The sequence below is a fragment of the Delftia sp. BGA-UO-ETr-SB1 genome (assembly GCF_059567865.1).
The window spans coordinates 390907-448577 of record NZ_JCAQOW010000004.1 but is presented as its reverse complement, the minus strand read 5'-3'; the positions used below and the strand labels follow the sequence as shown (position 1 = coordinate 448577).

The following is a 57671-nucleotide window of genomic DNA, read 5'->3' as shown; positions in this document are numbered from 1 at the left end:
ACTGGGCCTTTCCCGGGGGCCGGGTCTTCGGTGAGCTGTGCCAGTGGATAGAGCGCGAGGAACTGGCACGCGCCCACCAGGCGGCGCGGCGCATCCACCGCGTGCTGGCTGCGCGCACCTACCGCCATGACGCCAACACGCTGGACAACGACAACGAACTGCCCTCGCAGATAGAGACCGACAGCGAGCGCCAGGCACAGCTGACGCGGCCTTACTTCGAGGTGCTGATCGTCGACGAAATGTCGGCCAGCGAGGAAGACGCGCTGCGCCGCCGCGTGCAGCGCAAGCGCAGCGCCGACGATGATTTCGTGTTCGACATCGTGGTGGTGCCCAGCTTCGAGGATGCGCTGATCGCCACCCTGGTCAACTTCAACCTGCAGGCCGTGGTGATACGCCACGGCTTTCCATTCCGCTCGGTCAACAGGAACGGCATGCTGCGCCGCTTCCTGGAAGGCATGGACGACAACAGCGAGGCCATGCCCGAGTTCGAGCGCGGCCCGCTGCTGGGCCGCCAGATCGCGCAGCTGCGCCCCGAGCTGGACCTGTACCTGGTCACCGATGTCAGCGTCGAGGAGATCGCCGCGCGCGTGGGCGAGGTCTTCAAGCGCATCTTCTTCGGCGAGGAAGACCACATCGAGCTGTACAGCGCCATCATGAAAGGCGTGGGCGAGCGCCACAGGACGCCCTTCTTCCACGCGCTGCGCGACTACGCCAAGCAGCCCACGGGCGTGTTCCATGCGCTGCCGCTGGCGCGCGGCAAGTCCATCATGAACAGCAACTGGATCGGGGACCTGGCCCAGTTCTACGGCATGAACCTGTTCATGGCCGAGACCTCGGCCACCTCGGGCGGGCTGGACTCGCTGCTGGATCCCGTGGGCCCGCTCAAGCTGGCCCAGGAGTACGCGGCCCGCGCCTTCGGCGCCAGGCGCACCTACTTCGCCACCAACGGCACCTCCACCTGCAACAAGATCGTGGTACAGGCCCTGGTGCGGCCCGACGACATCGTGCTGGTGGACCGCAACTGCCACAAGTCCCACCACTACGGCCTGGTGCTGGCGGGCGCCCAGGTGGCCTACCTGGACTCCTATCCGCTGGACCAGTACTCCATGTACGGCGCCGTGCCGCTGCGCCACATCAAGGAGACCCTGCTGGGCTTTCGGCGCGCGGGCACGCTGGAGCGCGTGCGCATGGTGCTGCTGACCAACTGCACCTTCGACGGCATCGTCTACGACGTGGAGCGCGTGATGACGGAATGCCTGGCCATCAAGCCCGACCTGGTCTTCCTCTGGGACGAGGCCTGGTTCGCCTTCGCGCGCTGCCATCCCATCTACCGCCCGCGCACGGCCATGGCCAGCGCCGCCAAGCTGTGCGAGACCTTCAAGGACCCGGCCTACGCCAGGCGCCACGCCGAGTTCGCCGCCAGCACCGACTGGGAGGACGACCAGCAGTTGCTGGAGACCCGCCTGATCCCCGACCCCGCCAAGGCCCGCATCCGGGTCTACGCCACGCATTCCACGCACAAGACGCTGACGGCGCTGCGCCAGGGCTCGATGATCCATATCTGGGACCAGGACTTCAAGGACAAGGCCGAGGAGTCCTTCCACGAGGCGTACATGACGCACACCTCGACCTCGCCCAACTACCAGATCCTCGCCTCGCTGGACGTGGGCCGCCGCCAGGTGGAACTGGAGGGCTACGAGCTGATCCAGCGCCAGCTGGAGCTGGCCATGAGCCTGCGCGAGCAGGTGCTGCACCACCCCCTGCTCAGGCGCTACTTCCGCTTCCTGCGCATCGGCGACCTGGTGCCGCTGGCCTACCGCGAGTCGGGCGTGGACAACTACTACAACGACGAGACGGGCTGGGACAACCTGGAGGTGGCATGGCGCAGCGACGAGTTCGTGCTCGACCCCAGCCGCGCCACCCTGGTCATCGGCACCACGGGCATGGACGGCGACACCTTCAAGAACAAGGAGTTGATGGACAGGTACGGCATCCAGATCAACAAGACCTCGCGCAACACCGTGCTGTTCATGACCAACATCGGCAGCACGCGCTCGGCCATCGCCTACCTGATCGAGGTGCTGATCAAGATTGCCCGCGACGTGGACGCCCGCGTGGCCGACCTGAGCGCCATCGAGCGGCGCATCCATGAAAGGCGCGTGCGCTCGCTCACGCTGGAGCAGCCGCCGCTGCCCAATTTCTCCAGCTTCCACTTCGCCTTCCGGGGCCGCAGCGTCGAAGGCCGCGCAGGCACGCGCGACGGCGACATCCGCAGCGCCTTCTTCCTCTCGTACGACGACACCAACTGCGAATACATCGACATGGCCGAGGCCGCGCGCGCCATCGCCGAGGGGCGCGAGCTGGTGTCCGCGCTCTTCGTGATTCCTTACCCGCCGGGCTTTCCCATCCTCGTGCCCGGGCAGGTGATCAGCGCCGAGATCCTGCAGTTCATGGCCGCGCTCGATGTGCGCGAGATCCACGGCTTCCGGCCTGAGCTGGGCTTTCGCATCTTCAGCCGGGCCGCGCTGGACCGCGCCGCCCAGGCCACGGCCGCGCGCGCCGCGCTGGCGCTGTCGGGCCGCGCGGCGCAGCCGCAGGCGGGCGACGAAGGCCTGGGCCTGGTCCGACCCGAGCCCGAGCCTGAACTGATCACGCTTTCCCCCACCCCGAAGAAGACCACGACGAGGAGCAAGAAGTGAACAACAAAGTCAAAAGCGTTGCCGACCTGCTGCTGATGTTCCACCGCAACGAGCGGCCCATCTACTTCATCAGCGCCACCAACTTCAACCTGCTGGGCATGGACCGCTGGGTCAACCGCTTCCGCTACATCAACTACATCGACTGCTTCGACGGCCGCCACCCCAACGCCTTCGTGCCGCAGGAGCTGCCGCACGAGCCCTTCGAGTCCATCGAGGACATCAACAACTACCTGCTGCAGCACAAGGACGTGGTGGACCTGATCGAGCGGCGCGGCGGCAAGCCGGTCGCCACCTTCCTGATGTTCGACGAGAAGACCGAGGCCCTGGCCCGCGAGCTGGGCATGGAGGTCTGGTTTCCGCCAGCCGCGCTGCGCCAGCGCTGCGACAACAAGATGGAGACCGTGCGCATAGGCAACAAGGCCGGCGTGTACTCGGTACCCAACGCGCTGGAGAAGGTGGACAGCTACGAGCACCTGATGCAGATCGCCGAACGCCACGGCCTGGGCAAGGACCTGGTGGTGCAGTCGGCCTTCGGCGACTCGGGCCACACCACCTTCTTCATCGCCTCGCGCGAGGACTTCGACAAGCACAAGGACGAGATCGTCAACGACCCCGAGGTCAAGATCATGAAGCGCATCAACTGCCGCGGCGCCACGCTGGAGGCCTGCGCCACCCAGTCGGGCACCCTGGTCGGGCCGCTGCTGACCGAGGTGGTGGGCGCGCGCGAACTCACGCCCTACAAGGGCGGCTGGTGCGGCAACGAGGTGTTCCCGGGCGCCTTCTCCGAGGAGGTGCGCGCCAGGGCGCGCGACATGGCCGAGCGCTTCGGCAACCAGTTGCTGGCCGAGGGCTACCGCGGCTACTTCGACCTGGACTTCCTGATCGACACCGACACCGGCGAGGTCTACCTGGGCGAGCTGAACCCGCGCATCTGCGGCGCCAGCCCCATGACCAACCATGCCGCCTTCGCCTACGCCGATGCGCCGCTGTTCCTGTTCCACCTGCTCGAATTCTCGGGCGTGCCGTTCGACCTGAACGTCAAGGAGATCAACGAGCGCTGGGCCCAGCCGCATTTCATCGATTCCTGGTCTCAGGTGGTGCTCAAGTTCAACGAGGACCGCATCGACCAGGTCACGCATGCTCCGGCCACCGGCATCTACCGCATGGGCGAGGACGGCAGCGTGGCCTACCAGCGCTTCGACTACAACCGCAAGGCCATAGACACCGAGCGCGAGGCCTTCTTCCTGCGCATCACCGGCCCCGGCGACTACCGCTACGAAGGCGCCGACCTGGGCATCCTGATCACGCGCGGCCGCTCGATGGACGACAACTTCAAGCTCAACATCCGGGCGCGCGACTGGATACGCGGCATCAAGAACTACTACGCGGGCAAGCCCATCCTGGCCACCCAGCCCGGCGCAGCGCCGGCGCCGGGCTCGTTCAAGATCCTCTGAAGGCCTCCCATGCCCCTGCCTACCCGCATCCGCTTCCAGGCCATCGCCGAAGACCTGCCCGGCCGGAAATGGCAGGCCCTGTGCGAGCAGGCCTGGCCCTACTACCGCGCCTGGTTCCTGCGCCAGGGCGCCGTGGCGCGCGCCGGCTTCCTGGAGTGCCGCCGCGCCCTGCGCCAGCACATGCCGGAGCTGGTGCCCACCTGGGAGCGGCTGGTGGAGCTGGCCGGCGGCGGCGACATCGAGGCGCGCTTCCTGTCGCTGTGGTGCCCCCCGCCCTACATCACCGGCTGCTCCCAGGCCGTCTGGCTCGATGCGGCCGGCCAGCAGGAACCCATGCTGCTGCGCAACTACGACTTCGCGCCCGCGCTGCTGGAGGGCCACTGGCTGGCCACGCGCTGGAGCGGGCAGCGCGTGGCCGCCATGGGCGACTGCCTGTGGGGCGCGCTGGACGGCATGAACGAGTCGGGCCTGGCCGCCTCGCTGTCCTTCGGCGGCCGCACGGCCCATGGCGACGGCTTCGGCATTCCGCTGGTGCTGCGCTATGTGCTGGAGATCGCGCAGGACACCGCATCGGCCGTGGCCATCCTGCAGCGCGTGCCCGTGCACATGTGCTACAGCGTCACGCTGCTGGACGCCCGGGGCGAATGGGCCACGGTGTTCCTGAACCCTGACCGCCCCGTGGAAGTGACCCGGCGCCGGGCCGTGACCAACTTCCAGCACACGGTGGAATGGCCCGAGCATGCACGCGCCACCAGCGCCTGCGAGCGGCTGGCCGCCCTGCAGCAGCAGATCGAAGCCGGCATGCCGGCCGGCGACACCCAGGCCGCGCTGCTGCGCGAGCCCCTGTACCAGCCCGCCTGGCGGCGCGGCTACGGCACGCTGTACACGGCGGCCTACGCCCCTCGGTCGGGACGGCTCGAACTGTCCTGGCCCGGCCAGGCCTGGCCGCAGACCCTGGCGGCCTTCGAGGAGGGCCACCGGGAGATCGCCTACCTGAGCCAGGGCCCCTGAGCGCCCCGCCCCGGCATCCCGCGCCTGCATTCAGCGCTTACATCCGACGCCCGCGACAAGGTGCCACGCACCGCCGTCCAGGCATTCCCCACAGGTTCCGAAGGAGACATGGAAATGACAAGAAGACTTCCGCCCGCCATCTGGATTCTGGTTGCCATGGTGCTGGGCATCGTGATCGGCTACATGGTGTTCATCAACTTCCCCGACAAGAAGGCGGCCGCGCAGATCGCGGGCTACATCTCCATCATGTCGGACGTGTTCCTGCGGCTGATCAAGATGCTGATCGGCCCGCTGGTGTTCTCCACGCTGGTGGTGGGCATCGCGCACATGGGCGACGCGGCCTCGGTGGGCCGGGTGTTCCTCAAGGCCATGGGCTGGTTCGTCACCGCCTCGCTGGTGTCGCTGGTCATGGGCCTGGTCCTGGCCAACCTGCTGCAGCCGGGCCACAACCTGGGGCTGCCGCTGCCGGACATCGGCGCTTCGGCCAACCTCGCCACCGCCAAGTTCACGCTCAAGGACTTCGTCAGCCACCTGGTGCCCAAGTCCTTTGCCGAGGCCATGGCCAACAACGAGATCCTGCAGATCGTGGTGTTCTCCATGTTCTTCGGCGTGGCCCTGGCCGCGCTCGGTGAAAAGGGCAGGACGCTGGTGGCCGCCATCGACGAGCTGTCCCACGTCATGCTCAAGATCACCGGCTATGTGATGAAGCTCGCGCCGCTGGCCGTGCTGGCGGCCATGGCGGCCACCGTGTCGGTCAACGGCCTGGAGATCCTGCTGAAGTTCGCCGTCTTCATGGGGGACTTCTACCTGGGCCTGTTTCTGCTGTGGGGCGTGCTGGTGATCGCCGGTTTCCTGTTCCTGGGCCCGCGCATCTTCAGGCTGCTGGTGCTGATCAAGGAGGCCTTCATGCTCTCGTTCGCCACCGCCAGCTCCGAGGCCGCCTACCCCAAGATCCTGGACGCGCTGGACCGCTTCGGCGTCAAGCGCAAGATCTCCAGCTTCGTGATGCCCATGGGCTACTCGTTCAACCTCGACGGCTCCATGATGTACTGCACCTTCGCCGTGCTGTTCATCGCCCAGGCCTACGACATCCACCTGTCGCTGGGCACGCAGATCACCATGCTGCTGATCCTGATGCTGACCTCCAAGGGCATGGCCGGCGTGCCGCGCGCCTCGCTGGTGGTGATCGCCGCCACGCTCAACCAGTTCAACATCCCCGAGGCCGGCCTGCTGCTCATCCTGGGCGTGGACACCTTCCTGGACATGGGCCGATCGGCCACCAACGCCGTGGGCAACTCCATCGCCACCGCCGTCGTCGCCAAGTGGGAGGGCGACCTGCTGCCCGAGACCGAAGCCGCCGCCAATGCCGCACGGCTGGATTCGGAGGTCAAGGCCACGCTGGCCCATCCCGCCTCCCCGGCCCATTCCTGACAACCCGCACAAGGAACACGCCATGAAACCCGAACCCAGATCACGGCACGGGCAGCCATGGGCGCTGCGGGGGCCGGCGCGGGCGGCAGCGGCAGCGGGCGTGGCGGCCCTTGCGCTGCTGGCCGCCACGGCCGGCGCCCAGGAAGCCGACACGCCAGAGCGCACCGCCGCCAGCCGCGCGCCCGCCACGCTCAGCGGCACGCTGGCCAAGGTGCGCGCCAGCGGCTCCATTGCGCTGGGCTACCGCCAGGCCTCGGTGCCGTTTTCCTACCTGAACGCGCGCAACGAGCCCATCGGCTACTCCATCGAGCTGTGCAAGGCGCTCGTGACCAGCATCGAGGATGCGGTCAACAGGAGCCTGGCCATCCGCTGGGTGCCCGTCACGGCCGACAACCGCGTGGACGCCGTGGCCAGCGGCCAGGTGGACCTGGAATGCGGCTCCACCACCAGCAATCTGGAGCGCCAAAAGCGCGTGGCCTTCTCGCCCATCATGTTCGTGGCCGGCACCAAGGTCATGGTCCGGCAGGACACGCAGATCCGCTCCTTGCGCGACCTGGCCAGCAAGAAGGTGGCGGTGACGGCCGGCACCACCAATGAAAAAGCCATGCGCGACCTGGACAGGAAATTTCACCTGGGCATGCAGCTGCAGGTGGTGCCCGACCACTCCCAGGGCTTTGCCCAGGTGGCCGGCGGCCAGTCCGACGCCTTCGCCACCGACGACGTGCTGCTGTACGGCCTGATCGCGGAGAACGCCGGCAAGGCGGATGGCAACGGCGGCACGGGCGCGAGCACGGACGCGAGCCAGGGCGCCAGGTTCCAGGTGGTGGGCGACTACCTCTCCTACGACCCCTACGCCATCATGTTCCGCAAGGACGACCCCCAACTGGCCCAGGTGGTGAGAACCAGCTTCCAGGCGCTGGCCGAGGACGGCGAGATCGAGCGCCAGTACAGGCGCTGGTTCCTGCGCCGCCTGCCTTCGGGCACCAGCCTGGACCTGCCGATGAGCGCCCAGTTGCAGACCCTCATCGAGACCCTGGCCGCCCAACCCCGTTGAGGCGGTTGCTGCCTGCACCCATTGCGCGCCGGATGGCGCCTCGCCCGGCCTTGCTCTGCGCAAGGCACGCAGCACGCGGGTCGCGCCCACTTTGCAACAGCAAATACAAGGAGACAGGAAATGAGTCAGCAACTCGAAGGTGGGCTGAAGCCGCGGCACCTCACCATGCTATCCATTGCGGGGGTGATCGGCGGTGCGCTGTTCGTCGGCTCGGGCAAGGTGATTGCCAGTGCCGGCCCCGCAGCCATCCTGGCGTACATGGGCGGGGGCATCCTGGTGGTGCTGGTCATGCGCATGCTGGGCGAGATGGCCGTGGCGCAGCCTGACAGCGGCTCGTTCTCCACCTACGCAGACCGCGCCATCGGGCGCTGGGCCGGCTTCACGATCGGCTGGCTGTACTGGTGCTTCTGGACACTGCTGATGGGCTGGGAGGCCTATGTGGCCGGGGCCATCCTCAACGCCTGGATGCCGGCCGTTCCCATCTGGGGCTACATGCTGGTGGTGATCTTCGGCCTGATGGCCGTCAACTTCCTGCCGGTGCACAACTATGGCGAGTTCGAGTTCTGGTTCGCTCTGATCAAGGTCGTGGCCATTGTGCTGTTCATCGCCATCGGAGCGCTGGCCATCGCCGGGCTCTGGCCTGCGGGCGATGTCGCAGGCATGGCTTACCTGACCAGCAAGGGCTTCATGCCCAACGGCCCCGGCGCCGTGGTGGTGGCGCTGCTGGGCGCGATGTTCGCCTTCATCGGGGCCGAGATCGTCACCGTGGCGGCGGCCGAATCCCAGGACCCGGGCAAGGAAATCGTGCGGACCACCCGGTCCGTGGTCTGGCGCATTTCACTGTTCTACGTGGGCTCCATCTTCATCGTGGTCTGCCTGATTCCGTACGACACCCCGGGCCTGATCCTCTCCACCGAAGGCACCTATGCCGTCGCGCTCAAGCACCTGGGCATTCCCTTCGCCGGCCAGATCGTCAACTTCGTGGTGCTGACTTCCGTGTGCAGTTGCTTCAACTCGGCGCTCTACACCTCCAGCCGCATGCTTTTCTCGCTGGCGCGCCGCGGCGACGCCCCCCGCCTGTTCACGACCCTGGGCCGCAGCACCAGCGCGCCCTACATGGCCGTCATCGCCTCCAGCGCCCTGGCCCTGCTGACGGTCGCCCTCACCGCCACCGGCCAGATGGACGTGTTCGATGTGCTCATGGCCGCGACCGGCTCCATCGCGCTGCTGGTGTACCTGTGCATCGCCGTGTCGCAGTTGCACATGCGCCGCAAGCTCGAAGCCAGCGGCACGCCCATCCGCCTGAAGATGTGGTGCTTTCCGGCGCTGACCTACGCCACCATCTTCTTCATCGTCGCCTCCATGGTGGTCATGGTGGCCGAGGGCACCTACCGCAAGGAAGTGCTCTACACCAGCGTGCTGGGCGGTGCATTGGTCGCCCTGGGCATGCTGGCGCAAAAGCTCCACTGGGGCCGCCCGAAACCCGGCCGCGTGGAGCAGGAGCAGGCCGTTCAGGAAGGCCTGGGTCCGTTGATCGTCAAGTCCGAATAAATGGAGACACAAGCATGAGCACCGATCCATCCGTCCGCATCGAACACGACCTGCTGGGGGACCGCGAGGTTCCTGCCGACGCCTACTACGGCGTGCACACCCTGCGCGCCCGGGAGAACTTCGGCATCACCGGCACGCCCATCTCCATCTACCCCGAACTGATCCGCGCCCTGGCCAGCATCAAGCAGGCGGCGGCCATGACCAACCATGAGCTGGGCCTGCTGGACCAGCGGCGCTGCGATGCCATCGTGCTCGCCTGCCAGGAGGTGCAGGGCGGGCGGCTGCACGAGCAGTTCGTGGTGGATGTGATCCAGGGCGGTGCAGGCACCTCGACCAACATGAACGCCAACGAGGTCATCGCCAACCGCGCGCTGGAGCTGCTGGGCCACCACAAGGGCGAGTACCAGTACCTGCATCCCAACGAGCAGGTGAACATCGGCCAGAGCACCAACGACGTCTACCCCTCCGCGCTCAAGATCGCCACCTGGTTCGGCATCCACGGGCTGATCGACGCCATGGACACGCTGCGCCTGGCCTTCGCGCAAAAAGCCGAGGAGTTCCAGGACGTGCTGAAAATGGGCCGCACCCAGCTGCAGGATGCCGTGCCCATGACGCTGGGCCAGGAATTCAGCACCTATGCCGTGATGATCGAGGAGGACCAGGCGCGGCTGCGCGAGGCCGTGCTGCTGATCTGCGAGATCAACATGGGCGCCACCGCCATAGGCACGGGCATCACCGCCCATCCCGACTACGCGCCCCTGGTGCTCAAGCACCTGCAGGAGATCACCGGCATTGCGCTGCAGACCGCGCCCAACCTGATCGAGGCCACCCAGGACTGCGGCTCTTTCGTGCAGCTGTCGGGCGTGCTCAAGCGCGTGGCCGTCAAGCTGTCCAAGACCTGCAACGACCTGCGGCTGCTGTCCAGCGGCCCGCGGGCAGGCCTGGGCGAGATCAACCTGCCGGCCATGCAGGCGGGATCGAGCATCATGCCGGGCAAGGTCAACCCCGTGATCCCCGAGGTGGTGAACCAGATCGCCTTCGAGGTCATCGGCAACGACATCACCGTCAGCTTCGCGGCCGAGGCCGGGCAGCTGCAGCTCAATGCCTTCGAGCCCATCATCGCCCACAGCATCTTCAAAAGCGTGAGCCACCTGCGCAACGGCTGCCTGACGCTGGCCGAGCGCTGCGTGCAGGGCATCACCGCCAACCGCGAACACCTGCGCGCGGCGGTGGAGAACTCCATCGGCATCGTGACCGCGCTCAACCCCTACATCGGCTACGCCAACGCCACTTCCGTGGCCCAGCAAGCCCATGCCAGCGGCGGCAGCGTCTACGACATCGTGCTGGCCCGGGGCCTGCTGAGCAAAACGCAGCTGGACACCATCCTGCGGCCCGAGATCCTCACGCGGCCCTCGGCACTGAAACTCGGATGACCGGTCTGCCCTACCTGCACACCGCAGGAAAGCCATGCCGCCTGGCCGCCCACACCACGGCCAGCGATGCGCCCAGCAGCGCCAGCAGCACGGGCGTGAAGGCGCCCACGCCCATGCGCGCCAGCAGCAGGCCGCCCACGATGCCGCCGCCGGCAATCGCCATGTTCCAGGCCGTGACCAGCATGGACTGCGCCACGTCGGCGGCCTCGCCCGCCGTGTGGGCAATGGCGGTCTGCAGCAGCGTGGCGGCGCCGCCAAAGGCCAGGCCCCAGACGGCCACCGCCGCATACACCAGGGCCGGCGCATCTGCGGCCACGCCCAGCATCAGCGTGGACAAAGCGAACAGCGCAATGCTGGCCAGCGTGAGCGCACGCAGGTGGCGGTCGATCAGCACGCCGGTGATCCAGATGCCCAGCACGGAGGTGGCGCCGAACACCAGCAGCACCAGGTCCGTGCGCGCGGCCATGCCCGCCTCCGCCAGGAAGGGCGCGATGTAGGTGTAGAGAATGTTGTGCGCCAGCACGAAGGCCAGCACCACGAACAGCACGGGGCGCACGCCCGCCAGGGTGAACACGCGCCGCAGCGGCAGGTGGCGGCCTGCCGCCTGCCCTGCAAAGTCGGGCAGGCGGGCGCGCACCCAGACCATGAGCGCCAGCGCCAGCACGCTCATGAGGCCGAAGCACAGCCGCCAGCCCACCCACTGGCCCAGCACGGTGCCGGCCGGCACACCCAGCGACAGCGCCAGCGGCGTGCCCACCATGGCAATGGCGATGGCGCGGCCCTTGAGATGGCCGGGCACCATGCGTGCCGCGTAGCCGGCCAGCAGCGCCCAAAGCAGCCCGGCCGAGACCCCCGCCAGAAAGCGCGCCACCAGGGTCAGCGCAAAGTGCGTGGACAAGGCCGTGACCGTGTTGGCGACGACAAAGCCCGCGATCGCCGCCAGCAGCAGGGGGCGGCGGCGCATGCCCTGCGTGGCGGCCGTCAGCGGTATGGCGGCCACCAGGGAACCTATGGCGTAGAGGGTGACGGTCTGGCCCACCCAGGCCTCGGTCACGGCCAGGCCCTGGGCCATCTGCGGCAGCAGGCCGGCCGGCAGCGCCTCCGTCAATATGGTGATGAAGGCCGCCATGGCCAGCGCCAGCAGGGAGGCAACGGGCAGGCGGTCCTGGCGTGTTCCGTTCATTGCGGCGCTCCCGAAACCCCTTGGACCTCACAAACCCCGTAGACCGCGTCGCGCAAATCGTTGACGAAGCGCCCCGACATGCCCTCGTACAAGGTGTTGGTGAAGGCCACGACACTGAGCTCCTGCGCCCGGTCCACGAACCAGGAATGCCCATAGGCCCCGCCCCAGCGCCAGGTGCCCACCGACTCCGGCGATGCCGCCTGAGCCGCATCGCGCAGCACGGAAAAGCCCAGGCCAAAGCCGAAGCCCGGCGCATTGGGCAGGGCCAGCCCGCCGGTCTGGTCCCGCGCCATCTCGGCGACCAGGGCGTCGGGCAGCAGGGTGTCGCCGCCCTGGCGCAGGGCTTCCAGCAGCCGCAGGAAATCGCCTGCCGTCCCCGCCATGCCGGCGCCGCCGGAGGCAAAGGCCTGCGTGTCAAAGATGCGCGAAGGGCTGAAGGCAATGCCGATGCTCCCCTCGAAGGGCGACACGGTCTCGCCCTCGGCCAGCGGATGGGGCTGCGGCACATCGCTGACATAGGCCTTGGCCACGCGCTGCGCGGCCAGCGCATCGGTGACGGCAAAGCCGGTATCGGTCATGCCCAGCGGCCCGGTCACAAGGTCGCGCACGGCCTGGTCCAGCGGCCTGCCGTTCACCTGTTCAATGAGGGCGCCCAGCACATCGGTGGCCAGCGAGTAGCCCCAGGCCGTGCCCGGCGCGTACAGCAGCGGCACGCTGGCGATGCGCTCCAGGTTCTCTGCCAGGCCGATGGCCTGGCGGTCCATGCCGTCCGATACGCCAGCGTGCGCATAGGGGCCTTGTGCATCGGCCTCGAAGAAGCGGTAGCCCAGCCCCGCCGTGTGGCTGAGAAGCTGCCGCACGGTGATGCGGGCGGGCCGGCCATCGGCCAGCCGGGGGCGGAACCGGGGCAGCCAGCGCTCCACCCCCTCGTCCAGCGCCAGCAGTCCCCGCGCCACCAGCACCAGCGCGGCAGCCGAGACGATGGGCTTGCTGGCCGAGGCCAGGCGAAAAACCGCATCCATGGCCATGGGCAGCCCGCGCTCGCGGTCGACCCAGCCTGCGGCCTGGCGGTGGACCAGCGCGCCGCCACGCGCCACCAGCACCACGGCGCCGACCAGGCGCTGCGCCTCAATCGCCTGCCGGACCACGGCCTGGATGCGGTCGGACAGGGGCGAGTTCAACGGGGTCGCAGGCAGCGCAGCGGGCGCCGCAGGTGCAGCAGGTGCTGAAGGCGCTGCAGAAAGGGCAATCGTCATGGGAATTCCCGGGATCAAATGAACAGGGTTCCGACGATAGAAAGACCGCGATTAAAGAAAAAGTGGGGTAGATTTCCGCGCTATGCGGAGCTTTCTGTCCGCAATGAAGGAGTGGCCTTGGACAGCCTCAACGGTTTCCTGGTGTTCGTGCAGGTCGCCGAGACCCGCAGTTTCGTGGCGGCCGGCCGGCTGCTGGGAGTCTCGGCATCGGCCATCGGCAAGAGCGTGGCAAGGCTGGAGGACCGGCTGGGCGTGCGCCTGTTCCACCGCAGCACGCGCAGCATCACGCTGACGGCCGAGGGCACGCTGTTCCTGGAGCGCAGCCGCCGCATCCTGGCCGAGATCGAGGCCGCGCAACTGGAGCTGTCGCAGGCCAGCACCGCGCCGCGCGGCCGGCTGCGGGTCAGCCTGCCCCTGGTCAGTTCGCTGGTGCTGCCGGTGCTGGGAGAGTTCATGCGCGCCTATCCCGAGATCGAGCTGGACCTGGACTTCACCGACCAGCTGGTCGATGTGATCGAGGACGGCTTCGACGCCGTGGTGCGCACGGGCGCACCCGCCGACTCACGCCTGTCCGCGCGCCGGCTGGGCGACTTCCGCTACCTGCTGGTGGCCTCGCCCGACTATCTGGCGCAGCGCGGCACGCCCCGGGTGCCCGAGGATCTGCTGGAGCACAGCTGCCTGCACTACCGCTACCCCCACAGCGGCAAGCTGGAGCCCTGGGTGCTGCGGCGCGCAGCGGGCGCGCCCGAGCTGCAGCTGCCCACCTCCATGATCTGCAACAACATCGAAACCCGGCTGTGCTTTGCGCTGCAGGGCCTGGGCATCGCCTACCTGCCGGATTTTTCCATCCGCGAGCCGCTGGCCGACGGCCGGCTGCAGCCCGTGCTGGCGGACTGCATGGAGCACACCAATGTCTTCCATGTGCTGTGGCCCGCCAGCAAGCACCCCTCGCCCAAGCTGCGGGCGCTGGTGGACTTCCTGTGCGCGCGGGTGTTTCCGCAGCAGGCATGAGGTGCCCGGCGGCGTCCGAATGAGCGGGCCGCCTCACTCGTCGCCCGGCACTCCGTAGCTGGGCGCGGCCGTGGGATCGATGGCGCGCGTCTGGTAGTCCCGCATCTGCGGTGCGTAGGCGGCCCAGAGGCCTTGCAGCGCGCCGATGGGATCGTGCTCGGACCAGTCCACGCGCAGGTCCGCCATGGGCCAGCTGTGCTCGCCCGCCACCTTGAGCGCGGCCGAATGCACAGGCCCGGCCTCGCCGCCCGCGGCCATGGCGGCCTGCATGGCGGCCAGCAGGCGCTCGGCCAGCGGCAGCGCCGCGCTGCGCTCGAAGGCCGGCACCATGGCCTCGATGGTGCGTTCGCTGGCCAGCAGGTTGCCGGCCGCCACGCACTGCCGCCCCACGGCGCTGGTGAAGATGCCCAACGCCTGGCTGCCGCTGAAGACGCCGGTGCGGCCCTGCGCGTCCACCACGGTGACCTGGCGGTACTGGGGCCAGCTGCCGTCGTCCAGCGCCTGGCGCAGCGCGGCCTGGGGGTCGGCGCCCTGCTCCAGCAGGTCCAGCACGCGCGGCCCCAGGGCGGGCAGCGTGATGTTCTGCGTGGACACCACGCCCACGCCCGCGCGCACCCAGGGGCAGCGCGCGCCCACCGCAATGCTGGACGAGCTGATGGCCACGCCCAGCTGCCCGGTGCGCTCGCAGCGCCCCACAATCGAAAAAGTCATGGTTTCTTCCTCCTGCCGATACGGCTGTACCAGGTGCTTGCTGGGGTTGACGCTCAGGCGCTGGCCGGCGGCTGCCAGTCATCGGGGATGACCGCGATCACGTCGATCTCCATCAGCCACTGCGGCTGCCCCAGGGCCGAGATGCACAGCCCCGTGGAGATGGGAAACACGCCCTTGAGCCACTTGCCCACTTCCCGGTAGACAGGCTCGCGGTAGCGCGGGTCGATGATGTAGGTGGTGGTCTTGACGATGTGCGACAGGTCGCTTCCCGCCTCCTCCAGCAGCTGCTTGACGTTCTTCATCGCCTGCTCGGCCTGCTTTTGCGGATCGCCCAGGCCGACCAGGTTGCCCTCGAAATCGGTGCCGATCTGGCCGCGCACATAGACGGTGTTGCCGGCGCGCACGGCCTGGCACAGGTCGTTGTCCAGCGATTGGTTGGGATAGGTGTCCTTGGTGTTGAACATGCGGATGCGGGTATGGGTGGGCATGGTCTGGCTCCTGCAGGGGGTGGATGGGAAGGTGTCTCAGAGCGCGCTATCTGCTACCTGCTGCGGGCAGCGGCGTCGTAGTCGCTGTAGCGGCGCTGCTTGGCGATGTGGTCGGCCACGAACTTGGCGTCATGCCACACGCCCCAGATGAAGGACGAGCCACGGCGCGACAGCCAGGGCAGGCCCAGGAAGTAGATGCCGGGCTCATGGCCCACGCCGCGGTGGTGGCGCGGCTTGCCGCCGGGCTCGAAGCTGTCCACCTGCAGCCAGCTGAAGTCCACCCTGTAGCCCGTGGCCCAGATGATGGAGGTGATGCCTGCGGCGGCCAGGTCGAGTTCGCGCAGCGGATGGGTCATGCACTCGGGATCGGGCAGGCGCCTGCGCGCCTCGGGCTCCTCGGGCAGGTCCAGGCCGTTGCGGCGGATGTAGTCGTCGGCCGCATCGAGCATGGCCAGGTAGTTGGCGTCGCCGTTGGCGATGTTCTCGGCCAGGTCATCCCGGAAGCGCACCCGGCCATCGGCGAAGGACTCGGTCAGCCCCACCAGGGTGATGCCCTGGTGTCCCAGCGCGCGAAAGTCCACGGTGTGGCCGCCGCGCGCGCCGCTGACGGCAATGGTCACATGCTCGCGGCCGGGCTTGGCAATGGCCGCATCCCATTCGCCCAGCACGCCCAGCCACCAGCAGAAATCACGGCCGCGATAGGCGCGCGGCGGCCGGTCATGGGCGCCTACCGACAGGAACACCTTGCGGCCCGCGCGCTGCAGTTCATCGGCGATCTGCACGCCCGAGGAGCCTGCGCCCACCACCAGCACGGCGCCTGCGGGCAGCTGCGCGGGGCGGTGGTAGTGCGCGGAATGGATCTGCAGCAGGCTGCCATCGGCGGGTGCAGCGGGCGCAGCCGGCGCTATCGGCGGGATCACCGGCACCTGGAACGGCCCCGTGGCCGCGATCACGTTGCGGGCCTCGATCACGCCCTCGGACGTTTCCACCGTGAAGCCCGGCCGGCCCTGGTTGCGCGTGACCCGCCTGACCTCCACGCCGGTGCGCACGGGCGCCTTGATCTGGCGGACATAGTCCTCGAAGTAGTCGGCCACCTCGTCCTTGCCGGGAAAGCCGTCGCGGTCGCCTTTGAACTCCAGGCCCGGAAAGCGGTCATGCCAGGCCGGCCCGTTGGCCACCAGCGAGTCCCAGCGCCCCGTGCGCCAGGCCTGGGCGATGCGCTGGCGCTCCAGCACCAGGTGCTCTACGCCAAGCTGGCTCAGGTGTTCGCTGGCCGCAATGCCGGCCTGCCCGGCGCCGACCACGAGCGTGTTGATGGTTTGAATGTCAGCTGTCATGGTGTGGGTCTCTCAGGGAAAAAAGGCGCAGGCCGTCCCGCATCGGCGCGGTGCCGACTGCCTTGGTGTGGTCCGCAACAAAAAAGGGAAGGAGGTGAAGGCCGCCCGTGCGGCGCTACAGGTACAGGTGCTTCACCACGTCGTTGGCCAGCAGCTCGCTGGCCGTGCCCGAGGCCACCAGCTGGCCCTTGAGCAGCAGATAGCCGGTGTGGGCGATGGACAGCGCCGCCTCGGCGTTCTGCTCGATGAGCAGCACGGTGATGCCTTGGCTGTGGATGCGCTGCACCGTCTCGAAGTACTCCTCGATGAGCTTGGGCGACAGCCCCAGCGTGGGCTCGTCCATCACCACCAGGCGCGGCTCGCCCATGAGCACGCGGCCCAGCGCCACCATGGCCTGCTCGCCGCCGGACAGGGTTCCGGCCGCCTGCGACAGGCGCTCGCCCACCCGGGGGAACAGGGCCACCACGCGCTCCAGCGCCTGGGCAAAGCCCTGCTGCGGGCGCAGCGCGTCGTGGCCGATCTTCAGGTTCTCCTGCACGGTCAGCTCGGCAAACAGGCGCCGCCCTTCGGGCACGAAGCCCACGCCCAGGCCGGCCAGGTCCTCGGTGCGCATGCGCGCCAGCGGCTGGCCCATGACGCGGATGGCGCCGTGGTGCACGGGCAGCAGGCCCGCAATCGCCTTGAAGGTGGTGGTCTTGCCCGCGCCGTTGGGGCCCAGCAGGCAGACGATGCTGTGCTCGGGCACCTGCAGCGAGACCTGGTTGAGCATGTTCACCACGCCATAGCGCGTGCTGATGGAGTCCAGTTCAAGCATGGCTGGCCTTTCTGCCCAGATAGGCTTCCTGCACGCGCGGCAGCCGGCGCACCGCCTCGAAGCTGTCGTCGCCGATCTTGCGTCCGTAGTCCAGCACCATCACGCGGTGCGGCAAGGTGGCGATGAGCCGCATGTCGTGCTCGATGATGATGAAGCCCAGCGCCGGATTGCCTTCGCGCAGGCGCTGGATGTCGGCGATCAGCGCATCGGTGTCGCGGTCGTCCATGCCGCTGGAGGGCTCGTCCAGCAGCACGATGCGGGGCTCGGCGGCCAAGGCGCGCGCAATCTCCAGGCGGCGGCGGTCGGCCTGCGGCAGGCTGCTGGCCAGCACGTTGCGGCGCTGGTGCAGGTCGCTGGACACGCTTTGCAGCAGCGCGCAGGCGCGCTCGGCGCAGCGCTTCATCTCGGCGCGCGAGACGGCCGGGCGCAGCAGCGCGGTGAGCACGCCGCAGCGGGTGCGCGCGTGCATGCCGATGATCACGTTGTCCAGCACGCTCAGCGAGCCGAACAGCCGGCTGGTCTGGAAGGTGCGCGCAATGCCGGCGCCCGCGATGTCGTGCGCGGCCATGCCCTTGAGCGAGCGGCCTTGCAGCAGCACCTCGCCCTCGGTGGGCTGGTAGATGCCGGTCAGCAGGTTCAGCAAGGTGGACTTGCCCGCGCCGTTGGGCCCGATGATGCCCAGCACCTCGCCCGCCGCCAGGTGGATGTCCACGCCCTGCACCGCCGTCAGGCCGCCGAAGCGCATGGTCAGGCCACGCCCCTCAAGGACCAGCGGGCCTGCGGGCGCGGCATGGTGGTTGGGATGGGAATCAATGCTCATGGTTGCGCACCCGTTGGGGGAAGATGCCGCGCGGGCGGATGATGAGGAAGGCGATCACCACCAGGCCGTAGAACAGGATGCGGTAGTCGGAAAACGCCCGCAGCTTCTCCGGCAGCATGGTCAGCAGGAAGGCGCCGACGATCACGCCCAGCGTGTTGTCCATGCCGCCGGCGATCACCAGCGTCATGATGGTCACCGACACCAGGAAGGTGAAGTTGTCCGGCGAGATGAAGCTCACATAGAACGCATACACCGTGCCCGCGAAGCCCGCCAGGAAGGCGTCCACCGCAAAGGCCTTGACCTTGAACCAGGTGACGTTGATGCCGCAGGCGCGCGCGGCGATCTCGTCGTCGCGCAGGGCATTCCAGGCCAGTCCCACGCGCGAGCTGTGCAGGCGCTGCGCCGAGACGATGGCCAGCCCCAGCAGGGCGACGGCCACGTAGTAGAAGTTGGCCTGGCCCGGCAGGCTGTGGCCCCACAGCGTGATGGGGTCGTTGAACGAATGCCCGAACAATGTGGGCGAAGGAATGCCCACCAGGCCGTTGGCGCCGCCCGTCCACTCCAGGTTCATCAGCAGCTGGTGCACGACGATGCCGAAGGCGATCGTCACCAGCGCCTGGTAGCTGTCGCGGGTGCGCATGGACGGCAGGCCCAGCAAAAAGCCGAAGACCGTGGCCACGGCGGCGGCCACCAGCAGGCAGATCCAGAAGCTCACGCCGAAGTGGATGGCCAGCAGGGCCGACGCATAGGCGCCGATGCCGTAGGACGCGCCCGTGGCGAAGTTCGGTATGTTGGCGCTGCCCAGCTGGAAGTTCAGCGCCAGCGCCAGCACCGCGTACAGGCAGGCGATGATCATCAGGTGCATGGCGTAGCTGTCACCGCCCAGCACCCACGGAAACACCAGGGCCAGCACCACGCCCGTGCCCACGGCCAGCGGCCTGCACTGGCCGAAGGCGGCCACGATGCGGTCTTCCACCAGCGGGCGCTTTTGCACCGCGACCAGGGCCACGGCAAAGCAGGCCAGCAGCGCCAGCACCGTGATCCAGCTTTCGGCCAGCAGGAACTGGCGCAGCAGCACGGCGCCCGCCAGGGCCACGCCCAGCACGATGGCGGCCGAGCCCGCACTCCGTGGTGCCGCCCGCGGCGGCGCCTGTATCGTCGTTGTCTGCATCACACCTTCTCCATTTTCTGAACGCCGAACAGGCCGGCGGGGCGAAAGATCAGCACCAGGATCACCAGCGCGAACACGAACACCAGCCGGTACGAGGTGCCGTTGGGCACATAGCCCTGCACGATGGTCTCGATGGCCGCAATCAGCAGGCTGCCGACAATGGCGCCCCCCAGCCGCCCCAGGCCGCCGACCACCGCGGCGGAAAAGCCGATCAGCCCCGCCTGCACGCCGAAGTCAAAGCGCACCACGCCCGCATAGCTGGCCAGGAAAATGCCGCCCACCGCGCCGGTGGCCGAGGCAATGAAGAAGGTGTTGCGGAACACCGGCCCCGGCGCAATGGAGAACAGCCGCGCGGTTTCGCGGTCCTGCGACACGGCGCGTATGCGCATGCCCATGGGCGTGTGGTGCAGCACATAGAGCAGCACGCCCACCAGCGCCATGGCCACCAGCACCGAGACCACGCTGATCAGGGGCAGCGGCCCGAACGGGGTGGGAACGGCCCCCTGCGCAATCGCCGGGAACGCGTGCGGATTGCTGCCCTGCGGGTACAGGTGGCGGATCAGCTCGCGGATCACGATGCCCAGAGCCACCGTGGCCACCAGCGGCATCATGGCCGGCGCATTGCGAAAGCGGTTGATCACCAGCCGGTCCAGGGCAACGCCCAGCCCTCCCACCGCCGCAATGGCCACCAGGCAGGCCAGGCCCAGCACCAGCCAGGGGGCCGAGCCGCCCAGCGCGGCGGCCAGAGCCTGCACGGCCGCCAGGGCGATGAAGGGGGCGACCATGGCCACGTCGCCATGGGAAAAGTGAATCACCTGCAGCACGCCAAACAACAGGCTGAAACCCAGGGCAAGCAGGCTGTAGATGCAGCCCAGGGTCAGCCAGTTGATGAGTTGCTGGAACAGCGCGTCATGCATCGATAGGGTTCCTCTTGTGTCGGGTTCGGCCGGGTTGGCGGGGCTTCGCTTGTCTCCATGTCACGCAGCCATTGAAGCAAGAAACCGCGCAAAACCTGCGTCGCTTTTGCCGAGGCGCTGCTTCGGAAAACGCGATCCAGTCCCGGGCAGGTGCGGCGATACATTGATCCGGCGGCGTTGCCAGACAGCGCCGGCCAGCCCGCCACGCACCGTGGCGCCCCGCCGCCCCGGCCCCCCCGGGCCGCCATGGCTGCCCCTCGTCTTCACCTGAACAGGACCGACCGACCATGCAAGCCTTCACGACAACCACCGCCCTCCTGCCATCGCGCCGGCGCCTTGCCGCATCCGCCCTGGCGCTGGCCGCCGCCACGCTGGCCTGCGGCGCGGCCTGGTCCCAGTCCACCGTGAAGCTGGGCTTCATCGGCCCCGTCAGCGGCGGCAACGCACAGCAGGGCCTGGGCGCGAAGAACGGCTTCCTGCTGGCCATCGACCAGTGGAATGCCACGGCCGGCGTGCCGTTCAAGGTGGAGGGCGTGGTGCTGGACGATGCCTCCGACCCGCAGACCGGCGTGTCCGCCGCGCTCAAGCTGGTCAACGACCGCGACGTGGTGGGCGCCATCGGCCACTGGAACAGCCCCGTGGCCCTGGCCACGCTGCCGGTGTTCAACCGCGTGCAGATGCCCTTCATCGTCTGGGGCGCCATCGGCCCCAAGATCACCGACCAGAACTTCGCCAACACCACGCGCGTGACGCCCACCCTGGTCAACGAGAACAAGCCCCTGGCCACCTGGGCCGCCACGGGCCTGGGCGCAAGAAAGATCGCCATCATTGCCGACACCAGCGACTACGGACGCGCCAACCTGGCCTCGTTCGGCAGCTTCTACAAGGCAGAAAAAGGCAGCGTGGTGGCCGAGGAAAGCTACCCCGTGGGCACGACGGATTTCCGCTCCATCCTCACCAAGATCAAGAGCCTGAACCCCGACGCGGTCTACTTCGGCGGCGTGATCACCGAGGCCGGCATCGTGCGCAAGCAGATGGCCGAGCTGGGCATGAAGCAGCCCATGCTGGGCATCAGCGGCATCTTCGACCCGCAGCTCATCCAGATCGCCGGCCCGGCCGCGGACGGCACCATCGTCGGCACGCCCAAATCGCAGACCAATCCCCGGCTGGACGCCATGAGCCGCGCCTATGCCGCCAAGGGCTATGCCGACTCCGAGAGCCCGTACACCAAGTACGCCTACGACGCCACCGGCATCCTTTTGCAATCGCTCAAGACGGCCGGCACCAAGGACCGGCAGGCCGTGGCCAAGGCCATCCGCGCCATACGCTACGACGGCGTGACCGGTACCGTGACCTTCGACGCCAACGGCCAGACGCAGGTGCCCGTGGAGCTGCAGCTGCACGAGGTCAAAGACGGCAAGTGGGCCAGCCGCTGATGATCAGGACAGGCAGCCAGTACCGCGACTCCATCCGCGATGGCCGGCGGGTCTGGATGAACGGCGAGCGCGTCAAGGACGTGACCACTCACCCCATGTTCAAGCCGCTGGTGGACATCCGCGCGCGCATGTACGACCTGCAGCACGAGGCCGCGCTGCGCGACGCGCTCACCTACGACGAAGGCGACGGCGAGCGCCACCCCATCGCCCACAAGCTGCCGCTGACGCGCCAGGACTGGTGGGACAAGCGCCGCGCCACCGACCTGCTGCTGGAGGACATGGGCGGCGTGGTCATGCGCGTGGGCGACGAGAGCGTGGGCGAGATGTGGTCGCTGTTCGACGGCCAGGACGTGCTCAACGAGCTGGACCCGCGCTTTTCCGCCAACATCCGCACCCACATCCGCCGCGTGGTGCGTGGCGACCTGTTCCACGTATCGGCCAACACCGACCCCAAGGGCGACCGCTCGCGCCTGCCGCAGGACCAGGACCCCGACGTGCTGCTGCATGTGGTCAAGGAGACCGATGCAGGCGTGATCGTGCGCGGCGCAAAGTACGAGACCGCCGCCGCCTATGCCAACCAGGCCTTCACCAAGCCGGGGCTGGCGCACTGGGGCGACGCTGCGCAGTCCGAATACGCCATAGGCTTCATCTGCGACCTGGGTGCGCCCGGCCTGCGCTTCATCTGCCGCCCGGGCCTGGCCGCCCGCGCATCGGCCCAGGACCATCCGTTGAGCCATCGCTTCGACGAAGTGGATGCCATCGTGGTCTTCGACGACGTGCTGGTTCCCTGGGAGAACGTGCTGTTCTACCGCCACACCCGGGCCGCCCATTTCCTGCGCGAGACGCTGCACCGCTACTCGGCCTTCACCTTCCTGCAGCGCAGCCTCAAGCTGGCCGACATGCTGATAGGCACGGCCCTGCACAACGCGCGCCAGACCGGCGTGGAGAAGTTGCAGGCCGTGCAGGACAGGCTGGCCGGCCTGGCCTGCTACCGCGAAGGCATCAACGCCCACCTCACGGCCGCCATCGCGCTGGCCGAGCGCAGCCCGGCCGGGCTGATGATGCCCAACCAGTCCCTGCTGTTCACCGGAAGGTCGCTGGCCACCGGCCAGCTGCACCACATGATGAACACCGTGCGCGAGCTGTGCGGCGGCCAGGTCTGCCTGACGCCGGACCACGCCAGCTTCGAGAACGAGGACACCGGCCCCTGGCTGCGCAAGTTCTACACCCTCGGCCCGCAATGGCAGGCCGACGACCGCCGCAGGCTGCTGGCCTATGCGCGCGACCTGCTCGACTCGGACCACGCCGGCCACCGGCTCAGCTTCCAGCTGTTTGCGCAATGCCCGCCCTACGCCCAGACGGCGGCCGTGTACCGGCACTTCAACTGGGATGCGCCGCTGGACTTCGTCGGCAAGTCCGCCGGCCTGACGGACCGCGTGAAGGCCACGCAGGCGCCGGCCCAGGGCGACGGTGCGGTGGCGCAATGGTTTCGCAATCACAACGCCAGCGACTGAAGGCTGCCGGTGCCCGACCGCCGCACAATGCAGGCGCCTTGCGGGAAGGGCCTCTTGCAGCGCGGTCCGCCGCTTGGTCAACTACGCGGCGGATCACCCTGGCCGCCCTCCCCCTCTCCACCTCTTGCACACCGTGCTGACACGACTGACCTTCAGACAATTGGAATACTGCGTGGCAGCGGGCGAGTTCGGCAGCATTGCCGAGGCCGCCAACCGCATCCACGTCTCGCCCTCGTCCATCTCATCGGCCATCACCCAGGTGGAGGCCGAGCTGCAGGTGCCGCTGTTCGTGCGCCACCATGCGCAAGGCCTGTCCGTCACGCCCGCAGGCGCCGAGGTCCTGCGGGAGATCCGCGGCCTGCTCGACCAGGCCATGGCCTTGTACGACGTGGCCAGCAGCGCGCAAAGCCAGGTGCGCGGCCCCGTGCGCGTGGGCTGCTTCACCACGCTGGCGGCCATGGTCGCCCCCGAGCTGTGCCAGGGATTCGCGCGCGCCCACCCCAAGGCCACGGTCACCCAGATCGAGGACCACCAGGAAGGCCTGATCCACAAGCTGCGCACCGCGCAGATCGATGTCGCCATCACCTACGACCTGCTGGTGGCCGAATCGGACATCTGCTTCGAGCCCCTGGCCCAGCTGCCGCCCATGGTCATCGTCAGCGAACTCAATCCGCTGGCCAACCACCGCTCCACCACGCTGGAGGCGCTGGCCCAGCTGCCCATGGTCCTGCTGGACCTGCCCCTGAGCCGTGAATACTTCATGTCGCTGTTCCGCGAAGCCGGCGTCTCGCCCCTGATCGCGGCCCGCAGCGCCAGCCCCGACGTGGTGCGCTCCCTGGTCGCCAACGACGTGGGCTACTCCCTGGTCAACGTGCGCCCGCGCAACTCACACGCGCTGGACGGCAAGAAGATCGTCAACCTGCACCTGAACGGCAACCACCGCCCCATGAAACTGGGCCTGGCCTGGGCCCGCGAACAAAAGCCCCGCCATGTGGTGGAAGCCTTCATGCACCGCTGCCGCAGCTTCATCTCCAATGAATACATTCCGGGGATGACGGCGCCTGGGCGCGGGGAGGCGAACTGAGCGGCGCGCAGACCGAATCAGGGAGCCCGTCAGGCCGTGCTCTTGCGCACCTCGTAATGCAGCACCGCCATGCCCTCGCCGATCTGCCGCACGGACAACAAACGCAACACCGGATGCAGCACCCGGCGCGGAAACAGCGGCTTGCCCCGGCCCAGCGTGGCCGAGCCCACGCTCAGGATCATCTCGTCCAGCAGGCCCGCGTCGTAGAACTGGCCTGCCAGGTCCCCGCCTCCCATGATCCAGAGGTTGCGCCCGCCTGCCGCCGCCTGCATCTGCTCATGCACGGCACGCACATCACCGCTGACAAACCGGATATCGGCACCCGGGATACCAGGCAGCGTGCGGCTGGAAAACACCCAGGCAGGCTGCGTATACGGCCATGCCGCCCCGGTCTCCCTGGCCACCGTGTCCGTGTGGCGCAGCATCCATTCGTAGGTGGCGGACCCCATGGCCAGCGCGCCCACGCCGGCAATGAACTCCGGGTAGCCCGTGGCCTGCATGTCGCCCAGCGGGAACAGCCAGTCCAGGGAATCGTCCTCGGTGGCGAGGAATCCGTCGAGTGAGGTGGCGGCGAAGTATTGGGTCTTCATGGGGGAGATGGTAGCCAGGCAGGCGCGGCACGGCCATCCGCCCGGGGGTTGTGCGGGCCGCGCCCTGACCTCATCGTCAAATTTCTTTTGAAACCGCCTTCAGTCCTGCGGGTCTTTTTCAATTGAAACACCCAGGTCAACATCGCTCCATGCCCAGACGACTTGCGAACCGGACTTCCGACACCGCCCCAACATCTCTACAGCTCCGTCAAGAAACCGCATGACCACCGCCTCCACGCCCCTGTTTAGCCCCCTGCAGCTCGGCCCGCTCAGCCTGCCCAACCGCATGGTGATGGCCCCCATGACGCGCAGCCGCACCAGCCAGCCAGGCGACGTGCCCAATGCATTGATGGCCACCTACTACGCACAACGCGCCAGCGCCGGCCTGATCGTCTCGGAAGCCACCCAGATCTCCCGCCAGGGCCAAGGCTACAGCTTCACCCCCGGCATCTATTCAGAGGCGCAGGTGGACGGTTGGCGCCGCGTCACGGACGCGGTGCACGCCGCCGGCGGGCGCATGGTGCTGCAGCTGTGGCACGTTGGCCGCATGTCGCATGCCAGCTTTCACGCCGATGGCCTGCCGGTCGCGCCTTCGGCGCTGTCGCCCCAAGCGCAGGTCTGGGTGGTCGGCGACGACGGCGTCGGCCGCATGGTCGACTGCCCCGTACCGCGCGCACTGAGCGCACAGGACATCCAGGACGTGATCGGCGACTTCCGCAGGGGCGCGGCCAATGCGATGCGTGCCGGTTTCGATGGCGTGGAAATCCACGGCGGCAACGGCTACCTGATCGATCAGTTCCTGCGCACCACCTCCAACCACCGCACCGACGCCTACGGCGGCGGCATCGCCCAGCGCACGCGCTTCGCCGAAGAGGTCACGGCCGCCGTGGCGGGCGAGGTCGGGGCCGAGCGCACCGGCATCCGCCTGGCGCCCTTCATCACGCAGCGCAACATGAACTGCCCGCAGATCATCGAGACCATCCTGCATCTGGCCAGCAGGCTCGACGAGATCGGCCTGGCCTACATCCACCTGTCGGAAGCCGATTGGGACGATGCGCCCGAGATTCCGCAGGACTTCCGCCACGCGCTGCGCCGCGCCTACCAGGGCAAGGTGATCGTTGCGGGCAAGTACGACGCGGAGCGCGCCCAAGCCATCCTGCACGAGGGCCTGGCAGACCTCGTCGCCTTCGGCCGCCCCTTCATTGCCAACCCGGACCTGCCGGCGCGCTACGCCGCCCAGGCACCGCTGGCCGCATTCGATCCGAAGGCCCTGTTTGGCGGCGACGCGCGCGGCTACTCGGACTACGCAGCCCTCGCCACTGCCTGAAACCCTCCTTGCTCGCCCTCCCTGCTCTCCCTCCTTGCTCTCCCCTCTTCCTCAACCTTTGAAAGCACGACCATGAAAGCCGTTGGATACCAGAAACCCCAGGCCATCAGCCAACCCGAATCGCTGATCGACATCACCCTGCCCGATCCCGTGGCCACCGGCCGCGACCTGCTGGTCGAAGTCAGGGCCGTGTCCGTCAATCCGGTGGACACCAAGGTGCGCGCCAGCGGCGCGCCCGCCGAGGGGCAGACGCACAAGGTGCTGGGCTGGGATGCCAGCGGCATCGTCAAGGCCGTGGGCCCCGAAGTCACGCTGTTCAAGCCGGGCGACCGCGTCTGGTACGCCGGCTCCATTGCGCGCCCTGGCACGAACAGCGAACTGCACCTGGTGGACGAGCGCATCGTGGGCCACGCGCCCAAGTCGCTGGACTTCGCACAGGCTGCGGCCCTGCCCCTGACCGCCATCACCGCGTGGGAGATGCTGTTCGACCGCCTGGGCATCGCGCCGGGCAAGCACCCCAGCCACAAGACGCTGCTCATCATCGGCGCCTCCGGCGGCGTGGGCTCCATCCTCACGCAGCTGGCCACGCGGCTGACCAGCCTTACCGTCATCGGCACCGCATCGCGGCCCGAGACGCAGGCCTGGGTCAAGGAGCTCGGCGCCCACCACGTGATCGATCACAGCCAGCCGATTGCCGACGAACTCAAGCGCATCGGCTTTCCCACGGTGGACCACATCGTGAGCCTCACGCAGACCGACCTGCACTTCGCACAGATCGTCGAGGCGATCGCGCCCCAGGGAAAATTCGGCCTGATCGACGATCCCGCGTCGCTGGACATCACCAAGCTCAAGCGCAAGTCGGTGTCGGTGCACTGGGAATTGATGTTCACCCGCGCCCTGTTCGGCACCGACGACATGATCGGCCAGCACCGCCTGCTCAACGAGGTTGCCGCACTGGTCGATGCCGGCCTGATCCGCACCACGCTGGCCGAGCGCTTCGGCAGCATCAACGCCGACAACCTCAAGCGCGCCCATGCCCTGATCGAGTCGGGCAAGGCGCGCGGCAAGGTGGTGCTGGAGAACTGGGGCTGAGCCATGAAGACAGAGACCATTTTCAACCTGGCCATCCTTGAAGCGAAGGCCGGCCAGCAAGACCAGCTGCGCGACGCCCTGCGCGCGCTGGTGCCATTCACCCGGCAAGAGCCCGGATGCCTGGACTACACGCTGTTCGAGCTGGCGGACAAACCCGGCACCTTCTACATGCGGGAGTCATTCAGGGACCAGGCAGCGCTGGATGCGCACTTCCGCATGCCGTACTTCAAGGCGTTCGAGAAACGCTTCGACGAACTGCTGGCACGCCCCCTGCAACTGGTGGGCCTGAAGGAAGTGCCCTGACGGGCGGTAGAGATCCGGGCGGTACGGACCCGACCGACGACTAGCGCGCGGCTGCAACGCGCCGCCCCCACGCTGGCGGCAGCGTGGGGGTTGCCGCCGACAGCTCGTCCCATACGTACTGGGCGGCAAAGCCGTGGTGACGGCTGCGTGAGCGCACCAGGCAGGCTTGCCGGCCCAGATTTCTTTCGGCCAACGGGACTGCGTCCTGCACGTCCAGGCTCAGTGCCGCGGCACCGTTGAGCAGCGCAACCATGCCGTTTTCACGGGCGGCATGCACCAGGTCCTCCAGCGTATCGGACTCCAGATGCACGCCCGGCTTCAGCCCCTGCGCCGCAAAGGCGTTGTCGAGCTGGCGCCGCATGGCGTATTCGCTTGGCAGCAAGGCCAGGGGGTGGTTCGCGACCTCGCTGAGCTCCAGCAGGCGTCGCCGCCGGCGGGGCTTCAATCCCACGGCCACCACCGGCTCGTCGAAACAGGCCAGGATCTCCAGATCGGCATGCGGCTCCGGGTCGAAGCTGACGGCGAGATCGAAATCGCCACGCAACACGCCTTCCACCAAGGCCTGTGCGGTGCGCCTGCGCAGTGCGATCGCCAGCTGCGGCCACTGCGCCTGGGCCCTGCGCACGACGGGCAGTACCCAGCATCCCGCGTATGACTGCACCAGGCCGATGCGCACCAGGCCCGCCACGGTGCTCGCACGCGCCTGCACGTCGCGCAGCGCCGCCTGCAGCTCACTGAGGCAGGCCGACACCCGGCGGTCGAGCTCATGTCCGGAGGCCGTGGCAACGGCGCGCCCGCTCGCACGGTCGAACAGATGCACGTCCAGGGTCGATTCCAGCAAGGCGATCTGCTCCGACAGCGCCGCCTGCGAGATCGAGGCATCGCGCGATGCCGCACTGAAGCTGTGCGCCCGCATCGCCGACACGAAGTAGCGCAACTGGCGCAATGAGACGAGATCGAGGGGGTCGCGGCTGCGTGCGGACATGACCATCGGATTATCCGATAGGCGCGGCCAGAAAATGCGAATTGCGAAGAAACAAGGGCCTGCCGACACTACGGCCACGAGACAACTCTGGGCACGAGAGCACCGATGAAACGACGCAACTTCCTTCAGTACGCCAGCACGGCGACGGCCATTTCAGCCTTGGGCGCAAGCCCCTTGGCGCGCGCGCAGGCATTCCCTTCCAAGCCCATCCGCATCATCTGCCCCTATCCGGCAGGTGCGACCACCGATGCCGTCTCCCGCCTGATGGCGAATGCCTTGCAGACGGACAGCGGCAGCACGGTGATCGTCGACAACCGCAGCGGTGCGGGCGGCAACATCGGCACGGAGGCAGCGGCACGCGCAGAGGCCGACGGCTACACGCTGCTGCTGGGCGCACTCGGCCCCATGGCCGCGAACCCGGCGCTGTACTCCAGGCTCAACTTCGATCCGGCCAAGGACTTCACACCGCTGGCATGGGCCGCCTCGGTGCCCTTGATCTGGGCCGTGCATCCCTCCTTCTCGGCGACCACGGCCAAGGAGGCGCTCGAATGGCTGCGCAAGAACCCGGGCAAGTTCTCCTACGCATCCGCCGGCAACGGCACGCCGCAGCACCTGGCGGGAGAACTCGTCAAGCGCCAGACCGGCACCTCGATCCTGCACATTCCCTACCGGGGCTCCGCGCCTGCACTCAACGACGTGCTGGGCGGCACGGTGCAGATGGTGTTCGAAGCCACGCCGGCCATCCTGCAGCATGTGCAAAGCGGGCGCCTGAAGGCGCTGGCGGTGACGTCCGCCAGGCGCATTCCCGCGCTGCCCGGCGTGCCCACGCTCAAGGAATCGGGCGTGGACGCCGAGATCAGCGGCTGGTACGGCTTCCTCGCGCCCGCTGCGACCCCGGCCGACCGCAAGGCCTGGCTGGTCAAGCACATGGGCGCGGCGCTGGCGACCAAGGCCACGCAGGACAGGCTGGCCGAACTCGGCTCGGTGCCCATCGACAACTCGCCCCAGGCATTCGCACGCCTGCTGGACAGCGAGCGGGCACGCTGGCAGACGCTGATCCGCGAAGTCGGCATCAAGCTCGACTGAAGGTGCCGCCCCATGCCGCACATCGCCATCGAGGTATCGCCATCGTTGCTCCCGTCGATCCAGTGGGAGCCGGTCCTGCACGCCATGCACCTTGCGCTGGCTGAGCGCGGATGGGCACGGCTCGCGGACCTGAAGTCGCGCGTGGCACCCATCGCCGTCGGACTGTGCGGCGAGGACCCCCACGCGCAGCAACTGATCGCCACCCTGACGCTGACCAACCCGCGCCCGCCGCAGATGTGCTCGGCCATGGCCGAGATCGTATTCGAGCATCTCTCGCGCGCGATCGGTGCGATCGGTGCGCCCCCGGAGTCAGCGGCGTGGGTGCAGTGCTGCGTGTTCCTGCAGGAGCACCCGAAGTCGCACTACCTCAAGCGGCAATGGAACGCTCCGCCGCCCGCTCCCTCAACTCCATGACAACGGGAAAAGCGCCATGTGTTGCGACTGGCGACTGGCGGCTGGCCGCTGGCCGCTGATCGCGCGCTGCCGGCTCAGCCCGCCAGGCCTGCGGCCAGCTGCCGCACGGTCCGGGCACTGGCGCCCTTGCCGGTGATGGCCACCGCCGGAGGGTGGGCCAGCATGCGCTCGAAGACCTTGCGCACTTCCTCGGCACCGATGCCATCGATCATCGCCAGCGTTTCGGCCACGGACGTCACGCTGCCATGGGCAAAGAGGTCCTCGACAGCCCGCTCCATGGTGGCGTAGGTCCGCTCGCCCGCACGCACCCGCGAGACCGCCAGCTGGTTCTTGGCCCGTTCCAGATGCACGGGGTCGATGCCGGCCGCCTGGGCGCGCAGCAGGCCGCCTGTCGCTGCCACCAGCGCTTCGAGCTTGTCCGGCGTCGTGACGGCATGCACGATGAAATTGGCCCAGACGTCACCGCCTTCCATCGCCGCATAGGCCGTATAGGCCAGTCCGAGCCGTTCGCGCACGGTATCGACCAGGGGCGACGACATCCCCTCGCCCAGCAGATGGGCCGCCAGCGAGGCCACGAGACGCGCACGCTGCGGATGCTCGCCCTGCAACTGCTCGAACACCAGGGGATAGGCCAGGTTCACGAAAACCTGGGACACCTGCGTGAAACGTTGCGCCAGGGCCTGCCCCACATACTTTGCGGGCTGAGGGGGCAACGCCACAGCGGGATCGGCCGACGCAGGCATGCCGGCGAACAGCTGCGCCGCCTGCTCCAGCCAGGCCGGCACATCGAAGTTTCCGGCCGCGACGACGACGGTCTTTTCTCCCACGTAATGGGACTGCACATGGCGCACCAGATCCTGCCGGGTGAAGCCTTCGATATTGGCCACCGTGCCGATCACAGGCATGCCCATCGGGTCGTCGCCCCAGATGGCGCGGTCCAGCAGATCGCCGGCGCTGTCCTCCGGGTCCTCTTCGTACTCGATGGCCTCCTGCCGGATCACCTGCAGCTCCCTTTGCAGCTCATGCTCGGGAAACACGCTGTTCAGCACGATGTCCGCAATCATTCCCAGCAAGGCCTGCGCATGCCAGCCCAGGCCGGTCATGAAATAGCCGGTGATGTCCTTCCCGGTGAAGGCGTTGACCTCCGCGCCCAGCCGCTCCGCATCCAGGTTGATCTCCTGAACGGAACGCGTATGCGTGCCCTTGAACGCCATGTGCTCCAGCACATGGCTGATGCCGTTGCTGGTGGAGGTCTCGTCGCGGGAGCCCACGCGCAGGAACACGCCCACGCTGACGCTCTGCAAATGCGGCATGGGCAGCGCCAGCAGCCGCACTCCGTTCGCAAGAGTGCGCAAGGCCATGGCAGGCCGCTCCAGTTCGGTTGCCGCCAAGGGCTTTTCTTGAATCATGGGCTATTGTCGTCGCGCTCCAGAGGATGCGCAGGGCAGGCCTCTTCACGTACCTGTGATCAAAGCTGCGGGCGCTCGGGCCTGGCCCATACTCCGCTGGCAGATAACAGGGCGGACAGGGTTTGGTGGCGCTGTGCGTTACCCCACGAAGCGCCGGAACGACGCTCGGTAGTCGATGGGCTCCAGATACAGCCGGTCTGCCAGTGGCCCGTTCAGGATGTAGAGCTTCGGTTCCTCCCGGAACTGAAACACCCGGTATAGATGGAAGGCATCCCCTGCCTCTGCAGCGAAGTCCAGTTCGTTGCGGCTGATGATGAAGGATGAAGCATGCCCACCATTGGTGGTCTTCACCTCGATGAAGCGATGCTTGCCGGGCCGCTCATGCGACAGGATGTCATAGCCGGTCCCGTCGCCGAGCCGATCAGAGACCCAGTCCAGTTGCTGGAAAAGCTCCGGATACCCGGCGTCGGCAAGTCGTCTCTGTTCGAATCCGATGACCCACTGCTCTCCGACACGACCGAGATACCGGTTGACCGATCGACTCGAGCGCGTGAAGGCAAGCATTCGGGCGCGGGTCGAACATCCCTTACGTGTTCTCAAGCGCCAGTTCGGGCACGTCAAGGTGCGCTACCGGGGGCTGGCCAAGAACACCGCGCAGTTGCACACGCTGTTTGCGTTGGCCAATCTCTGGATGGTGCGTCGCAAACTGCTGAGGCCCTGGGCATGAGTGCGCCCGCAGTTCGCCAAATAGGCCAAAATGGGCTGCCAATCCGGTGCTGCAGTCAGGTGAACTGAGAAGAAACAGGCTTTGGCCGCATTGCGCATCAGTGGGGTCAGCGCATCCACTCGTTCATGCGTGTGTTGTGCAGACCTTCCTTAGCATCAAACTTCGAACTACCCTCCCTCGCATGGACACCCTCACACCTGAGGCTAGGTCCCGCCTCATGAGCCGGATCCGCGGCAAGGACACCAAACCCGAACTCGTCGTCAGGTCAATGCTGCACCGGATGGGCTACAGGTTCCGCATCCATCGCAAGGACCTTCCTGGCCGGCCCGACATTGTGCTCCCCAGGCATAGGAAGGCCGTGTTGGTGCACGGCTGTTTTTGGCACGGTCATCTGTGCAAGATCGCACCAGGGTCGAAGTCAAACACTGCGTACTGGTCACCCAAGATCGAGGCGAACCGAGCCCGCGACCAGCGCAACCGCGTCGCCCTTGCAGAACTTGGCTGGCAAGTACTGGAACTGTGGGAATGCGAGATTCGCGACCTGCATCGGACCGAAGAACGACTGTTAGCTTTTTTGAAGCCCAGCCCTTGCCAACCCATGCCTGGCTGCTGAGCGAGCCGAAGGGTCCGCGGCGTTCACCACCTTGGTGTAAAATGGTGCATTCGCTCTTCAGTTCGGGGATCAGCCATGCGGACTCAGGCAAAACGCCATGACAGCGGCGCGCATGAGCGCACGGTCCGCGCTTCAATCAGCTTCCCGGAGGAGCAGTACCAGGTCCTGGAAAGGATTGCGGCTGAGAACAAGGTTTCTCTTGCCTGGGTCGTACGCGACGCCATCGATGGCTACTTGAAGTCTAGGTGGCCCCTTCTCCCACAAGGCTCCGATGCCGAAGATGCGCAGCAGAGAAGCGAGAGAGCGTGAAAAACACATTTGAAAAAAGCGGTGAAGAGATCAGGGTGCTGTCCTTGTTCTCAGGTTGCGGCGGCATGGACTTCGGCGTGGAAGCGGCTGGCGGCCACGTCATCTTCTCGAACGACATCCTGGCGGATGCGTGCAAGACGTTGGAAAAGTACTTTCCTGGCGCAGACATCCGCAATGCAGACATCTCAGGCATCCAAGCCTTCCCAGACGCCGACGTCGTTGTGGGAGGCTATCCATGCCAGTCCTTTTCCATGGCGGGAAACCGTGACCCCGAAAAGGATGAGCGCACGAGCCTATACAAGCAGTTCCTACGCGTCGTCGGCATCGTCCAGCCCAAGTACTTCGTCGCCGAGAACGTGTCGGGTCTCAAGCAGCTGAGCAGCGGGACATTCCTGAAAGAACAGCTCGAGGCGTACGACAAGGCCGGCTACCACGTTACTTACAAGCTCTTGAACGCCAAGGGCTATGGTGTGCCACAGTCGCGCAAGCGGCTATTCATTGTCGGCATCAGGAAAGACCTCAACCAGGCCTTCGAATTCCCAAACGAAACCCACGGAAAAACGACCAAAGCTTCGGGTCCGCTGTTGCCGTTTGCGTCCCATGGCGACGCGATCGAAGGCCTGCCCCTCTGGCCTGAGGGCGAGTTCTACGAGCGCCCTGACGTCGAAGGCAACTTCTCCTGGTACTACATGTCCAGGAACCGTAAGGCCAAATGGGCGGACCCAGCATTCACTGTCGTTGCCAACTGGAGGCACATCACGCTGCATCCGGCTAGCCCGGTGATGACACTGACCTGGTCGAATCTTTCTGATGGCTGGAAGCAGCGCTGGGACTTTTCCGACCATTACGAGCACTTAGAAGCAGACCCGAAGCGCAAGAAGCTAGAAAAAGCGCGCAGGCTTTCCTGGCGCGAATGCGCTCGCATCCAGACCTTCGACGCTAAGTTCACGCCAGTTGGCGATACGGAATCGAAGTTCACCCAGATCGGAAACGCCGTGCCGCCGAAGCTGGCGCAGGCCATATTCACTCACCTGTTCTCAGGTGCGGGCCTCGTCGCGCTTGACGCGCCAGCCGTCCGTAAGGCCGCTTAGAAAAATATGCACCTGCCCGGTGAGTCTCCCCAAGGATTGCTGTGAGCAGCGCAACTACCACGTCTCTCGTCAGCGCTGCCGTATCTGCAGCAGAGATCTCCAAGAACGAAGCTCAGCTGCGGCACGAGCTGGAGAATGCGCTTGAGCAGGCTTGCGCCGAGCTATCCATTCCTTGGACGCCGTTCCAGCTTGAGCGCGCCCTCAAAGCGAAGGGCAAGCCTACGAAGTTCGCTGACGTAGCGCATGGCGCCGTGGTCATCGAATACGAGCCACCCAGGTCGTTTAGCGGACGTGCCGGCGCGAAGGCGGTACACGCCCGCCAGCAGGCTGAGGAATATGCGGAGCTGATCTCTGCCGAAGAAGGCCGTGCGCTCGAGGAGTACGTGCTGGTTGCATGGGACGGCGCGCATATCACTTTCGGGCATTTTGAAGGCGCGGCAGCTGCCTGGGAAGATGTCGTCGCGTTCGATCGGATCTCGGCTGAACGCCTGCTCTCCGCATTGGAAAGCAATGGCCGTCCGCTCGTCCACCCGCAGCTGCTACAAGCATTGGTGGGGCCTGATTCAGAGTACGGCACAGCACTGATTCCCGAGCTATACGCCAGCATCTGCAAGGCCGACGCATCGTCCGCCACGACGAAAACCAAGATGCTGTTTTCGGAGTGGCGCAGGCTCTTCAGCCAGGTCGTAGGGTTCCAGCCTGCGCACATGAAAAAGCTGCTTGCGCGGCAGGAAATCTCCCACGACCAGCCGTACCAGGAGAACCCTGCTGCGTACCTGTTTGCGCTCAACACCTACATTGCCATCATTGCGAAAGTCGTAGCTGCCTGCGCACTTCCTAAGGCCAGCCAGAACGTGCTGGAGCCGGGCGTGCCAGTGGCCGAACGGCTACGTGCGGTGGAAACAGGAGAGCTGTTCGAACACGCAGGCATCCTGAATATGCTGAGCGGCGACTTCTTCTCCTGGTATCTCGACGACAGCGATTGGCCCCGCTACCAGACGGCTCTTGGCACCATGCTGGGCAGGTTGGCCGGCGTTGACTTTGCTGTGTCGAAGAAGCATGCAGACACAACGCGGGACCTGTTCAAGGGCATCTACGAGCGGTTTATTCCTCGGGAGGTGCGGCATGCGCTAGGCGAGTTCTACACGCCGGACTGGCTGGCCGAACATGGGATGGATTTGCTCGAATGGCAGCCATCCGATTCGCTGACCGATCCGACGTGCGGATCGGGCACCTTCTTGCTCGAAGCGATCCGCCGCCGACGCAAGGCGGACAGCGGTGCAACAGCCCAATCGCTGCTTGCAGGCATCCACGGAATCGACCTCAACCCGCTCGCTGTCCTTGCAGCGAAGGGGTCGCTTGCGGTTTTCCTGTCGCCGCACCTCGACCCAGCGCACCCTATCCGGCTGCCGGTGTACTTAGCCGATGCAGTCCATCCAGCGGCGGTCGACTTCTTCTCGAATTACAGCCACATCCTTCACACGGAAGTGGGCCCGAGGGAGTTCTCAGTCCCTGAGAAAATGATCGGGCATCCCGACTTCTTCCGTATCTTCGCCAAGGTACGGATGCTGATCGATGCGGACTTCCCTGCGGCCAAGATTTGCAGCGCGATCCTTGCAGACTTGCAAGCAATGGGGCTCGATCCGTCCGATATCGGCATCGTCAGCACGACAGTCGGTAACCTGGTCGAACTCCATGACCAGGGATGGAACGGCATCTGGTGCTCCATACTTGCAGACCGCTTCGCCGCCGGCGCGATCCCACCCTCCTCCCATATCTGCGGCAACCCGCCATGGGTCAAGTGGAGCAACCTGCCAAAGGACTACGCCCAGTCGATCCAGAAGCACTGCAAGGGGCTCGGCGTTTTCAGCACCGACAAGTGGGTTGGAGGAATCGAGTCGGACATCTCGACCGTGATCACCTATCAGGCTGTGAAGCACTACCTCGCGCGCGATGGACAGCTGGGCTTCTTCCTCCCAGGGTCCGTCTTCACTACCGAGTCGAGCGCCGGCTTCAGGCGCTTTTCGATCGATAACGGCAGTCTGCAGTGCCGCGTCCTGCTGGTCGAGGACTACCAAGACATCAAGCCGTTCGATGGCGTCAGCAACCACCCGACGTTTTTGATGCTCCAGCGGGACGCGGAAACTAAGTTTCCTGTTCCCTACCACTCGTGGACCTCAAGCCCAGACGGGCAGGCCAACCAACGGACCTACGCTTCGGCGGACCAATTCCGCCATTCAGCAACGCGCATCGATGGAACCGCGGTGCCGGTCCCTGGAGGCGATGGGACCCGTCCATGGCTAGTCGGATCTACGCAAGACCAAGCCGTTTTCTCCAAGGTTTTCGCCGCGGGCGCAAAGCCTGAGTACAAAGCGAGGAAGGGCATCACGACCGACCGTAACGGCATTTACTGGGTCCATGCCACTGGCTCGGTCGGGACCAGCTTGGTGACTGTCCAGAACGCAGCCGACATCGGAAAGACAAAAGGCATTCCCCAGATCACCGCGGCTGTCGAGTCCGAACATCTTTTCCCGCTCCTGCGCGGGCGCGGCGTTGCTCCGTTCAATGCAGTTCCGGACGCGGACCTCCGCATCCTGGTCCCCCAACGAGGCATGCATGGCGACCCCGACCTTCCAGCAACAAGTCCGCATACCTTTAAGTTTCTGAACCGCTTCAAGCCCCATCTCGAACAGCGATCCAGCTTGAAGAGGTTCCAGAAGGGGCAGGAGTTCTACTCCCTGTGGAGCACAGGCCCGTACACGTTTGCCCCATTCAAAGTGCTTTGGCGCGAGATGGGCAACACTTTTGCGGCAGCGTACATCGGAAGTGCAACGATCGAGCACGCGGGCGAGAAGACCGTGATACCGGACCACAAGCTCTACTTCATTCCAGTCGAATCTGAGCCAGAGGCGGCCTATCTGACGGGCTTCCTGAACGCCCCGACTATTGCAAAAGCAGTTTCTGCATATGCTGCGCAGCTCAGCCTGGGCGCCAGCGTTGCGGAGTATCTGAACATCCCGAAGTTCGACGAGACCGACGCGGAAATGGCTGCCATCGGTAGTATGGCCCGGGATCTCACGAACAGGGCCGGAAACATCCAGCCCGCAGACCTTGAACAGCTCGATCTGCGCGTTCGGGAACTGCTATCGATCTAAATGGAGCGGTGCGCAGGCAACCGTTTCAAGCTAAAGGCTCCGTTCTCGGGACACGGCTTGTCCGCTGCAGATACCACTGCAGAGCCCCGTCATTGGCTGCCATGATTGCAAGGCGGCCGGTCGCCCTAGTACACGCAACGTACAGGTCATCTGGGCTGAGGGCCGCAATCCGGCCAGGAACATCGGCGTGCAACAGGACCACGTTTTTGCCTTCGAGTCCCTTGAATGAGCGGATGGCGGAGAAATAGACGAAGCCTGGCTTTCCTAGCAAGGCAATGTCTTCCGTCACCTCAAGCCCGTACGCCTTCCTGGATGACTCCAAGCACGAGTTCTCCAGCTTGAAAGGCGACAGGAAAATCGCCCCACCCTCAGGTGCCAGCTCATGGGCTGCCGCCCAGGCGGCGGTTGCAGCCGTTGCGCCCCATCCCTTTTTGAGTAGCGGAGCCGCACCAACCGGGACACCTGGCATATGCACGACAGAAAGCTCGCAGCAGCCATTTGTTGCCGCATTCACAAGCTGGGTATTGCGGCAATTGTGGTACAGCCTGAACGTTACTTCTGCACCGATCGGCTCCTGCTTTGCAGACTTATAGACGTTCTGTTCCCAGTCGGCGAAAAATAGCCACTGCCCAGCAGGAGTGAGCAAGTCCACCAATGCAAGCAGGCGGAGTTCTCCGAAGTCTTGGCCTTCATCCACGATGATGGCTTCATACTTGGATTGGAGTGGCAGTTCTGCAGCCACGTCTTGCACGAGGGATGGAAGCTCCTCAGTAAAAAAGGTTTGCCCGATCCTGCGTCCATCGGGCACTTTGGCCAGCTGGTAGAAGAGCCGGTCAACCGAAGTGATGGCCGCCGACATCTCAGGGTTCGCCAGCTTCAGGTGCTCGGCAAGGGCTTTGTTGAAACAGACATACAAGGCCCGCCTCCCTTCTTCGAGCAGTGCATCCAGCTTCCACAGCGCGAGCAAAGTCTTGCCCGACCCAGCCGGGCCAACGATCGCAACGCGAGGAAGTTCAAAAGCTCCGCGCAGTGCTGCGAACTGCTGCCTCGTCAATTCATCAAGGTCAACTGCATCCTCTTCAGCGTCAAGCGGTACATCGCGCGGCGTAATGCGGAATGATGCATTCGACAGGACTGCAGCAACCCTGCCCGCCATATCAGCAGTGAACTCGCTTCCCTGTGCCTGGTGCACACGCGCCTCAAGGGCGCCTCGTATCCTACGTTCCAAGCGATGCATGTCCTGCGAGGGCACCACTGTGCTGGGGTCATAAAGTGTGGAAGGCCCGTCGACATGACCATTTGGATACGCAACGAGGAAAGCAAAGGCTCCCGGAAACCGCTGCCGGGGTAACCGGTCGCAAACGGCCTTCGCGAGTGTGTGCATGTTCCTGCATGCCTGCTCGGGCGGAGGCTCATCAATCGCAACTTCGGCCTTAAACTGGCCGGTACGGCGGTCAGTTTCTTGGCGGTACCAAATCCCGTTGTCGCCAACACGTACCGAGCGCGAGCCTTTCACCTCAAGTACTGCCATACCAAGGCCAGGAACTAGTACGACGAAGTCGCACTGCCCGTCCCTCACCAATCCCTGGTCGTTCTGCAATGCCCATGCGACATTGCACACCACTATCCAGTCTTGCGGCAACTGGTCTGCCAGCAAACGGCGCACCTCCCGCTCCCAGCGGTCAATGCTGTTTTGTCCGAGAATCTTCGGCATGTCAGAGATTCCCTTCTCCAGAGCGGAACGCAATCAGTGGCAGACGGGGAAAAGATTGCCGGTCTAGGTATGCGCCTCCAATCACTTTGACCTTCAAGCCTGCACCTGGAACATTTGAAACCATCACCTTCGCCAGCCTGCCGTTGACGTCCGCGAGCCACATTCCAGCTTGGGCCGCCCAGGCATCGCCGCCAGCTACTTTGGTCCAACTCCACCCATCAAGAACCATGACGCTGCCTTCTTGAGAGTCGAGAAGCATCTGAATCCAAGGGTCCACAGGCGTAGGAGCCGCGCCGCCGCCGACACCCACGCCGCAGGCAACGATGTCGAGCCTAGGGAACAGATTCAGGTGGCCACGTACCCACGCCATCCGGCGCGACAAGTTGAACGAGTCAACTAGGTAGATCACAGTAGCTCCCATGCTACGAGCCCAACCAACAAGCGCCGCATTGATCGGCCCACCGTCGGTTATAGATGCCGACCACAACGGATGGCTCACAAGATAAAAGGCTGTCGCTTCCTGACCAGCCATGCCTGCTTGCGCTAGCCAGCCATGCGCACCAGCCGGCCCCGTCTGCCGAGCCGAGCTACCTTTTTCGTAAGCAGAGCAATAGGTATCCGCCAGCTCCGACGCGAGCGCCTCCCAGCTAGTCAGGCCAACGCCCCAATCCTCGAAGAACCGGTCTCGGCCAGGTACGAATGCGGGATCCTGTATGACGCGTAGGAGTTCAAGTCCCAGGCGCCATTCGATAAGTCCATGGAGCTGTCGGTTGCGGAAGCCGCGCAGCAAAAGGTCCGGTGAACGCCATACTTGTCCGCTTTGCGTTGCGCGTCTGCATTCCTCCCGGACCATTATTCCAAGCCTTGCATGCTCGCCAGATCCGTCGATGCAGCCAGCCAACAAGGCCCTCCAGTTCCGGCTGGCCCAGCCAACCAGCCCTGCGCCGTTGGGATGGTCGTCAGCCAGGTACAGCTCAGTGCCTGCTACCGCACTGTCCTCCAAGTACTTGTGCACGGAGGCAATTTCTATATCAAGCGAATCGACGTCGAGCTCCAGTGCGATCGCGCGCTGCAAGATGGTAGCTGCGGAATACCAAGCCGCGCGCCTCGAGCACAGATCCTTGGTGCCGTCAAAAAACGCCAAACCGCAGCCATCAAGCAGCCTGATACTCAGAATGTCCGTGGTTTTGGGAGATGCAATGCTCGCGGAGATCTCCGCTTCGTCAAGTGAAGCTTTCCAAATTTGTCCGTTCAACCATTGCGCGCCCCTGTGCTGCTTGAGAGAATGCGATCGGTTGAAACCGAATGGTTTACCACCCGGCCCCTGCGCGATGCGGTACACCTGTCCCTGATGGTCTAAGGCGAGGAAAGCCCGGCCGAACGGGCGTTGCGGTACCGCACGCAGCGAGGGGGATGCAACAAAGGACCTTGGCCCACCATTGCGCGAGGCCTCAGTCGACTTCACTGGCTTCTCGATATCTAGGTCGGTCAAAAAGCCATTTGGTACGACTGCCAAAGACACGTCTGCAACAGAGCTGCATCGAGGGCAAGGTTGGCTGGGCGGATTCCTGATCCACGACTCTTCCCATCCAGCAATTACCTGGGTCGGCCGCAGAGTCGCGGGATCAGCGCGGTAGACGGTGAAATTCCGGCAGCTCTGGCAGAAGATCTGCCATGTTGCCTTCCCGATGGGGCGGTCAATGGTTTCCCACTGATAGCTACGGTCATGGGAAATCGATCCTACGAGGCCAATCGGAGAAAGCAGCCGTTTGTCCCAGACGCGCTCCGAACCCGGCGCAAAGTCAGTGATGGCGTGGTCAAGTGTCCGGTCAAGCGTTTTGGGTTCCCTTGATTGGTTTGCAGGATCTGGTGGAAGGTGGAAATACAGGTTACGGACCGAAGTCGGCATGCCATACATCGGCAGCACCCCCGCCTCGGCAAGCGCAGTAGCAAGGCCTTGGCTCGGATCAGGTGCGGTTCCTGCGACGCCCTCAAGGCGCACCGGCAGATCCTGGGCATCTGCGGCAAGCCGCGCTGGGTCGATTTCTGTACCTCGAGAGACCACTTGAGCGATCTCGCTGATCTCAGCACCGTTGTCTATGAACCATTGTTCGACGGATGCTTTGCGCGTGCCTGCGTAGTCACGGACCAGCCCCATTTCGCCGTGCGTATCCACAGGCCTGCCAGAGTCGTGCCACATGCAACCGGCAGACCGGAATGCTCGGCGGAGAGCCTCTTTGGCTAGCAAGCGTTCAGCGAGGAGGCGCTGGTCCTCAGTTGCAGACACCGAAGGCTGCGGAGGTATACCTCCTGTCATCTCTTCTGGGTGGTCAAAGTGGATACGGTCATGCGTCTGGCCGCGGCAGTATGTCAAGACTACTGAAAAAGCTTGGCCCTTACGGCCCGCTCGGCCTGCACGCTGCTGGTAGTTGAACCGTTCAGGAGGCATGTTGGCCTGGAAGACGGACTGGAGCGCACCGATGTCCACGCCAACCTCCATCGTCGTTGTTACCGACAGCAAATCAATCGTGTCAACCTGGCGCACCACATTGCGCCGCACCACATCCTCAATGTCTTCATCTGGAAAGAAGACATCCCGGAAATGCCGCTGGCGCTGGGCCTGGTCACTTGTTTGCCCTGTCAGCTCCTCCGCGTGGATCCTGAACCCTGATTCCGCATCGGCGGCCAAATAGGCGTAGTAGTGCCCTGCCTCAATCTCCGCGGCCGAACGCTGACCATTTGGATCCGGAGGTAAGTGCTCTGTGCAGCGGGAACAGATGCCTCCCGATGGCTGCCAGTGAATTTGGCCGCAGCGGTCGCAGACCCACGGCCGGGAAGCGCGTGGCGCGACTTTTACCCAAAGGAAAGACAGCTCGACTATTCCCCAGGCATCTGCGGTTCCGTGTCCAACCCGGGCCAAAGTCTCACGTACGCTATCCCGGAGGCTTTCCCAACCGACGCCTAGCCGGCTGGCGCAGGCACTCAAATAGCTTCCGACTCGAGCCTTGTCGGCGCCCTCCCGTCGGTCTCCCCGCGGCTGTGCCCGCGTCCACGCTTCCGGAGGCCAGTCGCGTTGTGCGGGATTCGTGCGCCGCTGCTCGGTAAGGATGCGGATAACGCTCTCGCACACGCCGCGGAACGCGAGCTTATCTATGTTCGAAGCATGGAGCAGCTCCGCCGACGGTGGCAGGCAAAGATATCCAAGTCCCTGCGCTTCAAGGTCGTAAAGGAGGCGGCCGGAGATGGCCCGCCAAGACTGCCTGCGCAGGGCGTTCCCGAAGTTCTCAAGCCTGGCAGCTTTGGCTTCCGGAAACTCCGACGATGAAAGCTTGGGCACGTTTGGAGATTCGAAATCAAAGAACGAAGTCCAATCTTCCTTCTCACCGACACGCTTTGAGTCGATCCCGGGACCAGCAGGATTCACCCCAAGGCGCGCGAAAAACGACCAAAGCGGCGGAAGCGCCTGCTTAGCAGGATCCGGCTGCGACAAGAACTCATCGAAACGGACAAACCCAGGTTGCCACCGATCGGTCCGGCTAACGTTCAACTTGGCATCGTCGCTAGCAAACTCCGCATCATCCTTTACGGATTTCGCGTCTCGCCAAAACTCTGCCAGTGCCTGGAACTCGGCAGCTGGTGACGATTCTTTTCGCTCTCGCAGGATTGCCTGGCCTTGGGCGATATCCCCAGTGCTTATGGCCTCAAGAAGCTGCTTCTTGATCGGCTCTACGCCTCCTGCGGCTCTCACCCGGATCTCGCGCAGTACAGCAACCCGCAGCAAATGCTCCCACTGCTCTGCCTCGACCCCGTTTGCCAGCCTCGCTGCAGATTGCCGGCTGTCCGAGAACGCAACAAGCTTCCGGCCAGCCCCCTGGGGCATTACTCCCATTAGGTGCTTTGTCAGCAGCAGGGAGGTCTGGGTCAGGCCAGTTGCGAATGACCGGACCGGGGCAGGCCTTCCACCTTTCCGCACTGAGTAGTCGATCTTGCACGACGGGCAGCGCTGCGGCATGGCTGGAAGCACATCAACGGAAGCTTCTAGGTGGAACCAAAGGCAAGGAATGCTATTCCCCACAGGTTCTTTCCCCACCTCAACAATGCCCGTCGACGGATCGATGGAAGAACGCAGCCAGCTCGCCGGAGCTGTGAGCACGGGCCGCCGGGTGGCCTCATCCCGTTCCTCTGACACTTGTGTCCACCGAAGTTCTGACGGATCGGATGCGCCGTCCCAATCGCTCGGCAGCAAGTGGAGAACGCCTAGTTTTTCATAAAGCTGGGCGTCAGTCCTGGTCTGGGGCGTCGACTCCGGCAGTCCTTCGATTGCTGGCGGCATGGGAGCAAGCTCATACCGTTCGACGCTCCCAGCGATGGACGCGGACGTTTTATAGCCGGCAAGCAGCTGCGTTCCACAGCATTCGCAATACAGGACCTCGAGCGCACGGACTCCATCGACTTCCATCCGGGGCTCAGCAAGCAATCGCCCAACCCTGCGGCGCCGGTCTCGACCAACATGCTGCGCAGTTGCCCACAGTCCATCAATGTTCTTGACCATCCAATGGAACCGTATCCGCGGCAAAGGATGGTCTGGATTAATTACTTTTGCCGATGCAAGCTGCGAGGCTCTTCCAGCCACTAAGAAAAGGCTGCGGGCTGCATCGCTAGCGTCGATTTCTGCCATGCTGGGGAACAGGCTGCGCAGATGGGGGGAAAGCGACTTGGCACGATGGCGGCCACGCTCACCTTCGAACTTCCAAAACGAGTCTGCTAGGCGCTTGGCGGGAATGGCACCGCCGATGTTTGAGGCGAAATCACGCGCCAACGAGTCAATAGATCTAGCACCGTTAGATTGCCTCGCCGCGGCCAGGCAATCCGCAGCAAAAGACGGAGGAATCTCAATGGGGCCTTGTGGAGCCTCATTCACGCTGACACCGCCTTCTACATGGAACCTAGTTCTGGCGGCCTCAACGCCCATCCCGAAAAACTCGCCGAGGAATTTATAAGTGTTGTCTGCCTCGCCATCAAGAGATGCACTAGAAGCGAGGATTTGAAGCTGTCGGCTATCCGGCTCCAAGCCAAGGCGCGCTAGCAGCAATCGGAGCAAGTACCCGACCTCGGTGCCAGACGCGCCGCGATACAGGTGGAGTTCGTCGAGGACAAGCTGGAAGACATGGTTGTCCCGGTCCTCTGCAAGCCACTCACGCGTTGCCTCAAAGACATCGGCATCGGCGCGGTCTCCCGCAACAACAGTACTAGCCTGGCGCATGAGCATGATGGATAGCATGCTCACATTGGTGATTAGGAGGTCTGGCGGAGCAGCCTGCATCTCCCAGCGATGGAACATCTCGGCAGCGCTGGGCGACATCCGCGGCACAAACGAAAGCTGCTCCCGAAGGTCGGCAAGTTCCTGCTGTGCTTCTTTGATGTCCGCACCGGACGCAGCAGTTGAGCGGCAGCGCTCTTGGGCAGCCTGCAATGCGGCCAAGAGTTGCTGGTACTGCTTGATCGCTTGTTTCAAGGCAGCCTTGAGCTCATCGTGCTTGGGCTTGTTAGGTTCGCGCTGCCCTTGATCGTCAAGCCTCCATGGGTGGCCTGGTACCGGGGTACTGCCGTTGTAGCGGCCGAACCGGACGCGGTTCGCCCCCCAATGTCGGTCGAACGCAGCATGCGCCTCATCGGAGTCCAACGCGCGGCGCAAGCGCGACATCTGGTCCTCGACCAAAGCGTTCATTGGGTACAAGAGCAAAGCCCTAACCGCTGGCCTCCTAGTCTCGCCCCGCGCGGCTGCCCGCCCGAAATCCCACGCTGGAGCGATCTTCCATTCGGAGGCTGAGGCCACGTTCGGTGCAGCCTTGGCCCAGCCACCTGTCACGCGGAGTGCTTCCCTCGCGATGGTTGCAAGCACCGGGAGCAAGAACGACTCTGTCTTGCCAGAGCCCGTCCCGGTGACGACCACACAATGTTTGCGCTGCATCGCAGCCTGGAGCATGCGCTGCTGGTGCATGTACAAGTCAGCGCCCATAGGCATAAGTCCAGCCCCAGCCAGGGCAATAAACCCCTGCCTTGCGGCTTCACCCATACCAGGAAGGTCGGAATCGTCGAGAGCGCCAAGCGCTTTGGAACTTACGTAGGAGGGCAGCAACTCAAGATACGGCTCTTGGAATAGCACGCCGGGAGTATTGAGAAGCGCTTCGCGCTCAGCCTCAAAAGATGGCGAATCAGTGCCGAATGCCGACTGGATGTATCGCTTCAGATGGCTTTTGAGCTGATCCCATGAACCAAGCGGATCCTCGCCTATCGTCTCTTGCACTTTTACCGTCCTCCTAAGCGTTCAAAGTTTCCGAAACACACGCAGCCTCTGTGCGCTCGAATGGTACCAACACGCACCCCAGCAATGCAGCAACCTGCCGCGCGATCTCCGCGGGGACCCAGCCGTACCTGAGCCAATGCCCAGGAACGAACTCCCGGTACACATGGCTGATAGCCCCAACAACACACCCAGAGTGGCTGTCGAAAACAGGCGACCGTTCCTCGCCTTCACCGACCGAAGAAAGAAAATGGATAGCGGGACCCGCCCCAGCACAAAGCGCAAGTGCCCGCTCAAGAACAGCAGGAGGCCGCAGCCGCGCTGGCACCCATAAATCGCGCGCTTCTGCGTCATAGTGGAGCGGCCAAGGAAAGGCGTCATTCCGGCCGTGCTTCTCTCTGAGCATTTCGGCGAAAGCCAATTGGGATGTCCAGACTCCCCAACGTGAGTCAGGAACATGCGAATACCTCGGCGTGCCGTCTGCGCGACGCACGCCCAGCACATACAGTTGCAAGGCAGTCGCCTGCGGATCATCGAAGCGGAAAAGCTGAGCGCCGCACGCCCGGTCAATAGTCATTCGCTGATCGGCAACAGGTACGAACCGGGCCGTATCTGCCTTCAAGCGATGCAGGTGTCCTAACTCGGCGGAGATCGCCTCCGCCCCTCGCAACTCCGCAGCCTCCCTGGACTGCTGCAGTGAGCCGGCCCAGAGCGCTACATCCCGCGCTGGCGCCTGAGCAAAGAGAAACCCCATTGAGGAGCACTCCGCCTTGACCGAGTCCTCGTCAACCGCAGCCACGCGCACCGCCGGCAGGTGGCCAGCAAATGGTTCTGCGGCAGCCAACATGAAGTTGGGATTGGCTTGGAGCAAGCCCCATTGGGCTAAGCGCAAGGTTCCCGATACGCCAAATAACGGCAACCCATCTTGCGTGGAAGGCAGTCCGTAGAGCGAGGGTGCTACACCGTGGACACGGACGAAATGCCCTTTGCCATTGGTCTCGATTTCTAGGCATCCTCGCGCTCGGAGGTCCATTAGTAATGGAATCGGATTGGTACCACCGCAGAGCCTAGAGATCTGGTCCCTTGCTGCTCCGTAAGAAATCGATCCTCTCGCGGCCAAGGTGTCCAGGAACTGGGCGGCGCCTAATTCTGCGAAGCTCTCATCCATCCACCCGGTTACGGTAGCGACATTACTCACTTGGTCGCGATGCCATATCCCTGCAGTGGGGTCGTGGCCGCCAATGAAGACCCCGCTTAGCCCATCAACACCAGGTCTTGGAAACCCCAAAGAATCGAGAGAAAAATCCTTGGCCTCTCCACGGCCCTCCCCGTCCAGATCCGCCACCCGCAGGCGAAGATTCGCAAGCTCGGCCGTGCCTGCTACAAGCTTGATTTCAAAGCTGCTGCGGGTCAGGTCGGAGAAACTTAGCAGAAAGCGCCGAAAGCCCGACGGCCCTTCTTCCGCGGAGTGCTGCGGCACTTCCGATAGCTGAAGTCCAAGGGCCTGAAGTTGCGCCCCAGGAGGAGCGTCAAGTTCTATAGCGGGCAGGTCGTACGAGGCGAACAAATGTGCGCCGCCACGCAGCAGCCGGCTTCCTCCCACAAACCGCAACCTAGCCTGCGGCACGTCAGTGGCCTCATTTTCATCCGCCAGATACTTCCGTTGCTCGGCAGTGAGCCTTTCTGCTCTATGGATACAAGCCATCTGCCAGCCGCTTGGCAAGCCGCGCACGTCCATTGCTTCGAAAGAGACCTGTTCCCGCGTTAGCCATGGGTTGGTCCTATTCCAATCAGCCGGAGCGCAAACAAGGTAGAAAACTCCGTAGAGTGGCAGCTCCCGCTCGGTCAACTGTTGCCCGAAGCTCGGATCAATTGAATTCCAAGCCAGTATCCGACGTGACGTTTGGCGGATGATTTCCTTGCGACTCTGCTCCTCGTACATGCCTGAGCCGTCGTCGTCGAAGTGAACTATTGCCTCAAGTTGCCCAGCTGCCGAATCAGAAAGAGCAGCGAGCGATTGGTAGACGTGGTGCGGCGAAGCGTCGGTGAGGAAGATGGCACTCGCGCGGTGCAAGCGAGCAGCCAGACGCTGCCCGGCGATCTCAAAGCTGCAGCGGGGGGCATCAACCGTGGCCGGAAAACTCCAACACACATCCCATCCATTGGGCACCTCTTCTGACGGCAGAAGGACAAGTGTGACTGCGGCCTTCGCTTCACCGGGTTCGTTAGCCAGTTCCTCACCGCTGGCTCGGCCTGAGCTGGGTAGGCCGGATTTCGGGCGGCCTCCACTCCACATGCCCATAAGCTTCCGCAAGAGCGCAGCCAACGGTAACTGGTACTCGGGCCTCGCCATGGCAGAGCGAAGCGCCTTGGTCAGGAAAACGGATTCGCGGCCGCGCTGCATTAAGGAAGCGAGCGCCGCATCCGTCAGGTCCTGACCAGGCCGAAACCGGGCTTCCCAGAACAACCTCGATAGGTTCCGTTCGTCCTGGCGGCTGACCAAGCCTTGCGAGCGGGGGATACCTACGAACCGGAACTCCCCCAGCACCCGGCAACGGAAGAGCCCGTAACGCCCTTTTGACTCGTTAGAAGACCAAGTTTCGAGGTCCTCCCAGGCCCTGGACATGGAATCTGTAACTTTCGGCTCGTTCTTGAAGGCTTGCCCAAGCAACCGCTGCACACAGGCGTAAAAGCCGCCTTCAATCTGTTCATCCGATGCAGCCAGCACCCATAGTGCCAGGATAGGCAAATACGCTGGTGCATTCGCACCAGCGTATTGTTGATTCGTAGCTCCAGGATCGCGGTACGCAGGGGTCCGTAGCTTATCCTTACGCTGCTTGACCAAGATGCGGGCCGAGGCAGCACAGTTTTCAACGCTAGGCAGCCAGGGAGGGCCGGACCAGACGGCGTTGATCAGCCCCTGCGCACCGCCCAGATGCAAGCCGAATGAGTCGAGCTCGGCACGGGTCGCACGGATCCACACCTCCTCATTCTCAGAAGCTGCAGAGAAAAACTCTGTCAGCAGCAGATCGTTCCACGCTCCAAAAAGGGACATCGCACCGCCGCTCAATGGACAGGCATCAAGGCTTGATCCATCGTTCTCTCGCTCGGACCTTGCTTGCTCTCCCTGCGTCCCACCCTTGATAAAGACTCCTGGATCGGTGACATTCACGCCCCTCCTCTGTGCGGCTTAGTCTTGTAGATACATTTTGCAACAAAAAACAACAGACTTGGAACGGATGATCCCATACCGTGGCATTTATCCGACTATCAAGACGCTTGACTGCGACCAATTCTGCCAAAATGGCACAACTTGTCTGCGGCCCACTTGCACGGTTTGGAGCACTAGCAGCCTTTAAAGGCTAAGATGTTTAATCCCACAGTGAGATATTGCGGATGAAGTCTAAAGCGGCTTGGATCTTTTTCCCATGCCTCGCAAATCGCCCGGAATGGCGTCTTACACCTGAGCGCCTTCAAGTGCTTTCCGAAATTATAGCTTCGAGCGAATGCATGGACATGTTCCTGACCCCAATTGGTCCTTCATCATACCGGTCGTTCTGTTACCGAACGGTACGAAAACCTGAGACAGGGTCACTTTCCTGAGAAGGCTTTTACCGTCAAAGACGGTAAAAGCCTCAATAGTGAACGAGAGTGTCTTAATTCCGCCTCAATTCTTACCGTCAACCCTAACGTCAGCCGTTTTTGCTGGCCGCCGATAGTCACTGATAGTTGCCGAGACGTATTTTCTTTTAAATCAACACGTTACGACAGCTTTATCGATGGCTGGCGATAGTCCTTAAAGGGCCAAATTCACTCCCACTCAATCGTCGCCGGCGGCTTCGTCGAAACGTCGTAGGTCACGCGGTTGATGCCGCGCACTTCGTTGATGATCCGGCCAGACACCTTCTTGAGCAGGCCGTAGGGCAGCTCGGCCCAGTCGGCGGTCATGAAGTCGCTGGTCTGCACGGCGCGCAGGGCCACGACGTAGTCGTAGGTGCGGCCGTCGCCCATGACGCCCACGCTCTTGACGGGCAGGAAGACGGTGAAGGCCTGGCTGGTGAGGTCGTACCAGTTCTTGCCGGTGGCTTCGTCGGTCCAGTTGCGCAGTTCTTCGATGAAGATGGCGTCGGCGCGGCGCAGCAGGTCGGCGTATTCCTTCTTGACTTCGCCCAGGATGCGCACGCCCAGGCCCGGGCCCGGGAAGGGGTGGCGGTAGACCATTTCACGCGGCAGGCCCAGGGCCACGCCGAGTTCGCGCACTTCGTCCTTGAACAGGTCGCGCAGGGGCTCGAGCAGCTTCAGGCCGAGCTGCTCGGGCAGGCCGCCGACGTTGTGGTGGCTCTTGATGGTGACGGCCTTCTTGCTCTTGGCACCGCCCGACTCGATGACGTCGGGGTAGATGGTGCCCTGGGCCAGGAAGGTGGCGCCCTTGTGGCCACCGTCGCCAGCTTTCAGCTTGGCGGCCTCGGCCTTGAACACGTCCACGAACAGGCCGCCGATGATCTTGCGCTTGGCCTCGGGCTCGCTGACGCCGGCCAGCTTGCCCAGGAACAGGTCGCTGGCGTCCACGCGGATGACCTTGGCGTGCAGCTTGCCTTCGAACATTTCCATGACCATGTCGCCTTCGTTCAGGCGCAGCAGGCCGTGGTCCACGAAGACGCAGGTCAGCTGGTCGCCGATGGCGCGGTGGATCAGGGCCGCGGCCACGGACGAATCCACGCCGCCCGACAGGCCGAGGATGACTTCCTCGTCACCTACCTGCTCGCGGATTTTGGCGACGGCTTCCTCGATGTAGTCGCCCATGATCCAGTCGGCATTCGCCGCGCAGATCTCGCGCACGAAGCGGTTGAGCAGGGCCGCGCCCTGCACGGTGTGCGTGACTTCGGGGTGGAACTGGACGGCGTAGAAGCGGCGCGCCTCGTCGGCCATGCCGGCGATGGGGCAGGACGGCGTGGAGGCCATGACCTTGAAGCCCGGGGGCAGCTCGGTGACCTTGTCGCCGTGGCTCATCCAGACCTTGAGCATGCCGTGGCCTTCGGCCGTGGCGAAGTCCTCGATGCCCTTGAGCAGTTCGGTGTGGCCATGGGCGCGCACTTCGGCGTAGCCGAATTCGCGGGTGTGCGAGCCTTCGACCTTGCCGCCCAGCTGGGTGGCCATGGTCTGCATGCCGTAGCAGATGCCCAGCACGGGAATGCCCAGCTCGAACACGGCGTCGGGGGCGCGGTCGTCCACTTCGTAGACGCTGGCGTGGCTGCCCGACAGGATCACGCCCTTGAGGCGGCCGTCGGCGGCGAATTCGTGCACCCAGTCGCTGCTCACGTCGCAGGGGTGGACTTCGCAGTAGACATGGGCTTCGCGCACGCGGCGGGCGATCAGCTGGGTGACTTGGGAGCCGAAGTCAAGAATGAGGATCTTGTCGTGTTGCATGGTCATCTCAGGCAAAGGTGATGGGAGGGGATCAGAAATCTTCAGGGGCCAGCAGCGCCAGCCCGCGCTTGCGGGCGGCGGCGGCCTGGGCCGCGTCAAAGGTGGCCAGCGGCAGGCGCAGCGACTGCGCCAGCCACAGGTAGGCCGCGTCATAGACCGGCAGGCGGGTGTCCAGCGCCACGTCGAGCACTGCCTTGTGCTGGGCGGGCGCCAACTCGTGCAGTTCCACGCGGTGGCGGATGGCCTCGAGCACGCCCCACAGGCCTTCGACCGAGCTGTGCGGAATGCGGCCGCCGTGCACGCCCGAGGCGATCAGGTTGCCGCACTCCCACTGCCAGAGGTTGGGCGCCTGCGGGTCCACTTCGTGGCGGCGGATGCGGGTATACAGGCGCTGGGTGTGCACGCTGGCGGCATCGGGCAGCAGCCAGGCGGCGGTGACGGAGGCATCGAGCACGAAGGAGGTCATGCCTGGCTCCGGCCTGCGTGGCGCAGTCGGGTGGTGGAGTCCGGCGCCTGTGCCGACTGGGCCGGATGGGCCGGCCGCACCGTGGCCTGCAGCGCCTGCATCTGCTCCAGCTCGCGGGCGATCTGCTCGTCGGTGATCACGGGGCGGCGGCGCACCGGCAGCATGCGCACCACTTCCTTGCCGTGGCGGGTGATGCGCACTTCCTCGCCCTGCTCGACAAGTTCGATCAAGGCGGAGAAACGGGTCTTGGCTTCGTAGATACCGACAGATTGCATGGCGGGGCTGAAAACAAAAACAGGCCTGGTGTCCGGCCTGGCCCGAATTCTAGCATTCTGGCCAGAATTTCCAAAAATTCAGACCAGAACCTTGCGGATATTCCAGGCATTGGCCTCTGCTGCCTGCTGGCGCGCCCCACTCAATGCTGTTCGCGCACGAAGTCGACAAACCGCGCCAGCGCGGGCGACATGGCTCCGGCCGGCCAGGCCAGGCTGGTCTCGCAGACCGGCAGGGCAACGGGTTTGCTGCCTGGTCGGGCGCTGGCGAAAACCGCCTCGCGGTAGACCACGCCGGGCCTGCAGAACTGCATCACGCTGGCGGGCACCCAGGCCAGGCCGATACCGCCCCAGACCAGGTTCACGATGGTCTGCATCTGTATCGCCTGCTGCGCGATGCGCGGCACATGTCCGTGCCGTCGGTACAGATCCGTCACCGCGTCATGGAGCGAGGGCATGATGCGGCGCGGAAAGATCACCAGCGGCTGCTCCAGCACTTCGTCGAGCATCAGCCGGTCCGCACCGGCAAGCGCATGCTGCTGAGGCAGGGCCAGCACCATGGCTTCCCGTCCCACGGCCAGGCGCTCCAGGCCGGCCGGCGCATGCCCGGGGGCATGCAGCATCAGCCCGGCATCGATCTGCCCGCGCTCGAAGGCTTCCATCTGCACATCGCTGGTGGCCTCGACCAGCTCCAGCGCCACACCGGGCGTGCCTGCAACGAAGTCCCGCACCCACAGCGGCAGCCGGGTGAAGCCGATGGTGGAGACAAAGGCCAGCCGCACGCGCCCCACTTCTCCCGCTGCCGCGGCCCGCGCAATCCCCGGCAGCGCTGCCGCCCGCCCCAGCAGTTCACGCACCTGCGGCACAAGCGCCTCGCCGGCCGGCGTCAGCGCGACGTGGCGGCTCGAGCGCTCGAACAGCGCCACGTCCAGGCTGCGCTCCAGCTGGGCGATGGCCTGGGTGAGCGGCGGCTGCGTCATGTGCAGGCGCGATGCGGCGCGGCCGAAGTGCAGCTCGTCCGCCACGGCCAGGAATTGCCGCCAGACGCGCAGATCAATGGGGGGCTCATTCATATGCGCAGCATATCAATCATGCCGATGAATAGGATTGGATCAGATGAATCAGTCGGCCCATACTCATCCAACCCCCACAACGAGAGACATGCCATGACCCCGCCGAACCAGATCAACCGCCGAAGCTCCCACATCACCGAAGGCAAGGCGCGCGCAGCCAACCGCTCCATGTTCTACGGCATGGGCTACAAGGAAGAGGATTTCAAGAAGCCCATGGTCGGCGTGGCCAACGGCCACAGCACGATCACGCCGTGCAACTCCGGCCTGCAAAGGCTGGCGGACGCGGCCATCGCAGGCATCGAGGAGGCCGGCGGCAACGCGCAGGTGTTCGGCACGCCGACCATCTCGGACGGCATGTCCATGGGCACGGAAGGCATGAAGTACTCGCTGGTCAGCCGCGAGGTGATCGCCGACTGCATAGAGACCTGCGTGGGCGGCCAGTGGATGGATGGCGTGCTGGTGGTCGGCGGCTGCGACAAGAACATGCCCGGCGGCATGATGGGCATGCTGCGCGCCAATGTGCCGGCCATCTATGTCTACGGCGGCACCATCCTGCCCGGCAGGTGGAAAGGCCGGGACCTGAACATCGTCAGCGTGTTCGAGGCCGTTGGCGAAAACGCCGCAGGCAAGATCAGCGACCAGGAGCTCAAGGACATCGAGCAGCACGCCATCCCCGGCACGGGCTCATGCGGCGGCATGTACACCGCCAACACCATGTCGAGCGCGTTCGAGGCGCTGGGCATGAGCCTGCCCTACTCCTCCACCATGGCCAACCCCCATGATGAAAAGGAGAACTCGGCCAAGGAATCCGCCAGGGTGCTGATCGAGGCCATCAAGATGGACCTCAAGCCGCGCGACATCGTGACCCGCAAGTCCATCGAGAACGCGGTCTCGGTGATCATGGCGACCGGGGGCTCCACCAATGCCGTGCTGCACTTTCTTGCGATCGCCCATGCGGCCGGCGTGCCCTGGTCCATCGACGACTTCGAGCGCATCCGCCAGCGGGTGCCGGTGCTGTGCGATCTCAAGCCCAGCGGCAGATACCTGGCGGTGGACCTGCACCAGGCGGGCGGCATCCCGCAGGTCATGAAGATCCTGCTGAATGCGGGCCTGCTGCACGGCGACTGCATCACCATCTCGGGCCAGACCATCGCCGAGACCCTGGCCGGCGTGCCTGACGAACCGCCCAACCCGCAGGTCATCCGCCCCCTCTCGGACGCGCTCTATCCGCAGGGCCACCTGGCCATTCTCAAAGGCAACCTGAGCCCGGAAGGTGCAGTGGCCAAGATCACGGGCCTGAAGAACCCGGTCATCACCGGCCCGGCACGCGTGTTCGACGATGAGCAATCGGCACTGGCGGCTATCCTCGACGGCAGGATACAGGCCGGCGATGTGATGGTGCTGCGCTACCTGGGCCCCAAGGGCGGCCCCGGCATGCCGGAAATGCTGGCCCCCACGGGCGCCCTGATCGGCGCCGGCCTGGGCGAGAGCGTGGGCCTGATCACCGATGGCCGCTTCTCCGGCGGCACCTGGGGCATGGTGGTCGGCCACGTGGCGCCGGAAGCGGCCGTGGGCGGCACCATCGCGCTGGTGCACGAGGGCGACTCGATCACCATCGACGCGCACGCATTGCAACTGCAGCTGAACGTGCCCGAAGACGTGCTCGCCCAGCGCCGCGCGGCATGGAAGGCTCCCGCGCCCCGCTACACGCGGGGCGTGCAGGCCAAGTTCGCGTTCAACGCATCGAGCGCCAGCTCGGGCGCGGTGCTGGACAACTTCGCCATCTGAGCTTCGTCATCTAGGCGCACAAAAAAAGAGGTCCGGGCAGCGGCTGCCCGGACCTCTTTTCCATCTCGCGCCAAGGCGCTGGATCTGGATCAGTCGGCGCGGTAGTTGGGCGCTTCCTTGGTGATCTGCACGTCATGCACGTGCGATTCGCGGATGCCTGCGGCGGTGATCTCCACGAACTCGGCCGTGTTGTTCATCTCTTCGATGGTGGCGCAGCCGCAGTAGCCCATGGCAGCGCGCACGCCGCCGGCCATCTGGTAGACGATGGAGACCATGGAGCCCTTGTAGGGCACGCGGCCTTCGATGCCTTCGGGCACGAGCTTGTCGGCGTTGGGATTGCCGGTGCTCGATTCCTGGAAGTAGCGGTCGGCCGACCCCTGCTGCATGGCGCCGATGGAGCCCATGCCACGATAGCTCTTGTACGAACGGCCCTGGTACAGGATGACTTCGCCCGGAGCCTCTTCGGTGCCGGCGAACATGCCGCCCATCATGATGGTCGAGGCGCCAGCGGCCAGGGCCTTGGCGATGTCGCCCGAGAAGCGGATGCCGCCGTCGGCGATCAGCGGCACGCCCGTGCCCTGCAGGGCCTGGGCCACGCTGTCGATGGCCATGATCTGGGGCACGCCCACACCGGCGACGATGCGCGTGGTGCAGATGGAGCCAGGGCCGATGCCGACCTTGACGGCGTCGGCGCCTGCCTCGGCCAGTGCCAGCGCAGCGGCGCCGGTGGCGATGTTGCCGCCGATGACATCGACCTGCGGGTAGTTCTGCTTGACCCAGCGCACGCGGTCGATCACGCCCTTGCTGTGGCCGTGGGCCGTGTCCACCACCAGTGCATCGACGCCGGCCTTGACCAGCAGCTCCACGCGCTGCTCGGTGCCCTCGCCCACGCCCACGGCGGCGGCCACGCGCAGGCGGCCTGCGCTGTCACGCGCTGCATTGGGGAAGGTGGTCTGCTTGGTGATGTCCTTGACGGTGATCAGGCCCTTGAGTTCAAAGGCGTCGTTCACGACCAGGATGCGCTCGAGCTTGTGCTTGTTGAGCAGGGCCTTGGCTTCCACGGGCGTGGTGCCGTCCTTCTCGTTGACGGTGATCAGGCGCTCGCGCGGCGTCATGATCTGGCTGACCTTGACGTCGTAGCGGGTCTCGAAGCGCAGGTCGCGGCTGGTGACGATGCCGACCACCTTGCCGCCGTCGCACACGGGAAAGCCGGAGATGCCGAGGTTCTCGGACAGCTGCAGCACCTGCAGCACGGTGTGCTCGGGGGTGATGACCACGGGGTCGTGCACCACGCCGGATTCGTGGCGCTTGACCTTGGACACTTCGGCAGCCTGTTGCTCTGCCGTCATGTTCTTGTGGATGACGCCGATACCGCCCTCTTGCGCAATGGCAATGGCCAGACGCGCTTCGGTCACGGTGTCCATGGCGGCGGACACAAGGGGGATGTTCAGGGAGATGTTGCGCGAAAAGCGCGTCTTGAGCGAGGTGTCCTTGGGCAGGACCTGGGAGAAAGCGGGGACCAGGAGGACGTCGTCGAAGGTCAGGGCTTTACCGAGAAGGCGCATGTGAGAGCTCCAAAAGAAGGATTGTACCCGTGCGCCGGATCACAATGTATGCTGTAGGCCATTGTTCCCCGCTATCGCTGCCCGCCATCATTTCCTGCTATTGCTACCTGCAACCGGCCCGATCACCCCAATCACCATGCATGCCACCAAGCTTGTTTTGCTAGCCGCGCTTGCCGCCTGTTCGCTATCCGCAGCCGCCCAGTGGCAATGGGTCGACGCCACAGGCCGCAAGGTCTTCAGCGACCGCGCGCCACCCCCTGACATTCCGGCCAAGAACATCCTGCGCCAGCCTGGCGGCAGCGCGCCCGCTCCAGCAGCGGCGGCGCCATCCACGGCACCGGCGTCTACAGATGCGGCCACGCAGCCCGCTGCAGATGCAACGGCACAGGCAGCGCCTGCCGCCGCCAAGGACGCCAAGCCCGCAGGCACCGACAAGGCCCTGGAAGAGCAAAAGCGCAAGGCCGAGGCCCAGGAGGCCGCCAAGGCCAAGGCAGAAAAGGACCGCATTGCCAAGGATCGCCAGGAAAACTGTGCGCGGGCAAAACAGGCCAAGACGGCACTGTCATCGGGCGGCCTGCTGGCACACACCAATGCCCAGGGCGAACGCGGCTTCATGGACGAAGCCACGCGCAACAGCGAACTCAAGCGCGCCGACGCCACCATCGCCTCGGACTGCGGCCCGGTGCGCTGAGCGCCTCCCTCCGTCAGTAACCGGCCTTGGCCCCGGGCCTTTGGCGCTGGAACAGGCCCGTGGCCCGGGCTCCCTGGCGCGCAAAGCGCTCGCGGCGCGCCACCTTGGGGTCCACGGTCAAGGGCCGGTACAGCTCCACGCGATCGCCGTCGCGCAAGCCTTGCGTCAAAGGGGCGCTGCGGCCCCAAAGGCCAGCGGGCCCCTCCTGTGCAAAGCCCAGCGCCTGCCAGCCACCAGCGGCCTCGACTGCGTCGGCAATCGAGGCACCGGCCGGCAATTGCAGGGCCAGTTCAACGACTTCACCGGCACGCGGGCTGCATGCCAGCGTGATGCACAGAAACGGCCGGGGTTCAGCCATAGACCTGCTCGGCGCGCTTGACGAAGGCATCGACCATGGAGCCCGCGATGCGGTCGAACACCGGGCCGACCACGGCGGCCAGCGCCATGTTATCAAAGCCATAGTCCAGCTGCAGCTCCACGCGGCAGGCACGCTGCGAGCCGTCGCCCACGGGGCGGAACATCCAGTTGCCCTCCAGCCGCGAGAACGGCCCCTTGATCAGGCGGATGCTGACCTGGCGCCCGCCATCGTCGAGCACGCTGTGCGTGTTGCGCGTGACGAAGGACTTGCGCATGCCGCCGAATGCAATGCCCACCTCGGCCGTCATGCCCTGCTCGTCCTGCTCCAGCACCCTGGCCTGGTCGCACCAGGGGAGGAAGTCGGCATAGTGGGCCACGTCCGTCACCAGGGCAAACATTTCTTGGGGGCTGTACCAGATCAGGACGGACTTGTTGACTTTTTTCATGAATGGGGCGGGCTGCACGGCATGCAAAACACCGGCTGCGCGGTCATGGCGCATACGGCTGTCACAATGACGGCAAGGCGAAACTAAAATCC

At 65.1% G+C, this 57671-nt stretch carries 44 protein-coding genes and 2 pseudogenes (1 of these 46 running past the window's edge); 22 read left to right on the top strand and 24 right to left on the bottom strand.

Annotated features, from left to right (window positions below; all coding sequences use genetic code 11):
• The 7 genes from AC57B5_RS02550 to aspA form a co-directional block, all read left to right on the top strand.
• On the top strand, window positions 1-2699 hold the 3' portion of the coding sequence (locus AC57B5_RS02550) for an aminotransferase class I/II-fold pyridoxal phosphate-dependent enzyme (RefSeq protein ID WP_496398638.1). It extends 205 nt beyond the left edge of the window; 2699 of the gene's 2904 nt are visible here — the last part of the coding sequence; its start codon lies beyond the left edge, outside the window; it ends in the stop codon at window positions 2697-2699.
• The gene (locus AC57B5_RS02545; RefSeq protein ID WP_013802977.1) at window positions 2696-4153 is read left to right on the top strand and encodes a biotin carboxylase; all 1458 of its coding nucleotides are present in this window, start codon (window positions 2696-2698) and stop codon (window positions 4151-4153) included. The genes AC57B5_RS02550 and AC57B5_RS02545 overlap by 4 nt, the downstream gene beginning before the upstream one ends.
• 9 nt (window positions 4154-4162) lie before the next feature.
• Window positions 4163-5164: a C45 family autoproteolytic acyltransferase/hydrolase gene (locus AC57B5_RS02540; RefSeq protein WP_496398637.1), complete on the top strand. Its 1002-nt coding sequence runs from the start codon at window positions 4163-4165 to the stop codon at window positions 5162-5164.
• A gap of 114 nt (window positions 5165-5278) precedes the next feature.
• Window positions 5279-6595, top strand: coding sequence for a dicarboxylate/amino acid:cation symporter (locus AC57B5_RS02535; RefSeq protein ID WP_065348162.1), 1317 nt, complete (start codon window positions 5279-5281; stop codon window positions 6593-6595).
• 22 nt (window positions 6596-6617) lie between these two features.
• Window positions 6618-7649 carry an amino acid ABC transporter substrate-binding protein gene (locus AC57B5_RS02530; protein ID WP_496398636.1) on the top strand — a complete coding sequence of 344 codons (1032 nt, stop codon included), beginning with the start codon at window positions 6618-6620 and terminating at the stop codon, window positions 7647-7649.
• 120 nt (window positions 7650-7769) lie between these two features.
• Complete coding sequence (locus tag AC57B5_RS02525) at window positions 7770-9200, top strand: amino acid permease (RefSeq protein ID WP_496398635.1); 1431 nt, start codon at window positions 7770-7772, stop codon at window positions 9198-9200.
• Window positions 9201-9214: 14 nt separating this feature from the next.
• Entirely contained in the window at window positions 9215-10633 is a 1419-nt protein-coding gene (gene aspA, locus AC57B5_RS02520) for an aspartate ammonia-lyase (protein WP_496398634.1), read from the top strand.
• A gap of 10 nt (window positions 10634-10643) precedes the next feature.
• On the opposite strand, the gene AC57B5_RS02515 is transcribed toward aspA, so the two are convergent.
• Window positions 10644-11816: an MFS transporter gene (locus tag AC57B5_RS02515; protein ID WP_496398633.1), complete on the bottom strand. Its 1173-nt coding sequence runs from the start codon at window positions 11814-11816 to the stop codon at window positions 10644-10646.
• Window positions 11813-13072 carry a serine hydrolase domain-containing protein gene (locus AC57B5_RS02510; protein ID WP_496398632.1) on the bottom strand — a complete coding sequence of 420 codons (1260 nt, stop codon included), beginning with the start codon at window positions 13070-13072 and terminating at the stop codon, window positions 11813-11815. Before AC57B5_RS02510 ends, AC57B5_RS02515 begins: the two co-directional genes overlap by 4 nt.
• Before the next feature lie 117 nt (window positions 13073-13189).
• On the opposite strand from AC57B5_RS02510, the gene AC57B5_RS02505 reads away from it, so the two are divergent.
• Window positions 13190-14083: a LysR family transcriptional regulator gene (locus AC57B5_RS02505; protein ID WP_496398631.1), complete on the top strand. Its 894-nt coding sequence runs from the start codon at window positions 13190-13192 to the stop codon at window positions 14081-14083.
• Window positions 14084-14116: 33 nt separating this feature from the next.
• Here the strand turns inward: AC57B5_RS02505 and AC57B5_RS02500 are convergent, their stop codons facing one another.
• The 7 genes from AC57B5_RS02500 to AC57B5_RS02470 form a co-directional block, all read right to left on the bottom strand.
• Window positions 14117-14794 carry a DUF1028 domain-containing protein gene (locus tag AC57B5_RS02500; RefSeq protein WP_496398630.1) on the bottom strand — a complete coding sequence of 226 codons (678 nt, stop codon included), beginning with the start codon at window positions 14792-14794 and terminating at the stop codon, window positions 14117-14119.
• Between the two features lie 53 nt (window positions 14795-14847).
• Window positions 14848-15282 carry a RidA family protein gene (locus tag AC57B5_RS02495; protein WP_012204875.1) on the bottom strand — a complete coding sequence of 145 codons (435 nt, stop codon included), beginning with the start codon at window positions 15280-15282 and terminating at the stop codon, window positions 14848-14850.
• 53 nt (window positions 15283-15335) lie between these two features.
• Window positions 15336-16619, bottom strand: coding sequence for a flavin-containing monooxygenase (locus AC57B5_RS02490; RefSeq protein WP_496398629.1), 1284 nt, complete (start codon window positions 16617-16619; stop codon window positions 15336-15338).
• Window positions 16620-16734: 115 nt separating this feature from the next.
• The gene (locus tag AC57B5_RS02485; RefSeq protein WP_016448200.1) at window positions 16735-17433 is read right to left on the bottom strand and encodes an ABC transporter ATP-binding protein; all 699 of its coding nucleotides are present in this window, start codon (window positions 17431-17433) and stop codon (window positions 16735-16737) included.
• Window positions 17426-18253 (bottom strand): ABC transporter ATP-binding protein, encoded by an 828-nt coding sequence (locus AC57B5_RS02480; protein WP_319073072.1) that lies wholly within the window; start codon window positions 18251-18253, stop codon window positions 17426-17428. Before AC57B5_RS02480 ends, AC57B5_RS02485 begins: the two co-directional genes overlap by 8 nt.
• Entirely contained in the window at window positions 18243-19424 is a 1182-nt protein-coding gene (locus AC57B5_RS02475; RefSeq protein WP_012204871.1) for a branched-chain amino acid ABC transporter permease, read from the bottom strand. Before AC57B5_RS02475 ends, AC57B5_RS02480 begins: the two co-directional genes overlap by 11 nt.
• Window positions 19424-20341 (bottom strand): branched-chain amino acid ABC transporter permease, encoded by a 918-nt coding sequence (locus AC57B5_RS02470; protein WP_496398628.1) that lies wholly within the window; start codon window positions 20339-20341, stop codon window positions 19424-19426. The genes AC57B5_RS02475 and AC57B5_RS02470 overlap by 1 nt, the downstream gene beginning before the upstream one ends.
• 287 nt (window positions 20342-20628) lie before the next feature.
• On the opposite strand from AC57B5_RS02470, the gene AC57B5_RS02465 reads away from it, so the two are divergent.
• The 3 genes from AC57B5_RS02465 to AC57B5_RS02455 all read left to right on the top strand — a co-directional run bounded on the left by AC57B5_RS02465 (window position 20629) and on the right by AC57B5_RS02455 (window position 24375).
• Entirely contained in the window at window positions 20629-21777 is a 1149-nt protein-coding gene (locus AC57B5_RS02465; protein ID WP_012204869.1) for a branched-chain amino acid ABC transporter substrate-binding protein, read from the top strand.
• Window positions 21777-23291 carry a 4-hydroxyphenylacetate 3-hydroxylase family protein gene (locus tag AC57B5_RS02460; RefSeq protein WP_016448204.1) on the top strand — a complete coding sequence of 505 codons (1515 nt, stop codon included), beginning with the start codon at window positions 21777-21779 and terminating at the stop codon, window positions 23289-23291. The genes AC57B5_RS02465 and AC57B5_RS02460 overlap by 1 nt, the downstream gene beginning before the upstream one ends.
• A gap of 133 nt (window positions 23292-23424) precedes the next feature.
• On the top strand, window positions 23425-24375 hold the full coding sequence (locus AC57B5_RS02455) for a LysR family transcriptional regulator (protein WP_034398359.1): 951 nt from the start codon (window positions 23425-23427) through the stop codon (window positions 24373-24375).
• 29 nt (window positions 24376-24404) lie between these two features.
• On the opposite strand, the gene AC57B5_RS02450 is transcribed toward AC57B5_RS02455, so the two are convergent.
• Complete coding sequence (locus AC57B5_RS02450; RefSeq protein ID WP_496398627.1) at window positions 24405-24965, bottom strand: dihydrofolate reductase family protein; 561 nt, start codon at window positions 24963-24965, stop codon at window positions 24405-24407.
• Window positions 24966-25185: 220 nt separating this feature from the next.
• Between AC57B5_RS02450 and AC57B5_RS02445 the strand changes: the two genes are divergently transcribed.
• The 3 genes from AC57B5_RS02445 to AC57B5_RS02435 all read left to right on the top strand — a co-directional run bounded on the left by AC57B5_RS02445 (window position 25186) and on the right by AC57B5_RS02435 (window position 27687).
• The gene (locus AC57B5_RS02445; protein ID WP_496398626.1) at window positions 25186-26292 is read left to right on the top strand and encodes an alkene reductase; all 1107 of its coding nucleotides are present in this window, start codon (window positions 25186-25188) and stop codon (window positions 26290-26292) included.
• Window positions 26293-26364: 72 nt separating this feature from the next.
• Window positions 26365-27384, top strand: a complete 1020-nt coding sequence (locus AC57B5_RS02440) for a zinc-binding alcohol dehydrogenase family protein (RefSeq protein WP_012204864.1) — start codon at window positions 26365-26367, stop codon at window positions 27382-27384.
• A gap of 3 nt (window positions 27385-27387) precedes the next feature.
• Window positions 27388-27687, top strand: a complete 300-nt coding sequence (locus AC57B5_RS02435; protein ID WP_074923462.1) for a putative quinol monooxygenase — start codon at window positions 27388-27390, stop codon at window positions 27685-27687.
• A 40-nt stretch (window positions 27688-27727) separates the two neighbouring features.
• On the opposite strand, the gene AC57B5_RS02430 is transcribed toward AC57B5_RS02435, so the two are convergent.
• A complete protein-coding gene (locus AC57B5_RS02430) occupies window positions 27728-28672 on the bottom strand; it encodes a LysR family transcriptional regulator (RefSeq protein ID WP_496398625.1) in 945 nt (314 codons plus the stop codon).
• A 105-nt stretch (window positions 28673-28777) separates the two neighbouring features.
• On the opposite strand from AC57B5_RS02430, the gene AC57B5_RS02425 reads away from it, so the two are divergent.
• The gene (locus AC57B5_RS02425; RefSeq protein ID WP_496398624.1) at window positions 28778-29758 is read left to right on the top strand and encodes a Bug family tripartite tricarboxylate transporter substrate binding protein; all 981 of its coding nucleotides are present in this window, start codon (window positions 28778-28780) and stop codon (window positions 29756-29758) included.
• Window positions 29759-29770: 12 nt separating this feature from the next.
• Window positions 29771-30172 (top strand): 5-carboxymethyl-2-hydroxymuconate Delta-isomerase, encoded by a 402-nt coding sequence (locus AC57B5_RS02420; protein WP_496398623.1) that lies wholly within the window; start codon window positions 29771-29773, stop codon window positions 30170-30172.
• 74 nt (window positions 30173-30246) lie between these two features.
• Here AC57B5_RS02420 and AC57B5_RS02415 read toward each other — a convergent pair whose 3' ends face one another.
• Together AC57B5_RS02415 and AC57B5_RS02410 are read right to left on the bottom strand one after the other, a co-directional pair.
• Entirely contained in the window at window positions 30247-31533 is a 1287-nt protein-coding gene (locus AC57B5_RS02415; RefSeq protein WP_199135380.1) for a M16 family metallopeptidase, read from the bottom strand.
• Window positions 31534-31719: 186 nt separating this feature from the next.
• On the bottom strand, window positions 31720-32145 hold the full coding sequence (locus AC57B5_RS02410; RefSeq protein WP_496398622.1) for a protein NO VEIN domain-containing protein: 426 nt from the start codon (window positions 32143-32145) through the stop codon (window positions 31720-31722).
• Between AC57B5_RS02410 and AC57B5_RS02405 the strand changes: the two are divergent.
• The 4 genes and pseudogenes from AC57B5_RS02405 to AC57B5_RS02390 all read left to right on the top strand — a co-directional run.
• Window positions 32120-32308: pseudogene (locus tag AC57B5_RS02405) on the top strand (transposase); the annotation flags it as partial. The gene AC57B5_RS02410 and the pseudogene AC57B5_RS02405 sit on opposite strands and share 26 nt — an antisense overlap.
• Window positions 32309-32489: 181 nt before the next feature.
• Window positions 32490-32921: a very short patch repair endonuclease gene (locus AC57B5_RS02400; protein WP_496398621.1), complete on the top strand. Its 432-nt coding sequence runs from the start codon at window positions 32490-32492 to the stop codon at window positions 32919-32921.
• Window positions 32922-33226: 305 nt separating this feature from the next.
• Window positions 33227-34321 carry a DNA cytosine methyltransferase gene (locus AC57B5_RS02395; protein ID WP_496398620.1) on the top strand — a complete coding sequence of 365 codons (1095 nt, stop codon included), beginning with the start codon at window positions 33227-33229 and terminating at the stop codon, window positions 34319-34321.
• Between the two features lie 41 nt (window positions 34322-34362).
• Window positions 34363-37476 (top strand): N-6 DNA methylase, encoded by a 3114-nt coding sequence (locus tag AC57B5_RS02390; protein WP_496398619.1) that lies wholly within the window; start codon window positions 34363-34365, stop codon window positions 37474-37476.
• Window positions 37477-37501: 25 nt separating this feature from the next.
• On the opposite strand, the gene AC57B5_RS02385 is transcribed toward AC57B5_RS02390, so the two are convergent.
• From AC57B5_RS02385 to AC57B5_RS02350, 8 genes and pseudogenes are all read right to left on the bottom strand, one after another.
• On the bottom strand, window positions 37502-39190 hold the full coding sequence (locus AC57B5_RS02385) for a nuclease-related domain-containing DEAD/DEAH box helicase (protein WP_496398618.1): 1689 nt from the start codon (window positions 39188-39190) through the stop codon (window positions 37502-37504).
• 1 nt (window position 39191) lies between these two features.
• Window positions 39192-45497: a DEAD/DEAH box helicase gene (locus tag AC57B5_RS02380; protein WP_496398617.1), complete on the bottom strand. Its 6306-nt coding sequence runs from the start codon at window positions 45495-45497 to the stop codon at window positions 39192-39194.
• Between the two features lie 13 nt (window positions 45498-45510).
• Window positions 45511-48666 carry a hypothetical protein gene (locus AC57B5_RS02375; protein WP_496398616.1) on the bottom strand — a complete coding sequence of 1052 codons (3156 nt, stop codon included), beginning with the start codon at window positions 48664-48666 and terminating at the stop codon, window positions 45511-45513.
• Window positions 48667-48839: 173 nt separating this feature from the next.
• Window positions 48840-49019, bottom strand: a pseudogene (locus AC57B5_RS02370) (integrase core domain-containing protein); the annotation flags it as partial.
• Window positions 49020-49304: 285 nt separating this feature from the next.
• Window positions 49305-50921, bottom strand: coding sequence for a glutamine-hydrolyzing GMP synthase (guaA, locus tag AC57B5_RS02365; protein WP_496398615.1), 1617 nt, complete (start codon window positions 50919-50921; stop codon window positions 49305-49307).
• A gap of 31 nt (window positions 50922-50952) precedes the next feature.
• The gene (locus AC57B5_RS02360; protein ID WP_012204856.1) at window positions 50953-51387 is read right to left on the bottom strand and encodes a type II toxin-antitoxin system VapC family toxin; all 435 of its coding nucleotides are present in this window, start codon (window positions 51385-51387) and stop codon (window positions 50953-50955) included.
• Window positions 51384-51662, bottom strand: coding sequence for a type II toxin-antitoxin system Phd/YefM family antitoxin (locus tag AC57B5_RS02355; RefSeq protein WP_353175139.1), 279 nt, complete (start codon window positions 51660-51662; stop codon window positions 51384-51386). The genes AC57B5_RS02360 and AC57B5_RS02355 overlap by 4 nt, the downstream gene beginning before the upstream one ends.
• 140 nt (window positions 51663-51802) lie before the next feature.
• A complete protein-coding gene (locus AC57B5_RS02350) occupies window positions 51803-52732 on the bottom strand; it encodes a LysR family transcriptional regulator (RefSeq protein ID WP_496398614.1) in 930 nt (309 codons plus the stop codon).
• Between the two features lie 93 nt (window positions 52733-52825).
• Here AC57B5_RS02350 and ilvD point away from each other — a divergent pair, with 93 nt between their 5' ends.
• Window positions 52826-54520, top strand: coding sequence for a dihydroxy-acid dehydratase (gene ilvD, locus AC57B5_RS02345; protein WP_013803022.1), 1695 nt, complete (start codon window positions 52826-52828; stop codon window positions 54518-54520).
• An 89-nt stretch (window positions 54521-54609) separates the two neighbouring features.
• Here the strand turns inward: ilvD and guaB are convergent, their stop codons facing one another.
• Window positions 54610-56085: an IMP dehydrogenase gene (guaB, locus tag AC57B5_RS02340; RefSeq protein ID WP_013803023.1), complete on the bottom strand. Its 1476-nt coding sequence runs from the start codon at window positions 56083-56085 to the stop codon at window positions 54610-54612.
• Between the two features lie 136 nt (window positions 56086-56221).
• Between guaB and AC57B5_RS02335 the strand changes: the two genes are divergently transcribed.
• Entirely contained in the window at window positions 56222-56776 is a 555-nt protein-coding gene (locus tag AC57B5_RS02335; protein ID WP_315530526.1) for a DUF4124 domain-containing protein, read from the top strand.
• Window positions 56777-56789: 13 nt separating this feature from the next.
• On the opposite strand, the gene AC57B5_RS02330 is transcribed toward AC57B5_RS02335, so the two are convergent.
• Both AC57B5_RS02330 and AC57B5_RS02325 read right to left on the bottom strand, forming a co-directional pair.
• Entirely contained in the window at window positions 56790-57134 is a 345-nt protein-coding gene (locus AC57B5_RS02330; protein WP_065347244.1) for an RnfH family protein, read from the bottom strand.
• Complete coding sequence (locus AC57B5_RS02325) at window positions 57127-57579, bottom strand: type II toxin-antitoxin system RatA family toxin (RefSeq protein ID WP_034398355.1); 453 nt, start codon at window positions 57577-57579, stop codon at window positions 57127-57129. Before AC57B5_RS02325 ends, AC57B5_RS02330 begins: the two co-directional genes overlap by 8 nt.
• Window positions 57580-57671 lie beyond the last annotated feature (92 nt).

Coding starts and splice junctions, on each gene's coding strand:
- AC57B5_RS02540 (WP_496398637.1), top strand. CDS start 4,163: ATGCCCCTGCCTACCCGCATCCGCTTCCAGGCCATCGCCGAAGACCTG.
- AC57B5_RS02535 (WP_065348162.1), top strand. CDS start 5,279: ATGACAAGAAGACTTCCGCCCGCCATCTGGATTCTGGTTGCCATGGTG.
- AC57B5_RS02530 (WP_496398636.1), top strand. CDS start 6,618: ATGAAACCCGAACCCAGATCACGGCACGGGCAGCCATGGGCGCTGCGG.
- AC57B5_RS02525 (WP_496398635.1), top strand. CDS start 7,770: ATGAGTCAGCAACTCGAAGGTGGGCTGAAGCCGCGGCACCTCACCATG.
- aspA (WP_496398634.1), top strand. CDS start 9,215: ATGAGCACCGATCCATCCGTCCGCATCGAACACGACCTGCTGGGGGAC.
- AC57B5_RS02515 (WP_496398633.1), bottom strand. CDS start 11,816: ATGAACGGAACACGCCAGGACCGCCTGCCCGTTGCCTCCCTGCTGGCG.
- AC57B5_RS02510 (WP_496398632.1), bottom strand. CDS start 13,072: ATGACGATTGCCCTTTCTGCAGCGCCTTCAGCACCTGCTGCACCTGCG.
- AC57B5_RS02500 (WP_496398630.1), bottom strand. CDS start 14,794: ATGACTTTTTCGATTGTGGGGCGCTGCGAGCGCACCGGGCAGCTGGGC.
- AC57B5_RS02495 (WP_012204875.1), bottom strand. CDS start 15,282: ATGCCCACCCATACCCGCATCCGCATGTTCAACACCAAGGACACCTAT.
- AC57B5_RS02490 (WP_496398629.1), bottom strand. CDS start 16,619: ATGACAGCTGACATTCAAACCATCAACACGCTCGTGGTCGGCGCCGGG.
- AC57B5_RS02485 (WP_016448200.1), bottom strand. CDS start 17,433: ATGCTTGAACTGGACTCCATCAGCACGCGCTATGGCGTGGTGAACATG.
- AC57B5_RS02480 (WP_319073072.1), bottom strand. CDS start 18,253: ATGAGCATTGATTCCCATCCCAACCACCATGCCGCGCCCGCAGGCCCG.
- AC57B5_RS02475 (WP_012204871.1), bottom strand. CDS start 19,424: ATGCAGACAACGACGATACAGGCGCCGCCGCGGGCGGCACCACGGAGT.
- AC57B5_RS02470 (WP_496398628.1), bottom strand. CDS start 20,341: ATGCATGACGCGCTGTTCCAGCAACTCATCAACTGGCTGACCCTGGGC.
- AC57B5_RS02465 (WP_012204869.1), top strand. CDS start 20,629: ATGCAAGCCTTCACGACAACCACCGCCCTCCTGCCATCGCGCCGGCGC.
- AC57B5_RS02460 (WP_016448204.1), top strand. CDS start 21,777: ATGATCAGGACAGGCAGCCAGTACCGCGACTCCATCCGCGATGGCCGG.
- AC57B5_RS02450 (WP_496398627.1), bottom strand. CDS start 24,965: ATGAAGACCCAATACTTCGCCGCCACCTCACTCGACGGATTCCTCGCC.
- AC57B5_RS02445 (WP_496398626.1), top strand. CDS start 25,186: ATGACCACCGCCTCCACGCCCCTGTTTAGCCCCCTGCAGCTCGGCCCG.
- AC57B5_RS02440 (WP_012204864.1), top strand. CDS start 26,365: ATGAAAGCCGTTGGATACCAGAAACCCCAGGCCATCAGCCAACCCGAA.
- AC57B5_RS02435 (WP_074923462.1), top strand. CDS start 27,388: ATGAAGACAGAGACCATTTTCAACCTGGCCATCCTTGAAGCGAAGGCC.
- AC57B5_RS02430 (WP_496398625.1), bottom strand. CDS start 28,672: ATGTCCGCACGCAGCCGCGACCCCCTCGATCTCGTCTCATTGCGCCAG.
- AC57B5_RS02425 (WP_496398624.1), top strand. CDS start 28,778: ATGAAACGACGCAACTTCCTTCAGTACGCCAGCACGGCGACGGCCATT.
- AC57B5_RS02420 (WP_496398623.1), top strand. CDS start 29,771: ATGCCGCACATCGCCATCGAGGTATCGCCATCGTTGCTCCCGTCGATC.
- AC57B5_RS02415 (WP_199135380.1), bottom strand. CDS start 31,533: ATGGCCTTGCGCACTCTTGCGAACGGAGTGCGGCTGCTGGCGCTGCCC.
- AC57B5_RS02410 (WP_496398622.1), bottom strand. CDS start 32,145: ATGCTTGCCTTCACGCGCTCGAGTCGATCGGTCAACCGGTATCTCGGT.
- AC57B5_RS02400 (WP_496398621.1), top strand. CDS start 32,490: ATGGACACCCTCACACCTGAGGCTAGGTCCCGCCTCATGAGCCGGATC.
- AC57B5_RS02385 (WP_496398618.1), bottom strand. CDS start 39,190: ATGCCGAAGATTCTCGGACAAAACAGCATTGACCGCTGGGAGCGGGAG.
- guaA (WP_496398615.1), bottom strand. CDS start 50,921: ATGCAACACGACAAGATCCTCATTCTTGACTTCGGCTCCCAAGTCACC.
- AC57B5_RS02360 (WP_012204856.1), bottom strand. CDS start 51,387: ATGACCTCCTTCGTGCTCGATGCCTCCGTCACCGCCGCCTGGCTGCTG.
- AC57B5_RS02355 (WP_353175139.1), bottom strand. CDS start 51,662: ATGCAATCTGTCGGTATCTACGAAGCCAAGACCCGTTTCTCCGCCTTG.
- AC57B5_RS02350 (WP_496398614.1), bottom strand. CDS start 52,732: ATGAATGAGCCCCCCATTGATCTGCGCGTCTGGCGGCAATTCCTGGCC.
- ilvD (WP_013803022.1), top strand. CDS start 52,826: ATGACCCCGCCGAACCAGATCAACCGCCGAAGCTCCCACATCACCGAA.
- guaB (WP_013803023.1), bottom strand. CDS start 56,085: ATGCGCCTTCTCGGTAAAGCCCTGACCTTCGACGACGTCCTCCTGGTC.
- AC57B5_RS02335 (WP_315530526.1), top strand. CDS start 56,222: ATGCATGCCACCAAGCTTGTTTTGCTAGCCGCGCTTGCCGCCTGTTCG.
- AC57B5_RS02330 (WP_065347244.1), bottom strand. CDS start 57,134: ATGGCTGAACCCCGGCCGTTTCTGTGCATCACGCTGGCATGCAGCCCG.
- AC57B5_RS02325 (WP_034398355.1), bottom strand. CDS start 57,579: ATGAAAAAAGTCAACAAGTCCGTCCTGATCTGGTACAGCCCCCAAGAA.